The sequence below is a fragment of the Mycoplasma milvi genome (genome assembly GCF_048284715.1).
Lineage (GTDB): Bacteria > Bacillota_I > Bacilli_A > Mycoplasmatales > Metamycoplasmataceae > Mycoplasmopsis.
In genome coordinates, this window is the sequence record NZ_JBLWAH010000005.1 from 1 (window position 1) to 57,671 (window position 57,671).

Annotated in this window: 46 protein-coding genes, 1 tRNA gene and 1 rRNA gene (1 of these 48 running past the window's edge); 29 read left to right on the forward strand and 19 right to left on the reverse strand. The window is 30.4% G+C overall.

The features are described 5' to 3' along the window. Nucleotides 1-215: 215 nt before the first annotated feature. From recA to ACNQ13_RS02775, 5 genes are all read right to left on the reverse strand, one after another. Nucleotides 216-1,214 (reverse strand): recombinase RecA, encoded by a 999-nt coding sequence (gene recA / locus ACNQ13_RS02755; RefSeq protein WP_416741762.1) that lies wholly within the window; start codon nucleotides 1,212-1,214, stop codon nucleotides 216-218. A gap of 112 nt (nucleotides 1,215-1,326) precedes the next feature. Further along, complete coding sequence (tuf, locus tag ACNQ13_RS02760; protein ID WP_418035609.1) at nucleotides 1,327-2,514, reverse strand: elongation factor Tu; 1,188 nt, start codon at nucleotides 2,512-2,514, stop codon at nucleotides 1,327-1,329. Between the two features lie 209 nt (nucleotides 2,515-2,723). After that, the gene (locus tag ACNQ13_RS02765; RefSeq protein WP_418035611.1) at nucleotides 2,724-7,118 is read right to left on the reverse strand and encodes a PolC-type DNA polymerase III; all 4,395 of its coding nucleotides are present in this window, start codon (nucleotides 7,116-7,118) and stop codon (nucleotides 2,724-2,726) included. Between the two features lie 12 nt (nucleotides 7,119-7,130). Continuing rightward, nucleotides 7,131-8,219 carry a phosphatidate cytidylyltransferase gene (locus ACNQ13_RS02770; RefSeq protein ID WP_416741760.1) on the reverse strand — a complete coding sequence of 363 codons (1,089 nt, stop codon included), beginning with the start codon at nucleotides 8,217-8,219 and terminating at the stop codon, nucleotides 7,131-7,133. Between the two features lie 70 nt (nucleotides 8,220-8,289). Then, nucleotides 8,290-9,027, reverse strand: a complete 738-nt coding sequence (locus ACNQ13_RS02775; protein ID WP_416741759.1) for a type III pantothenate kinase — start codon at nucleotides 9,025-9,027, stop codon at nucleotides 8,290-8,292. 74 nt (nucleotides 9,028-9,101) lie between these two features. Between ACNQ13_RS02775 and ACNQ13_RS02780 the strand changes: the two genes are divergently transcribed. After that, nucleotides 9,102-9,854, forward strand: coding sequence for a phosphotransferase (locus ACNQ13_RS02780; RefSeq protein WP_416741758.1), 753 nt, complete (start codon nucleotides 9,102-9,104; stop codon nucleotides 9,852-9,854). Nucleotides 9,855-9,906: 52 nt separating this feature from the next. On the opposite strand, the gene tyrS is transcribed toward ACNQ13_RS02780, so the two are convergent. Further along, nucleotides 9,907-11,139 (reverse strand): tyrosine--tRNA ligase, encoded by a 1,233-nt coding sequence (gene tyrS / locus ACNQ13_RS02785; protein ID WP_418035612.1) that lies wholly within the window; start codon nucleotides 11,137-11,139, stop codon nucleotides 9,907-9,909. Beyond that, nucleotides 11,139-11,720 (reverse strand): TyrS-associated PheT N-terminal domain-related protein TapR, encoded by a 582-nt coding sequence (gene tapR / locus ACNQ13_RS02790; protein WP_418018868.1) that lies wholly within the window; start codon nucleotides 11,718-11,720, stop codon nucleotides 11,139-11,141. Before tapR ends, tyrS begins: the two co-directional genes overlap by 1 nt. A 46-nt stretch (nucleotides 11,721-11,766) precedes the next feature. Between tapR and ACNQ13_RS02795 the strand changes: the two genes are divergently transcribed. From ACNQ13_RS02795 to tsaD, 4 genes are read left to right on the forward strand one after another with little or no spacing between them, the layout of a single operon-like run. Then, nucleotides 11,767-12,624: a DegV family protein gene (locus ACNQ13_RS02795; protein ID WP_418027735.1), complete on the forward strand. Its 858-nt coding sequence runs from the start codon at nucleotides 11,767-11,769 to the stop codon at nucleotides 12,622-12,624. Further along, nucleotides 12,624-13,019 carry a tRNA (adenosine(37)-N6)-threonylcarbamoyltransferase complex ATPase subunit type 1 TsaE gene (gene tsaE, locus ACNQ13_RS02800; protein WP_418027736.1) on the forward strand — a complete coding sequence of 132 codons (396 nt, stop codon included), beginning with the start codon at nucleotides 12,624-12,626 and terminating at the stop codon, nucleotides 13,017-13,019. The genes ACNQ13_RS02795 and tsaE overlap by 1 nt, the downstream gene beginning before the upstream one ends. Next, complete coding sequence (gene tsaB / locus ACNQ13_RS02805; protein WP_418035613.1) at nucleotides 13,019-13,576, forward strand: tRNA (adenosine(37)-N6)-threonylcarbamoyltransferase complex dimerization subunit type 1 TsaB; 558 nt, start codon at nucleotides 13,019-13,021, stop codon at nucleotides 13,574-13,576. The genes tsaE and tsaB overlap by 1 nt, the downstream gene beginning before the upstream one ends. Continuing rightward, on the forward strand, nucleotides 13,576-14,514 hold the full coding sequence (gene tsaD / locus ACNQ13_RS02810; RefSeq protein WP_418035614.1) for a tRNA (adenosine(37)-N6)-threonylcarbamoyltransferase complex transferase subunit TsaD: 939 nt from the start codon (nucleotides 13,576-13,578) through the stop codon (nucleotides 14,512-14,514). The genes tsaB and tsaD overlap by 1 nt, the downstream gene beginning before the upstream one ends. A gap of 46 nt (nucleotides 14,515-14,560) precedes the next feature. On the opposite strand, the gene ACNQ13_RS02815 is transcribed toward tsaD, so the two are convergent. Both ACNQ13_RS02815 and ACNQ13_RS02820 read right to left on the reverse strand, forming a co-directional pair. Further along, on the reverse strand, nucleotides 14,561-15,091 hold the full coding sequence (locus ACNQ13_RS02815) for a hypothetical protein (protein WP_418034133.1): 531 nt from the start codon (nucleotides 15,089-15,091) through the stop codon (nucleotides 14,561-14,563). A 78-nt stretch (nucleotides 15,092-15,169) separates the two neighbouring features. Further along, complete coding sequence (locus tag ACNQ13_RS02820) at nucleotides 15,170-15,697, reverse strand: hypothetical protein (RefSeq protein WP_418018873.1); 528 nt, start codon at nucleotides 15,695-15,697, stop codon at nucleotides 15,170-15,172. Between the two features lie 40 nt (nucleotides 15,698-15,737). On the opposite strand from ACNQ13_RS02820, the gene ACNQ13_RS02825 reads away from it, so the two are divergent. From ACNQ13_RS02825 to ACNQ13_RS02840, 4 genes are all read left to right on the forward strand, one after another. Further along, a complete protein-coding gene (locus ACNQ13_RS02825; protein WP_418035615.1) occupies nucleotides 15,738-16,343 on the forward strand; it encodes a ribonuclease HII in 606 nt (201 codons plus the stop codon). Nucleotides 16,344-16,429: 86 nt separating this feature from the next. Continuing rightward, a complete protein-coding gene (locus ACNQ13_RS02830) occupies nucleotides 16,430-17,230 on the forward strand; it encodes an energy-coupling factor transporter ATPase (protein WP_418018875.1) in 801 nt (266 codons plus the stop codon). Continuing rightward, a complete protein-coding gene (locus ACNQ13_RS02835; protein WP_418035616.1) occupies nucleotides 17,221-18,450 on the forward strand; it encodes an ATP-binding cassette domain-containing protein in 1,230 nt (409 codons plus the stop codon). Before ACNQ13_RS02830 ends, ACNQ13_RS02835 begins: the two co-directional genes overlap by 10 nt. Further along, nucleotides 18,450-19,460 (forward strand): energy-coupling factor transporter transmembrane component T family protein, encoded by a 1,011-nt coding sequence (locus ACNQ13_RS02840; protein WP_418035617.1) that lies wholly within the window; start codon nucleotides 18,450-18,452, stop codon nucleotides 19,458-19,460. The genes ACNQ13_RS02835 and ACNQ13_RS02840 overlap by 1 nt, the downstream gene beginning before the upstream one ends. A 34-nt stretch (nucleotides 19,461-19,494) precedes the next feature. On the opposite strand, the gene ACNQ13_RS02845 is transcribed toward ACNQ13_RS02840, so the two are convergent. Next, entirely contained in the window at nucleotides 19,495-21,132 is a 1,638-nt protein-coding gene (locus ACNQ13_RS02845; RefSeq protein ID WP_418035618.1) for an endonuclease, read from the reverse strand. Between the two features lie 323 nt (nucleotides 21,133-21,455). Between ACNQ13_RS02845 and rpsP the strand changes: the two genes are divergently transcribed. The 3 genes from rpsP to rplS are packed head-to-tail and all read left to right on the forward strand — an operon-like array spanning nucleotide 21,456 to nucleotide 22,736. Further along, nucleotides 21,456-21,704, forward strand: coding sequence for a 30S ribosomal protein S16 (gene rpsP / locus ACNQ13_RS02850; protein ID WP_416741744.1), 249 nt, complete (start codon nucleotides 21,456-21,458; stop codon nucleotides 21,702-21,704). After that, complete coding sequence (gene trmD, locus ACNQ13_RS02855; RefSeq protein WP_416741743.1) at nucleotides 21,704-22,387, forward strand: tRNA (guanosine(37)-N1)-methyltransferase TrmD; 684 nt, start codon at nucleotides 21,704-21,706, stop codon at nucleotides 22,385-22,387. The genes rpsP and trmD overlap by 1 nt, the downstream gene beginning before the upstream one ends. Next, nucleotides 22,377-22,736 carry a 50S ribosomal protein L19 gene (gene rplS, locus ACNQ13_RS02860; RefSeq protein ID WP_416738575.1) on the forward strand — a complete coding sequence of 120 codons (360 nt, stop codon included), beginning with the start codon at nucleotides 22,377-22,379 and terminating at the stop codon, nucleotides 22,734-22,736. Before trmD ends, rplS begins: the two co-directional genes overlap by 11 nt. 40 nt (nucleotides 22,737-22,776) lie before the next feature. On the opposite strand, the gene ACNQ13_RS02865 is transcribed toward rplS, so the two are convergent. Then, nucleotides 22,777-24,846 (reverse strand): MIP family Ig-specific serine endopeptidase, encoded by a 2,070-nt coding sequence (locus ACNQ13_RS02865; RefSeq protein ID WP_418035619.1) that lies wholly within the window; start codon nucleotides 24,844-24,846, stop codon nucleotides 22,777-22,779. A gap of 52 nt (nucleotides 24,847-24,898) precedes the next feature. Beyond that, nucleotides 24,899-27,013, reverse strand: a complete 2,115-nt coding sequence (gene ligA, locus ACNQ13_RS02870; protein WP_418035620.1) for an NAD-dependent DNA ligase LigA — start codon at nucleotides 27,011-27,013, stop codon at nucleotides 24,899-24,901. 151 nt (nucleotides 27,014-27,164) lie between these two features. Between ligA and ACNQ13_RS02875 the strand changes: the two genes are divergently transcribed. The 12 genes from ACNQ13_RS02875 to mip all read left to right on the forward strand — a co-directional run bounded on the left by ACNQ13_RS02875 (nucleotide 27,165) and on the right by mip (nucleotide 43,369). After that, entirely contained in the window at nucleotides 27,165-28,313 is a 1,149-nt protein-coding gene (locus ACNQ13_RS02875) for a trigger factor-related chaperone (RefSeq protein WP_418018880.1), read from the forward strand. A gap of 16 nt (nucleotides 28,314-28,329) precedes the next feature. After that, a 5S ribosomal RNA gene (gene rrf, locus ACNQ13_RS02880) occupies nucleotides 28,330-28,435 on the forward strand. Nucleotides 28,436-28,556: 121 nt separating this feature from the next. Continuing rightward, nucleotides 28,557-28,862, forward strand: a complete 306-nt coding sequence (locus tag ACNQ13_RS02885; RefSeq protein ID WP_416741739.1) for a thioredoxin family protein — start codon at nucleotides 28,557-28,559, stop codon at nucleotides 28,860-28,862. A gap of 179 nt (nucleotides 28,863-29,041) precedes the next feature. Then, entirely contained in the window at nucleotides 29,042-32,827 is a 3,786-nt protein-coding gene (locus ACNQ13_RS02890) for a putative immunoglobulin-blocking virulence protein (protein ID WP_418018881.1), read from the forward strand. Nucleotides 32,828-32,835: 8 nt separating this feature from the next. Then, nucleotides 32,836-34,284 (forward strand): MSC_0624 family F1-like ATPase-associated membrane protein, encoded by a 1,449-nt coding sequence (locus ACNQ13_RS02895; RefSeq protein ID WP_418035621.1) that lies wholly within the window; start codon nucleotides 32,836-32,838, stop codon nucleotides 34,282-34,284. Continuing rightward, nucleotides 34,262-34,810: an MSC_0623 family F1-like ATPase-associated protein gene (locus ACNQ13_RS02900; RefSeq protein WP_418024596.1), complete on the forward strand. Its 549-nt coding sequence runs from the start codon at nucleotides 34,262-34,264 to the stop codon at nucleotides 34,808-34,810. The genes ACNQ13_RS02895 and ACNQ13_RS02900 overlap by 23 nt, the downstream gene beginning before the upstream one ends. Next, the gene (locus ACNQ13_RS02905; RefSeq protein WP_418035622.1) at nucleotides 34,791-35,705 is read left to right on the forward strand and encodes an MSC_0622 family F1-like ATPase gamma subunit; all 915 of its coding nucleotides are present in this window, start codon (nucleotides 34,791-34,793) and stop codon (nucleotides 35,703-35,705) included. The genes ACNQ13_RS02900 and ACNQ13_RS02905 overlap by 20 nt, the downstream gene beginning before the upstream one ends. Next, on the forward strand, nucleotides 35,698-36,171 hold the full coding sequence (locus tag ACNQ13_RS02910) for an MSC_0621 family F1-like ATPase epsilon subunit (RefSeq protein WP_418027757.1): 474 nt from the start codon (nucleotides 35,698-35,700) through the stop codon (nucleotides 36,169-36,171). Before ACNQ13_RS02905 ends, ACNQ13_RS02910 begins: the two co-directional genes overlap by 8 nt. Beyond that, the gene (locus tag ACNQ13_RS02915; RefSeq protein WP_418035623.1) at nucleotides 36,156-38,279 is read left to right on the forward strand and encodes an MSC_0620 family F1-like ATPase-associated subunit; all 2,124 of its coding nucleotides are present in this window, start codon (nucleotides 36,156-36,158) and stop codon (nucleotides 38,277-38,279) included. The genes ACNQ13_RS02910 and ACNQ13_RS02915 overlap by 16 nt, the downstream gene beginning before the upstream one ends. Next, on the forward strand, nucleotides 38,279-39,808 hold the full coding sequence (locus ACNQ13_RS02920; RefSeq protein ID WP_418035624.1) for an MSC_0619 family F1-like ATPase alpha subunit: 1,530 nt from the start codon (nucleotides 38,279-38,281) through the stop codon (nucleotides 39,806-39,808). The genes ACNQ13_RS02915 and ACNQ13_RS02920 overlap by 1 nt, the downstream gene beginning before the upstream one ends. Continuing rightward, nucleotides 39,808-41,175, forward strand: a complete 1,368-nt coding sequence (locus tag ACNQ13_RS02925; protein WP_418018886.1) for an MSC_0618 family F1-like ATPase beta subunit — start codon at nucleotides 39,808-39,810, stop codon at nucleotides 41,173-41,175. Before ACNQ13_RS02920 ends, ACNQ13_RS02925 begins: the two co-directional genes overlap by 1 nt. Next, nucleotides 41,165-43,369, forward strand: coding sequence for an Ig-specific serine endopeptidase MIP (gene mip, locus ACNQ13_RS02930; protein ID WP_418035625.1), 2,205 nt, complete (start codon nucleotides 41,165-41,167; stop codon nucleotides 43,367-43,369). The genes ACNQ13_RS02925 and mip overlap by 11 nt, the downstream gene beginning before the upstream one ends. Nucleotides 43,370-44,083: 714 nt before the next feature. Here mip and ACNQ13_RS02935 read toward each other — a convergent pair. The 3 genes from ACNQ13_RS02935 to ffh form a co-directional block, all read right to left on the reverse strand. Beyond that, nucleotides 44,084-44,159, reverse strand: a tRNA-Thr gene (locus ACNQ13_RS02935). Nucleotides 44,160-44,208: 49 nt separating this feature from the next. Continuing rightward, nucleotides 44,209-44,718: a 3'-5' exonuclease gene (locus ACNQ13_RS02940; RefSeq protein ID WP_418033252.1), complete on the reverse strand. Its 510-nt coding sequence runs from the start codon at nucleotides 44,716-44,718 to the stop codon at nucleotides 44,209-44,211. Between the two features lie 3 nt (nucleotides 44,719-44,721). After that, nucleotides 44,722-46,080: a signal recognition particle protein gene (ffh, locus tag ACNQ13_RS02945; RefSeq protein ID WP_418035626.1), complete on the reverse strand. Its 1,359-nt coding sequence runs from the start codon at nucleotides 46,078-46,080 to the stop codon at nucleotides 44,722-44,724. Nucleotides 46,081-46,145: 65 nt separating this feature from the next. Here ffh and ACNQ13_RS02950 point away from each other — a divergent pair, with 65 nt between their 5' ends. Genes ACNQ13_RS02950 through ACNQ13_RS02960 form a run of 3 tightly spaced genes read left to right on the forward strand, consistent with a single transcriptional unit; the run spans nucleotide 46,146 to nucleotide 48,890 of the window. Continuing rightward, nucleotides 46,146-47,084, forward strand: a complete 939-nt coding sequence (locus tag ACNQ13_RS02950) for an RluA family pseudouridine synthase (protein ID WP_418035627.1) — start codon at nucleotides 46,146-46,148, stop codon at nucleotides 47,082-47,084. Next, on the forward strand, nucleotides 47,077-48,102 hold the full coding sequence (locus tag ACNQ13_RS02955) for a hypothetical protein (RefSeq protein ID WP_418035628.1): 1,026 nt from the start codon (nucleotides 47,077-47,079) through the stop codon (nucleotides 48,100-48,102). Before ACNQ13_RS02950 ends, ACNQ13_RS02955 begins: the two co-directional genes overlap by 8 nt. Nucleotides 48,103-48,146: 44 nt before the next feature. After that, entirely contained in the window at nucleotides 48,147-48,890 is a 744-nt protein-coding gene (locus tag ACNQ13_RS02960; protein WP_418035629.1) for a M48 metallopeptidase family protein, read from the forward strand. A 1,046-nt stretch (nucleotides 48,891-49,936) separates the two neighbouring features. Here the strand turns inward: ACNQ13_RS02960 and ACNQ13_RS02965 are convergent. Together ACNQ13_RS02965 and ACNQ13_RS02970 are read right to left on the reverse strand one after the other, a co-directional pair. Next, on the reverse strand, nucleotides 49,937-50,671 hold the full coding sequence (locus ACNQ13_RS02965) for a hypothetical protein (RefSeq protein ID WP_416741724.1): 735 nt from the start codon (nucleotides 50,669-50,671) through the stop codon (nucleotides 49,937-49,939). A gap of 286 nt (nucleotides 50,672-50,957) precedes the next feature. Continuing rightward, nucleotides 50,958-53,339 (reverse strand): phosphoketolase family protein, encoded by a 2,382-nt coding sequence (locus ACNQ13_RS02970; protein ID WP_416741723.1) that lies wholly within the window; start codon nucleotides 53,337-53,339, stop codon nucleotides 50,958-50,960. Between the two features lie 353 nt (nucleotides 53,340-53,692). Between ACNQ13_RS02970 and ACNQ13_RS02975 the strand changes: the two genes are divergently transcribed. Together ACNQ13_RS02975 and ACNQ13_RS02980 are read left to right on the forward strand one after the other, a co-directional pair. Then, on the forward strand, nucleotides 53,693-54,520 hold the full coding sequence (locus ACNQ13_RS02975) for an HAD hydrolase family protein (protein ID WP_416741722.1): 828 nt from the start codon (nucleotides 53,693-53,695) through the stop codon (nucleotides 54,518-54,520). A gap of 133 nt (nucleotides 54,521-54,653) precedes the next feature. Further along, the gene (locus tag ACNQ13_RS02980) at nucleotides 54,654-55,073 is read left to right on the forward strand and encodes a Dps family protein (RefSeq protein ID WP_416741721.1); all 420 of its coding nucleotides are present in this window, start codon (nucleotides 54,654-54,656) and stop codon (nucleotides 55,071-55,073) included. Between the two features lie 317 nt (nucleotides 55,074-55,390). On the opposite strand, the gene ACNQ13_RS02985 is transcribed toward ACNQ13_RS02980, so the two are convergent. Both ACNQ13_RS02985 and ACNQ13_RS02990 read right to left on the reverse strand, forming a co-directional pair. Next, nucleotides 55,391-56,065, reverse strand: a complete 675-nt coding sequence (locus ACNQ13_RS02985; protein WP_416741719.1) for a DUF402 domain-containing protein — start codon at nucleotides 56,063-56,065, stop codon at nucleotides 55,391-55,393. Nucleotides 56,066-56,103: 38 nt separating this feature from the next. Further along, nucleotides 56,104-57,671, reverse strand: the 3' portion of a protein-coding gene (locus ACNQ13_RS02990) for an MYPU_1760 family metalloprotease (protein ID WP_418035630.1). It continues 643 nt past the right edge of the window; only the last 1,568 of its 2,211 coding nucleotides appear in the window; its start codon lies beyond the right edge, outside the window; the stop codon is at nucleotides 56,104-56,106.

Sequence of the window (57,671 nt, forward strand, 5' to 3'; positions counted from 1 at the left end):
TCGAAAAAATTGACTGTCATGTACATTGTATATATCTAGTTTTCAAAGAACTTTTGCTTCATTTAAGTTGCGATATTATTATATAACAGATTTTTATTTTATGAAATAAAAAGATAAATATTTTTTTATTTCATTCTGTAATACTTTAGCACTAACTAAATGAGTAAACATATAATAACAAAAAAATCGCGAAGTGCGATTAAAAAATTATTTTTTTATATAGCAGCTAATATTTCATTATATAGGGACTGATTATCAAGAATATAAGACTTCATGTTTTTCTTTCCTTGAGCTACATTTTCACCTTTATAGCTAAATCATGCACCCTTTTTCTCAATAATTCCATTTTCTAAGCCAATATCAACTAATTCACCTGACTTGTCAAGGCCAAGAGAGAAATATAATTCGGATTGCCCAGTTTTATAAGGTATAGAAAGTTTGTTCTTAACAACCTTAAATTTGATTTCACATCCTACTATATCTTTTCCTTCAACTATTGGTGATCCTTTTCTAACTTCAATTCTTACACTAGAGTAGAATTTTAAAGCTCTCCCACCAGGAGTAGTTTCAGGACTCCCGAAAATCACTCCCACTTTTTCTCTTATTTGGTTAATAAATATAATAGTGGTTTTGTTCTTATTGAGATTTCCAGTAATTTTTCTTAGCCCTTTTGACATTAGTCTAGCTTGTGCGCCAATTTGCAAATCAGTCATTTCGCCATTTAGTTCAGCTTCTGGCACTAAAGCAGCCACACTATCAACAACAATTAGATCAATTTTTCCTGTTTTAGCTAAAATATCAACTATTTCTAAAGCTTGTTCACCAGAATCTGGTTGAGATAAGATTAATTTGCTAGTATCAACCCCAATTTTTTGTGCGTATTCTGAATCAATAGCATGTTCTGCATCAATAAATGCAGCAATGCCCCCTTCTTTTTGTACTTCTGCGATTGCATTTAACGCTAAAGTTGTCTTGCCTGAACTCTCTGGTCCAAATATTTCAATTATTTTACCTTTTGGGAAGCCTTTAATTCCTAAGATCTTATCCAAGATATAACTTCCACTGTGAAATGTATCTATAGATATATAAGGTATATCTCCTAGTACCATAATAGATTCTTGACCTAGTTTTTTACTAATTTCTTTAATAGTTTCCTTAATACATTCTGAAATATTAGTTTCATTTTTAGTTTGTTCTAATTCTTTTTCTTCCATATAGTCCTTTCATTTATTTATCTAATAAATTAAAAAAAGGTTAAAAAGAACAGAAAGTGAACAAAATACAAAAAAGTATGCATTTACATGCACACTTTTGGTTGTAAATAAATTATTTAATGATTCTTGTTACTGAACCAGCACCAACTGTACGTCCACCTTCACGGATAGAGAATTTTGTTCCTTCTTCTACAGCGATAGGAGCGATTAATTTAACTTTTAAGTTAACGTTTTCACCTGGCATAACCATTTCACGACCTGGTTCGAATTCAACTCCACCTGTTACGTCTGTTGTACGGAAGTAGAATTGAGGTTTGTAGTTCTTGAAGAATGGTGTGTGACGTCCACCTTCTTCTTTCTTAAGTACATAAATTGCAGCTTCGAATTCTGTGTGAGGAACGATTGATCCTGGTTTAGCAAGAACTTGTCCACGTTCTACGTCTTCACGGTTTACACCACGTAGTAATAACCCAGCGTTGTCCCCTGCTTGTGCTTCTTTAAGGTTTTTACGGAACATTTCAATTCCAGTAACAACTGTTTTCTTAGTAGGTTTTAATCCAACGATTTCAACTTCGTCATTTAATTTAAGTGTTCCACGTTCTACACGTCCTGTAGCAACTGTTCCACGTCCTGTAATTGTAAATACGTCTTCAACAGCCATTAAGAATGGTTTATCGAATTCTTTAACTGGTGTTTCAATGTATGAATCAACAGCTTCCATTAATTCCATAACTTTGTCTTCGTATTTAGCATCACCTTCAAGTGCTTTTAAAGCTGATCCACGGATGATTGGAGCGTTATCTCCATCAAATCCGTATTCTGAAAGAAGTGAACGAATTTCCATTTCAACTAATTCGATCATATCTTCTTCACCTTCTAACATATCACATTTGTTTAAGAAAACAACGATACGTGGAACACCAACTTGTTTAGATAAAAGAATGTGTTCACGTGTTTGAGGCATAGGTCCATCTGTTGCAGCAACAACTAAGATAGCACCATCCATTTGAGCAGCCCCTGTAATCATGTTTTTAACGTAGTCAGCGTGACCTGGACAGTCTACGTGTGCATAGTGACGTTTTTCTGTTTGATATTCGATGTGTGAAGTATTAATTGTAATTCCACGTGCTCTTTCTTCTGGAGCATTATCGATTGAAGCGTAATCACGAGCTTCTGATAAACCTTTTTTAGCTAAAACTGTAGCAATAGCAGCAGTTAAAGTTGTTTTACCGTGGTCAACGTGTCCGATTGTACCAACGTTAACGTGTTCTTTTGAACGATCAAAATCTAATTTTGCCATATTTGTAATCCTTTCTATATAAATATAATTAGATATTATTTTTTTATTTAAGTTATTTTTGTTTTAGCGCTAAAACCAACCTTAAGTCTGGTCTTTCATCCAGATCCTGTCCGTTTATATTAGCAATGTAATTTTATCAAATTTTTTATATTTCAAGAAAAATGTAATTAATTTATTAATTGCTTAAAAATGAACTTAAAAAGCACATTTTAAAATAATTTCATTTGGTTTGTTTCATTTAAATAATCAAGAATTCCTAATTCTTCATTTAAATATTTATATAAGCTAGCATTGACACCACTACGTTTTTTGAAATCTTCCTTAGACATATAAGGGCTTTCTTCTCTTCCTTGTATTATTTTTGTTGCCACTGCTTCACCCAGTCCACCTATTGCAGAAAATGGTGGAATCAAGGTTTTATGCTCGCGATCAACTACTCATTCTGTAGCAAGTGACCTAGTTAAATCGATATTTGAGATATTAAATCCTCTAGCATATAGTTCACGGGCTATTTCTAAAGTTTGTAATAAGTTTTCTTCTTTAACTTTTTTATCGCGTAAGGATTCAATTTCCTTAATTTTTTTATTAATTTTTACTGCACCATAATCATTTTTTAAAGTTTGAATATCGAACTCTTCAACTCTAGTAGTAAAAAATGTTGCATAGTATTCAAGTGGGTAATATAGTTTAAATCAAGCAATTCTTCAAGCCATTAATACATATGCAGTAGCATGTGCTTTTGGAAACATATATTTAATTTTCTTCATTGAATCAATATACCAATCAGGTACATTACTACTTTGCAATGATGCTACTTCTTCATCAGTTAGTCCCTTACCTTTACGAACTTTTTCCATTATTTTGAAAGCATATAAAGGTTCTACTCCACGGTTAATTAAGTAAACCATGATATCATCACGACATGAGATAACATCTTTTAGTGTAAATCCTCTTTCATTAATTAAACTTTGAGCGTTTCCTGTTCAAACATCAGTCCCATGAGATAATCCTGAAAGTGAAATTAAGTCAGCAAATGATTCAGCTTTAGCTTCATATAGCATCCGTCTAACAAAGTTAGTTCCAAATTCAGGCAATCCAAGTGCACCTGTAATTTCACCACCAATATCCTTAGGTTCAATTTTTAAAGCTGCAGTACTGCTAAAAAGTGACATGACTGCTGGATCCTTTTTAGGAATGTCTTTTTTAACATCTAGTCCAGTTAATCTTTCTAGCATTCTAATTGCAGTTGGATCCACGTGTCCTAAAATATCTAATTTTAAAACGTTATCGTGAATAGCGTGGAAATCAAAGTGTGTTGTTTTTCAATCCAAGGTAGTATCATCAGCAGGATAATTAATTGGAGTAAAGTCTTCAACATCATACTCTTTTGGGATAATAATAATTCCTCCAGGGTGTTGTCCAGTTGTTCTTTTTACACCTTCCATTTTGCTTGAAAGAAAATCAATATATGGTCCACTAAATTCAAAGTCATATTCTTCGACAGCTTTTTTAACATACCCGTAAGCAGTTTTACTCTTAATAGTTGAGATAGTTCCAGCTCTAAATGTATGACTTTCTCCAAAAAGTCGTTTAATTTCATTATGAATTTCAGCTTGGTAATCACCTGAGAAGTTTAAATCGATATCAGGAACCTTGTCAGCATTAAACCCTAAAAAAGTTTCAAAAGGAATAGTTTGTCCATCTTTTTCCATTGTAATATTACAGTTAGGGCAATTTTTATCATCTAAATCGAATCCGGAAGTTATTCCTTCTATATTAACTAATTCAAAATTCTTACATCTAGGACAAATGTAATGTGGTGGAAGTGGGTTTACTTCAGTAATCCCTGACATAGTAGCTACCAATGAAGAGCCAACACTTCCACGACTACCTACAAGGTATCCATTGTCCAGAGATTTCTTAACTAACTTATGTGAAATTCAGTAAATTACATCAAACCCATATTTTAAAATAGGTGTGATTTCTTTTTCAAGTCTTTCCTCAATTAGTTTAGGTAATTTTTCTCCATATTTTTCATGTGCAGTTTTATAAACTAGTTCATATAACTTATCTTTTGAATTATCAAACTTGGGTGTATACAAGTCATTATGAATAACTTCGATATCATCAGCTACTAAACTTGCAATGTGATTTGGATTGTTAATAACCAAATCTTCCACCAATTCAGGCTTATTTATAAAACTAAATGCCTCCACCATTTGATCAGTAGTAAAGAATTCCAAATCAGGTAGTTTCATAGTTTTAGCTTGTGCTTTACGATAATCAAATAGGAAGTGAGTTGCATTACCAATTCCTTTCGAATAGACTAAACACTTAAATACATTTTTATCTAATTTATCCTGATATCTAACATCTCCAATAGCCACAGGAATCTTTTTGTGTGCTATAGCACTTCTTAACATTCTTAAAATGGTATCTTGTACTTCAAATTGAGAGAATTTATCAGGTGATTCAATATAGTGGTCTAAAGCATAAATATGAGGTATTTCTATGTAGTCAAACTTATCAATTAAAGTATCAATGGCTAGATTTGAAGAGTAAAACATGTAGTCTAGCAATCTAGATTTCAATCCTCCTGACCCAATTAATAAGTTTTCACTCTTAGGCAAGTCTTCAAAGAATAATTTTGGTGATCCAAAATAGCGTTGGGTTAATGATAGTGTTACTAAATTAAATAATTCTTTTAATCCAGCTTGATTTAAGGCTAAAACAGTAATTTGGCTTGATCTTGTCCGATTATAAATACTAATATCTTGTATGCTATCTAATTGATTAAATGTATTAATTCCTCTTTCAGATAATAATTGCATAGCCTTAATTCAAGCTTGGGCCAAAACATCAGCATCATAGTCAGCACGATGGGCTACATTCGCATCATAAATAACAGATAAATTGGCACAAAAAGCACCTAAATTATGCTCTCTTTTTTCACTAAATAAGTATCTTGAAACAATCAATGAGTCAATGAAGAAAGTGTGAGGTAATTGGCGCCCTTCTTGAATGAATTTTTGATAGATAAAATGTGAATCGAAATGTGCATTGTGAGCAACACAAATGCGATTATTAATAATCTCATAAATTTTATCTAACCCTTCTTGTAAACTATATCCTTCTTCTTCTAGCATTTTATCAGTAATGTTGGTTAAGTTAATTGTAGTTGAAGAAAGAGGTTTTCTTGATTTAATAAAAAATTGATGTGTTTCCTTAATTTCTCCATCAACCACTACTGAAGCACCAAACTCAATTAGGTCTCCATATTGGGCTGATAGGTGGGTGGTTTCAATATCTAGCACCACATATTGGCTATTTAAAATATTACGATCTACACCATCATAATTAAGTAAAAAGTTGTGGTTTTTGTCAATTACATCAAAGGAAACTCCATAAATTGGCTTAATACCAGCTTTTTTAGCAGAGGCAAAAAACTCAGGGAAACCTTGCACACCATTAGAGTCAACTAAGGCTACGGCACTGTGTCCAAAGTTTTTTGCAATGCTAATAATTTCTTTTGGCTCTAACAATCCATCCATAGTACTCATTTTTGAACGAGTTGATAATTCAACACGTTTAAAATCAGCTGTATCACTACGTGAATTTCTAGGGTTATCAATTTTGGCAAAATAATTTGCTTTAATGATTTTATTTAATGGTCCTTCTCCACGATATGAATAAGGGTTTGCAACTGTGCCATAGACCTCAACATAATCATTTACTTCAGGAATATATTCAGGTAAATTATCATTATTAACAAAGTAACTAATTTCTACAGCATCATAATAATCAGAAACATTTATTTTATAAATCTTAAATTCAGGTTTTTCTATTACATCAACTCTGTAAACTAATCCTGATATCATAACTGGAAGATCAATTACTTCAGGTGCTAGTGTGGAAATGTAGTTTATAGCTACAGCAGAGTAATTTCTGGATTTATTATTTCTTCTAAAGTTTCTATTTTGGTTATATTTATTATTAGCAACCTTACGTTCAAAATTATCTTCAGCTGCATAATTATCATTAGAGTAAATTGATGCACTTTTTTGGTATTGACTTCTAATTTGATTATCAATATCAGACCCTAAATTAGGAAGATATTTTGGCAGTAGAATAAAGTTTTTAAAACCAAAATTACGCATAGCACTAGAAAGTATTCCAGCTTGAAATTCTAACTCTTTCCCTTGCTCTTGGTCAGAATAAGAAAACTCTCAAGCATTATTATGAGAATTGTAACTTAATAAATCAAATGTTTTTAAATATTGATGTAATGCGTAATTATTTAATTCATCTTCAAGTTCTAATATCCCTAATATATAATTTTTGAACTCAGAATTGCTAAAATCAAGATTTTCAAATTCTCATTCAATTCAAAACTTTTCTTTTTTGCATGCATAAAACAATGTTTCAAAATCATTTCATGTTGGCAAAGAACTTACTAGGAACACTTTTTGATACTTAATCTCATTTTGAGTCCCTCTTTTGAACTCAATCTTTTCACTATTGAATTTAGCATCTTGTAGAGATGATAAAAAACTTAGGCCTAAATAGTCCATAAGTTTTTGAAATTTTTTATCTGAATATTGCATATTAATCCTTTCCTATAGTGTCGAACTGGCAGCAAGTACACCAAAAAACATGAACACAAATGAAATTGAATCTATCCGATCAAGTAAACCACCATGTTCTTTTAAAATATTTGAAAAATCCTTAATTTCATTTCTTCTCTTAATTAATGAGAAGTATAAATCTCCCAATAAAGCAATAATTGGTGAAATAAATAAAAAGGCTAATAAATATGGAAAGAATCTAGAGTGAGGGTCTAAAAGAACTCCAGCAACTGAATTTTTATCTAATCCCCTAATTCCATAAACTGCATAAATATAAATTAAAGTAATTAGGAAAGAAGCTAAATAACCTGCAATTGCTCCTTCTCAAGTTTTTTTAGGACTGATTGCTGGTGCTAGTTTGGCCTTAACAAATTTGTGACCTAAAAATCTACCTCCAAAGTATCCCCCAATATCATATGAGCTAGCTACTACAATCATTAAGATTACTAATTCAATACCAATCTTTTGTGTCATCAGTACAATAAATGACTTAACAAAAATAGTTAAAAATAGTGACATAAATCAAAGTGAAATAGTTTTGATAATTAAAGCTAGAATGTTCACATTATCAATGACAACTAATCTAATTAAGAAAAAAACTAAAGCAATAATAAAAGTAGTTAGAGGTGCTCAATAGTCAAAAACATATTGAGTAAATAATGTTCCAAAATAGTATCCTAACGCACTACTTTCGCCACTAACTGTTACATTATTAATAGGCAGATTAATTAATGCGTCTGAGGAAACTGCTCCACGACCAAAAAGTACTTCAAGGAACATATTTGGCCCTAGCATCATTGATAAAACATAAAATATAGTTAATATAATTGAGGGAATTAGCATATTACTATAAGCATGTGATAGCTCATAGAATATTCAACCGACCATAATCCCTAATAATGCTATAGCAAAGGCTCTAAGGGTTCAAAATCCCGCTGTAGAAAAGCCTTGGTATAAATCTGATCTAAATGAGTATGCTAAAACTATGACTAAAAGTACTAAAACAGCAACTATAATCAAAGCTGGTATAAAACGATTTAGTCAAAAGTTTTTTTGTCTTTCTTGTGTTTCTGTTTTCATATATCTATTATATTAAATTCCTTTCTTTTTGGTCTTGAATTAGACAGCAACCCTATAGGGTCTTAAGGTATTATTTTGCTTCTAAAAATAAGTAAATGTACCCTTGAGCAATTAAGTGGGGATTGTAATTATAATGTTCTTTCAAATAGATTCCATCTCCTCCTGTAAGCAAGATTTCATATCCATTTTTACCTTGGCAGTGAGATAAAATAAAACCATTTAGTAAGTTATATAGCCCTGAATTTAAGGCTTGTATAGTATTTTGACCTAGTTTTGTTTCAATGGTATAAGGGATACTTAATTGAGTAATTTTCTCTTGTAAATGTTGGTAAGAAAAGTAAGCTCCTGGAGCAATTGAAGCTCCTTGCAACGTCCCTTGTGTTATTTTTAATCCAACTAAGGCACTTCCAAACATAAAAACATAAGCATTTAAAATCTGGTTGCTAGCACAATATTGCATGCAAGCTAAAATATCAATTCCAAGTTGCTTTCTATCGATATTTTTGTCAATTGCCAAATGTGCTCCATAAGAATTATCTAAAATAGTAATCTTGCTAAATCCAATTGCTTTTAAATTAGTTCGTAATTTGTTTTGGTAAGTTGTATCAGCATTAGTGTTAGCGATGATAACTTGGTCACTATAACTAGGCATACATAAAGCTAAAATATTTTCAAGTTCAATACTTTCGTTACTTGAACATAGTCAATTTAGACTAAAAAGAATCTCATTAGTATTACTAATATAATAAAATTTGATCTTGGAATTTCCAATATCAAAAACTAAATAATTCGTCTGATTTTTTTGCATATAACCTTCACTTTTTTAAAATAAATATTGATATACTTTATTATAACTGAACAAAATTATAAATGGAGATATATATGAAAAAAGAATTAATTGAAATTGGTCATACTAATCTTTCTTATAAAACTGAACACAATACTATGCTACAAACCAAAGTTTTTAATAAATTTAATCATAAATTAGATTATAGCTGCTTAAGCAAGTTTGATTTTGTTCCAAAATTAATCAAAGATAATGCAACTGAAATAGAGTGAGAATGAATCGACACTCAACCACTAGTTTTCAACAAAGATACCTTAAAGCAAATAGCAAATGATTTTAAGACCTTGCATGATTCAGATTTAAAATTTCCTAAAACAAATGTGGCTGCTCGGGTAAAGGAATATCGCAAAATACTTAATGAACGTAACATTAAAATTGATGTGATTAATGACTACTATAAAAGAATTAATATGATTTTAAAAAATTCACAAGCAAATCGTCCCTTACATAATGATTTATATTTGAATAATATTTTGCTTTCTAAGCAAGGTAAAATTTATTTTGTTGATTGAGAATATTGCTCAATGGGAGATAAGCACTTTGATTTAGCTTACTTTATTTGTGGTTCATATTTAACTAGTGAACAAGAACAATATTTCTTAGATCAATACGATAGTTACTGAGAAGAATACTTAATTCAACAAAAGATTTTAGTTTATTATTTAACAATTTTATGAGATAACGCTCAAGATGTTAAACCTTTTGATGATTCTTATTGTATTAAGCGTCTGAAAGAAGTTGTGGCAGAATATGATTATAAGAAGAAAAACAACTTATTTAGAAAATAGATAGTTAATCTATCTTTTTTTCTGCACTTGCATAAAAAAATGGGCAAGCCCATTAATTAATTTTTATTAAATAAATTTGTTTTTTACCTACATGTAATAATGCATATTGATTATTTCAAATATTTGACTCAACAAGAGTATTTTCTTCAATTGCAACTAAGTTTAGCTTAATTGCACCATTTGCTAAAAATTCTCTAGCTTCGCGTTTTGATTTAATGATTCCTTGAGCTATTAATTCATCGACCAAAACACTTCCCTTAGGCATAGAAATAACATTTAACACATCATCAAGATCTTGAATGCTTTCTAAAAGTATAGTATTTAGGTCTAATTTTTTATTAAATAAAATTTCAGAAGCAAGAGCAGCTTTTTCGGCTTCCTCAATGTTATGAACTTGTTTTATAACATTAAAAGCAAGTGCTTTTTGTGCAATATGCTCAGCTGGGTTAGCTCTATGCTTGTCTAAAATCACCTTAATTTGGTCCACTTGTAAGAAAGTTAATCATTTTAATAATTTTTCAATTTCACTATCTGGTTGGTTTAAAAGGAATTGGTACATAACATATGGTTTAGTTCTTTCTGGATCGAGCCATAATGAACCACCACCAGTTGACTTACCAAATTTATTACCATTGGCATCAGTTAATAAGTTAGCTGTAATTGCAACAGCTTGGTGTTCATTTCCAAATACAGTTGAAATCATATCTAGTCCAGTTGTGATGTTTCCTCATTGATCTGAACCACCAAATTGAACTCTTACATTTTTATTCTTATATAAAGTTAAGAAGTCTCATCCTTGAATTAATTGGTATGAAAATTCTGTAAAACTTAGTCCTTTTTCGATTCTAGAAGCCACTGAATCTTTGGCTAACATATAAGAAACGTTTACTAATTTACCAACGTCTCTGAGAAAAACTAAAATATTCATGTCTTTGTAGAAGTCGTAATTATCAATTACTTCTAATCCATATTTTTCAAGTTGACTTCTAATTCTTGATTTATTTAGTTGTAATGTAGCATCATCAAGTAATTGTCTTTCAGCATCTTTAAAAGATGGATCACCAATCATTCCTGTTGCTCCACCTAATACTGCAAATACCTTAAAACCATGTTGCTTAAATCTTAATAAGTTTGCAATTTGAATGTAATTACCTAAGTGTAAGCTGGTTGCAGTTGGGTCAAATCCACAGTAAACAGCTGTATCTTGAGGTAAGTTTTTAAATTTTTCCTCGTTAGAAATGTGTTTTAATATTCCACGAGTACTTAAGTCTTCAATTATAGTCATTATGATAGTTTAAAATCCTTTCCAATCTGGCTAACTTGACCAAAAATCAATCCTTCACCTTCTAATCCTAATGTTTTATATCCAGTTAGCATTCCTTCACTAGCCACATTAAGCATTTCCCCGCTAAGTACATCAGTTCCTGCAAATGTAGTGCTGCCAGGCAGTGCTAAAACCACTACTTTGCCTTCTTGAGAATCTAAAGTATTAGTTACTAATTGAATAGTTGAATCAGGACTAATTTGTACCTTTAAAACAAATAAGCGTTCGCTTTTTGGGTGAGCTTTTCTTTCTTGAATTAAGCCATAAATGAATTTTTGGTCATGTGCAAGTTCAAGATTTAATTCCTTAGCCATTCCAAGAATTAAATCTTCTCCAGCTTGAGGCAGATAGCCAAATTTGACATCTTCAGGTATATAATATTTAGTATTATTAAGCACATTAATGCTTGCTACCTTGTTGTTATCATCCACAAAGAAAACTAAATCTTCATGTTTAATTTGGTGTACTTTTTTGATTCTTGAATCAACAAAAAGTACTGATGTATTCTTAAATACTTTATCTAAATTATTAAATAATATCATAGAGATATTATACCCTCTTTACAGTAATTTATAATATAATACAATTATGAAAAAAATAGCTATAGTAGTAGACTCTTCATGTGGTTTAACAAAGGAACAAGTTGAAAAGCTTGGATGACATTTTTTACCACTAAAAATAGAGTTAGATGACAAAATTTATAATGATGGGGACAACTTGAAAAGTAATGAACTATTCCGCCACTTTTCACTTGAAACTAAGACATATAAGACAGCTTGTACACCTATTGGCATTGTACAAGATATGGTGGAACAGCTTTCTGCAACACATGATTATGTGGTTGTCTTTCCTATTTCGAAACATTTATCGTCCCAATATCAGAACTTGAAAGGAATGGAAGCTTTATATCCTAAATTAAGGGTTTTTGATTCTGAATACATAGCAATCTTATTAACATTCCAAGTTTATGAGTTCTTAAACTTGGTTGAAAAAGAAAATATGGATGTTGATAAAGCTTTAAACTTAGCAGCACAGTGAAAAGAAGAAATGCTTGTTTCATTGGTGCCAAAATATAATGATTACCTAGTTAAAGGTGGGCGACTTTCACCTTCAGCTGCCACAGTGGCTAAACTTTTAAAAATTGTTCCAATTATTAGTTTTTACCACGGAAAGCTTGAAAAAGAAGGAAAAGGAAGAATTTTTGCTAAAACTATTTTAAATAAAATTGATGAAAAACTACAAGACTCTGATTCAGATTTATTAATCTTACAAAATGACTGTGCAGAGCATGCTCAGATAGTTAAATATGTTAAAGATAACTATAAAAGTAATCGTGTATTCTCTTCTTCACTACCAAATTGCATCTCAATTCACACAGGACCAGAAGCTATTGTTATAATTAAACTTGGACGTAAGCTTACTGATCAAGAAATTGATGCTTTATAATGCAACAAAAAATCATTTGTAGCACATTGCAAGACTTAGATAGATTTATTGATGCAAATTTAGACTTATTTAAAGAAAAGAGAATCATCTTATTAAATGGTGACTTAGGAGCTGGAAAAACAACATTTGTTAAGTTACTAGCTAAAAAACTAGGCATTAAGCAAAATATAACTTCACCTAGTTTTTCATACATGAAAGATTATTCAGGTCTTATTCACATGGATCTTTATAACTATAAGGGTGATATCGAAGAATTCGAAGACTACTTTGATGATAATATAGTAGCTATTGAATGATCTAACTTAAAAAAATATCAATTTAGTAACTTTGTAGAAATTAATGCATACATTGACCGTGACTTACGTCATGTCTTTGAAATTACGGAGGTTAGATAATGAATGTTTATTTGGATACCTCAAGTGAAGATTTTGTTTTAGTTTTATTCAATCAAGAATTCGAAGTTCTTGATTTTATTCTACTAGAAGGTTATAAAAAGAAAGTTCAACTCATTACTGACCAATTTGCCATCTTACTTGAGCGCAACAATTTATCAATTCAACAGCTTGAAGGTTTATATACTAATATAGGGCCTGGATTCTTTACTGGAATTAGAAGTTCGCTTGTTTTCTTCCGTACATTAGCTTTATTAAATAATATTAAAATGTATGTAACAACAAGTATGGATATCCTAAGAGTGCAACATCCACATAGCAATTATTTATGAAGCGACGCACAAGGGAACAAGTTATATCAATATAACTATGAGATAGACTCAAACAACTATCACGACAGGATAAATGTTGTCGAAAATAATGGACAGGAGTTAACTAAAATTAACTTTGTCAGAATGATTAATGATTTTGAAACTTATGCTAAAGTCTTTAAATTCCAAGAAACAATGAGTATAGAACCTTTATATATTAAGCAACCTCAAATAGGGGGACAAAAATAATGCGTATTTTAGGAATTGAAACCTCACATGATGACACTTCACTGGCTATTTTAGAAGATGGTAAAGTCTTAGACATGTGGACTATTTCGCAAATTGATATCTTTAAGCAATTTGGAGGAACAATCCCAGAAGTGTCCTCACGTGAGCACGTAAAAAACATTGCATTAATTCAATTAATGCTCCAAGAAAAATATGATCCTAACTCAATTGATTATGTTGCCTACACAAAGGAACCGGGCTTAATTGGAACTTTACAAGTTGGCTATTTATTCGCTAGTGCTTTTGCACAAAGCATCAAAAAACCTTTGGTTCCAATTAATCACTTAATTGGGCACTTCCTTTCTTCAACCCTAACTGAAAACATTACTTTTCCAGCTTTATGTTTACTAGTTTCAGGAGGGCATACTCAATTAATTTATGCCACCTCACCAACTGAAACTGAAATTGTAGGAGAAACACTTGATGATGCTGTTGGAGAAGCTTTTGATAAAGTATCTTCACGTTTAGGCCTAGGATTTCCCGGAGGTCCTTTAATTGATAAATTAAGTCAAACTTATGTAGGAGATTTTATTCCTTTTACTAAACCACATACAGACAGTCCATTTGACTTCTCATTTTCAGGACTAAAAACTCAAGTGCTAAATAAAGTTAATAAGGCAAAAATGAAAAATGAAGAAATTGATCCAGTTCAATATGCTGTCTCATTTCAACGCACTGCTGTGGATTACTTAATTGAAAAAACTAAGTTAGCTTTAGAAACTTATCCGGTAGCAACCTTAGTACTTGGAGGTGGTGTATCAGCTAATAAATTACTACGTTCAGAATTTATTACTCTTCACCCAAATACAATCATCCCTTCACTGAAATATGCAACTGATAATGGTGCAATGATTGCACAAGCTGCTTACTTACAATTATTACAAGAAGGCAAAAAATAAATGCAGGTATCTGCATTTTTTTAAAACAAAAAGCCTATAGTTAGGCTTAATTTGAAACTGCTTCTGTACTATTGGTTACTTTTTGTTCTGACTCATCATCTATTAAGTCTAGTACATTTTTAGAACTCATTAAAGCGTTTTTAGTAAAGAATAGATTGATGATTAGAAGAATTGGACCTGATAAAATACCAAGTAAATTGAAGATAAATAAACGTTCAATTGTTCTTGAGTAAGCTAATAATTTAACTAGGTTTGCTTGTTCTATTTGATGTTTTAAGCTTGTTTCATAAACCATTTTAGTAAATAATTTTCTTACATCATTGCTTAATATAGCTAGCTTAATTCCAAATACTATTCCTACAATTGAACTCGCAAGTGAGAATATTGATAAAATGCTTTGTGCAATTATCATCCCTGTTGATATAACAGTCCCATCAGTATTTGCAGCTTTCATAACCATTAGAGTGCTAATTGAATATGATGAAACTGCAAGAATAATAGATAGGAATCATGTAATAATAACAATTATTAAATATGTCTTTGTTTTTTCGAGTTGTCTTTTAAAATTCTTTTTCATTTTTACCTCTAAATTTATTCTATCATGTTTATATGGAAACAATCTTATATTCGCATTAAAAAAACTGCTTGGCAGTTTTTATCCTTCTCTTTCTGACTCAAATTCAGCACATAACTCTTGGTGTTTTGGACAAGTTAGCACTGAATGATCAGGAGCAAATTGTACATAATAAACATATTGATTGTATTTACGTTGATATAGTTCTTTATTCATGAATTGAAGCTTAACTAGTGGTACATTATAAAGCTCTCTATTTTTAGGTTCAACATCAATTCTAAAAACTGGGTAAGATTCAACTTCTCCACCTAAAACAATGTTACTTTTCATTAGTTGTTTTTCTTCTTCTGAGAAGAAATTATTAATATTTTTAAAATTTTCCTCTAGTATTTGTTCTTGTTCAGCTTTTTCTTTTAGCATAAACATGATGTCTGTTTCTAATTCTTCATACATCACAGCTTTAAAAGTTTCTTTATCAAATAAATCTTTTTGTCTTTTAGCAAAAAGATTGATAAACATTTGATATGGCATTAAGTCTTGCACAAGGCCAAAAACATAGGTATAAGTATAATTACATTCAGGACAGTGTGCTTTTACAATTGATCCCATTTAACCTCCGATAATTTAATTATAGACTATAATTTTATATATGTTAGATTTTGAAAAAGATTATTGAACTAAATATCCCCTAATAGCAGGCTTAGATGAAGTTGGACGTGGTTGTCTAGCCGGTGAATTAGTTATAGCCTGCGTGGTTTTTCCACCTAATTATAGCAATCCTCGAATCAAGGATTCAAAGTTGCTAAGCGAAAAAGTTAGGGAAGAATTATATAATGAAATAATAGCTTCAGCCCTTGCCTATAGTATTGAAATTCGCAGTCTAGATGATATTAATGCTTCAAATCCTAAAGCTCAATCACGCCTTGGCATGGAGCTAGCTTTAGCTAAGTTGCCATTTAAACCTAACTTAGTTATAACCGACTTTGAACACATTAATACTACACTGCCTCAAATAAATCTAGTTAAGGGAGATAATATTTCACTTTCAGTAGCAGCAGCTAGCATTCTAGCTAAAGTTACTCGTGATCGTATGATGCTACAGTATAGTGAAATTTATCCTCAATATGACTTTAAAAATAACAAGGGATATGGTACCAAAAATCACATGAGTGCCCTTGAAACTTATGGGATTACACCTATTCATCGCATCAAATATAAGCCAGTAGCCAACATTATTGCTAAAAAATCTCTTTAAGGGATTTTTTTAATATTTACCTGCAGACTTATAACCAAAATAAAAATATTATTAAAAATAATATTTTCTATTAAAATTTAAACATAATGATTAAAGCAGAAAATATTACATTCAGATATCGCGAAGACGATGTCAAACCAGCACTTAACAATGTCTCATTTACCATTGAAAAAGGGCAATATGTTGCTATTTTAGGTCACAATGGGTCAGGAAAAAGTACACTTTCTAAAGTTTTAGTTGCCTTATTGAAACCTCAATCAGGTTCTTTAAGCATTGATGGAATTGAATATAACAAGGAAAACTTATCTCAAATCCGGAAAAAGATTGGGATTATCTTTCAAAACCCTGATAACCAATTTGTTGGTTCTTCAGTTGAGGATGATATTGCTTTTGGCCTTGAAAATCGTTGCGTTCCTCATGATGAAATGAAACCTTTAATTACTAAGTACGCTTCTAAAGTTGATATGCTCGATTATCTTGAAAGGGAACCTGAAAACTTATCTGGAGGACAAAAGCAAAGAGTTGCTATCGCTTCAGTTTTAGCTCTTAATCCGGATGTTGTTATCTTTGATGAAGTTACTTCTATGCTAGATCCTAAAGGTAAAAGTAGCGTGCTTGAAATTATCAAAGAAATTCAAGATAGTAAAGCTAAAACATTAATTTCAATCACACACGATATGGATGAGGCAATTTTAGCTGATAAATGTTTAGTCTTTGCGGGTGGCGAACTAATTGCAGCTGGATCACCTAAAGATATCTTAAAAAATAAAGAAATCATTGATATTGCTAAAATTGAATCACCATTCATTTATCGAATCAGTGAAAAACTTAATGGCATTGAGCCAACTTACAATGAAAAGGAGTTAATAGAACAATTATGCAAATAAAAATTACAGATTTATCGCACACATTTAGTCCTAAGTCTCCTTGAGAATTTACTGCTTTAAAAAATATTTCTTGTCAAATCAATGATGGTGAATATATTGGAATTATTGGTTCAACTGGTTCTGGAAAAACAACTTTTATTGAACATTTGAATCAATTACTTAGCCCAAGCACTGGTCAGATTGAATGAGACTTTTATGATGATGTTACTATCACTAAAAAATACATGCTAGCAAAATTAGAAAAAGAATTACTTGCTAAATATCCTGCTAATTCATCCCAATATAAAGCTGAATACAAACAACGTGCTAAAGAAATTAAACGCACATTAAAAGCTAATAATGCTCGCATTAGGCAGCTTAAGAAGCAACTGAATAAAGAAGTTGCTCTTGCTGTAGATACATTTAGAACTGACTTTATTAAGCAAAAATCAAGTAGCTTTGAAAACAAAATTCAATTTACCCATGCTCTTGCTACTGAAACTAAGCTATTTAAACTTAATTACATATATGAAAGCGAACTTGGAAAAGAAATTCATCGTTTAAAGTATATTCAAGATAACATTATCTTTACTAAAAACGCCAAAGGCAAAGTTTTTGGTAAAGATCCTAAGCAATTACGTAAGCATGTTGGCATTGTCTTCCAATTTGCTGAATATCAACTTTTTAAAGCTACTATTCAAGAAGATATCGCCTTTGGACCAATGGCTTTTGGTGTTGCTAAAGAAAAAGCTTATCAATTAGCTGCTCAATGTCTAGAATTAGTCGGACTTGGGCCCGAATATCTTCAAAGAAGTCCTTTTGAACTTAGCGGTGGGCAAAAACGTCGGGTAGCCATTGCTGGAATTTTAGCTATGGAGCCTGATTTCTTAGTAGTTGATGAACCTACAGCTGGACTAGATCCAGTTGGAGTTAATGAAATACTTGAAATCTTACAAGGGCTTAATAATGCTGGCAAAACCATTATCAATGTAACTCATGATCTAGACAATATTTTGAAGTATGCTAAAAGAATCATCTTATTTAAACAAGGTCAAATTGCCCGTGATGGTGATCCTTACGAAATCCTTAATGATGTAGAATTTCTTAAAGAAAACAATTTACAGCCACCACATTTATTAGCTTTTGCTAACAAACTTAGAGCTAAAGGTATTCCTGTACCTAAGATACTATCTGAAGCTGATTTAATTGCTTATTTAAATTCATATCTAGGAGGGAAATAATGAAAAGTGTTTTTGGTCGTTATATCCCTGGGAAAGGTTTCTTATATAACCTAGATCCTAGAATTAAGCTTTTAACAGTTATCTTGTATATTGTAATGGTATTCATGGTGCAATACTTTATTGATATGATTATCTTACTAATTCCGTTATTAGTAGTTTATATCACCACCAATAAGCGTGTACGTCCATTATTTAAATTAATGTGATTACCATTCTTTATTTCATTTATCATCTTCTTTGTCAACATGTATACTATTACCAATCAAACAGTTTATAAAGACTTACAAACTATTTATACTTCAGCTGCAAATGAAGATAGTAGATGCTGATTATTTAATATGTATAATCCTGACAATACTTTTTGAGCCTTTAACACTGGTGGTAGAGAAGAAGAAATGCTTGTACCACAATTTGATGCTCTTACAAATACTTATAAATTTGTGGCTACTAAATTACCTATTCAATATGGTGTTTCATTAGATTCAATTAACCGTACAGTGTCTTTATTCCTTAGAATTTACATTATGATTCTAATCACTGCACTGCTCACAAATACCACTCGCCCAATCTTATTAACTAAGTCAATTGAAGATATTTTATGACCTCTAAAATTGATTTTTATTCCAACTCACGTCATTGCCATGATTATTTCAATTGCTCTACGTTTCATTCCTACTTTAATTGATGAAGCTAACAGAATTATGAAGGCTCAATCATCACGTGGTGTTGACTTTAAACACGGAAACTTAAAAGAAAAAATTAATGCCTTTTCTACATTAATTATTCCGTTATTTGTTTCTAGTTTTGCACGCGCTGAAGACTTATCTAACTCTATGGAAACTCGTGGTTATGATCCATATGCTAAACGTACTAAATACAGAAAAATTAAACCAACTTGAATCGATCTATTAGTATCTTTATTTTTACTTGCAATACTAGCATTCTTAATTACTAATATGGTTTATCCACAATACTTACCTGCATGATATACAGTAACTAGAATAATATAAAAAATTAGCCTTTAATTTGGCTAATTTTTTATATTTAATTGTTGCTATTTAAGATAGCTTCAACTAGAACACCTTTATTTACAAATGGCTTAGGATTTTTACCAAATAAGCTATCTGCTAGGTCTGGATAATCAATAAATGGGTTACGCATTTGTTCCATTCTAGCTATTTCGTTATTTCTTGTAACATCCCATGGATCAACTACATCTTTCATATTTCAGTTTAGATATGTATTTAAGTAGTGAGGTAGTAATTTAACAACAGTATTGTCTGTGTAAACAGAAGCTGAACTTCCAATATTTTTATCTCTATAAGTTACCATGAAATATAAGTAAGCACGAGCAATATCACCTTTAAAGGCATCAAGAGGTTCCATAGCAAGTTTTCCTAAACTATTTGTTCCTAATTTGCTTCCTTGTTTAAATGTTTCAGAAATTTGTGTTACATCATCATGTGCATAGTTTGATCTTTCTCCATTAACCTTGATATCAGTTGGAAAAACAAATTGAGCATCATTACGCATATTTAAATCCTTATTAAATCATGCTTGAGGGATAACATGTTCACGATTCATTCCTTCACCTTCTGCTATTGCACTGCTTTTTGCAGTACTTTTATATGTTGCATAAGTATAAGGGTCTTGTCCATCAGGGTTTTCAGAGTAAATATCTAAAATACTATTGTCCTTTTCATAATACTTATCTTTAAATGCATCTGAATTATCATATATAGTTTTTAAATAATCATAACCAGCTGCAGCAGGTTTAATACCATTTAAATGTTTCTTTTGAATTCCAAGAAGTGCATTCAATAATTCAAGCCCACTTTTTCCATTTGCTGCTGCATAGTAATTGTTTGTATTATCATATCTGTATGTATATTTGCTTTGAGCTGCTGGAACAGCTATTGCAGCTAAATTATTAACTTCAGCACCTGTAGCAACTGTATTATTATCACCTGAATTATTATTTGCAGCACCTTCAGAAACTGTAAGTTTAATTGCACTTGTATAGGCCTTATCACTGTATTTAAAGCTCTTATCGGCTTGTACAACAGCAATCTTATATGTTATTGTAAGGGTGTTTGTTGCCTTATCAAATGTGCAAGCTACATCTCCATTTGGATATTCTTTTCCTTTACTTGTAAAAGTTGGTTTGTCGACGTTAGCAAGTTGGAATTTAGCACTATTAAAAGCATCTTTAGTTTTTATGAATCCTGATTCTTTTCTTCTTAGTGCTATAGTTTTCTTTTTATAGTCAAATGACACTGTTTTAGCACTTTCTAATTTATTAATCACATCTTGTGTCACCTCATTAGGAATCATTTCAAATAGGTTATTACCATCTTTTAATCCAGCATCAGTTAAGGCAGCATCCACAGCAGTTGTACTTGTTACTGGAGTTACTGGTGTTGATCCACCTGGTTGAGTTCCTTCATTTGAAGTATTTCCTCCTGGTTGAGTTCCTGTTCCTGGTGTTGTGGTTGATCCACCCGCTTGAGTTCCTGTTCCTGACGTATTTCCACCATTTTGAGTACCTGGTGTTGTTGTACCTCCGGTTTTATCGCCATCTGGTTTTTTATTTGTTTCTCCATTACATTGTGATGCTACTACTGGCATAGCAATAATAGACAATCCAGCTAATGAAAGTAAGAATGTTTTAATTTTCTTCATATTTCACTCCTAAAAATTATTTTCTTAATTTAATTCTAATATATTTTTTCATTTTAGCTGAATTTGAAAGCCATTTTTGTGAAAACATTTCTTTCATACAAATATATATCATATAACACTATAGTATAGTCCTATTCTCATTATTTAAAATATGCACTTTTTGATTTAATAATCAAAAAGTAACTTTAGGCCCTACTTTTTTGAAAAAATATAATTATTAAATAAAAAACCTAAAAAAGATTTTTAATTCCTCTGGTTTCTATTATAATATATTCATATTTATTAACTGTCAAGCAATAGTGCTTGACACCTAAGGAGGACAAATGGTTAAAATTAGATTAAAAAGAATGGGTGATAAATTCAGACCAGTTTACAAAGTTGTTGCAGCTGACGCAAGAGCTCCACGTGATGGTAAATTTATCGAAGCTTTAGGATACTACAACCCTAAAACAAAGGAATTTGTTTTAGATAAAGAATTAACTTCAAAATGAATTAAACAAGGTGCTAAACCTACTGTTACAGTAGCTAACTTATTTAGAGCTCACAATTTAACTTTAGAACTTAAAAAATAATGAAAATTAATTTTCTTACATTATTCCCAAATTACTTTGAACCTTTTATAAACGAAAGTATAGTTAAAAGAGCTAAAGAAAAAAAATTAGTAGATTTTTCTGTAGTTGATTTTAGAGATTTTAGTCAAGATAAACACCGGAAAGTAGATGATGAAATCTATGGAGGTGGACATGGGTTGCTTTTACAAGTTGAACCTATTGACTTAGCATTAGATTCATTACCAAATCGTGGTGGATACAAAATTCTTGTATCTCCACAAGGAAAGACATTTACTCAAGAGATGGCCCAAGAGCTTACTCAATATGATCAAATTACTTTTATCTCAGGTAGATATGAGGGATTTGATGAACGTGTAGTAGATTTAGTTGATTTAGAATTATCAATTGGAGATTATGTCTTAACTGGTGGTGAATTGCCTTCAATGGTAATGGCTGATAGTATTATTAGACTACTACCTGGAGTTATAAAAGAAGAATCACATATTTATGATTCATTTCAAGGTATAGGATTATTAGATTATCCACAATATACTCGCCCTCGTGAGTATAAAGGAATGAAAGTTCCAGAAGTATTATTCAGTGGAGATCATAAGAAAATTGAAGAATGAAAAGTTCAGGCTCAATGAGCAAAAACGCTTAAAAATAGACCTGACATTATTGAAAGGATAAAACATGAGAAATAAATTATTAGAGTTAGTTGAAAAGTCACAATTACGTTCAGACTTACCAGAATTCAAAACAGGTGATAACGTTAGAGTTCACGTTCGTATTCGTGAAGGTGAAAAAGAACGTATCCAAGTATTTGAAGGTTTAGTAATCAGCAAAAAAGAATCAGGTACAAGAGAAGCTTTCACAGTTAGAAAAGACTCTTACGGAGTTGGTGTTGAAAGAACATTCCCACTACACTCACCTTTAATTGCACACATTGAAGTAGTTCGTTCAAACAAGGTTCGTAGACAAAGATTATACTACATGAGAGATCGTAAAGGTAAATCTGCACGTCTTAAAGAAATCAAGAAAAACAACAATTAATCAATTTGCCCATAAAAAAATAGCCACTCTTGGCTATTTTTTAAAATCCTTCAGGGAATAAAGCTGTCTTTTTATTACCATTATTATCAAATCCATTTGGATAGAATAATTTTAAATTACTGCGATATGAGCGGGTTTGGTGTTCGTATCCAGTATTATCAATTAAGTTATATCCATAAATAAATTTATTATCAGCAACCGGTATATTTGCAGTTTGTAATAAAGGAGCAAATGTTGCATAAGACATATTATTTCCAAATTCAACACTAGCATCAACCCCATTATAGATACCTACTATTTCCCCAAAGTCGTTATAAACTATTGAACCACTAGCTCCATAATATAGGGAAGAAAACTTAATGTTATAGTTAAATCCATAAAAACTTGCATATGGTCTATTTCATAATTCTGAATAAATTTGAATGTTTCCAGTTTCAATAGGTGATTCAGCATCATTAGTTGCATAATCAAATAACTTATTATTAGCTATTCCATTAGCAACTCCTGTTCTACGGTTATATTGAGGTAATATCTGATCACTATATCTTTCTAATGGATTATTTTGCATTCAGTAAGTAAGTTTCATTTCATTTCTTGGATATCCGGCAATATAAAGGTCTTTTGCATTGCTTAAGCCTGTGCCATAAGCTGGATTGTTTTGTGATAAGTCTCTTCCCTTAGATAAGTAATCTAAAGTAGGTAAATATGTAGCGCTATTAGCATCATAATTTGGATAAGCTTGTTTTAGTTTCATTCTTGCAACATAAGCATCTACAGCACTAAGAGCTTGTTTAATTCATGTTGTTAATGTTGCATCTGCCTTAGTAAGGTCAACATCTAATTCTAAAATTCCAAAGTCAGTATAGAATGGTATTTTACTTGGATTTTGATTTACAAAGTTTTGATATTTCTTTCGTGTATCTTCGTCCATTAAACTATTAGCTAATTCATTTTCTTTTTGCTTTTTAAATTCAGCTCACTTAGCATTAATTGCTTGAGCAAATTGATCATATGTGCTTTGATCCATGTAATCCACAGCAGCAAATAGTACTTTAGGATTGCCAAAAGCCTCAGAGTAAGTTGTATTATTAAGTAAGCTATAATCTGAAGTAGTTAGCAATTGATTGTTTGCATAATATTTAACATATCCACCTATCTGGCTGAGGTTTTGGTTTCATGTTTCATTTGCAATTGAGCCAAATGAAGAAGGCATATTGCTTTTACCAAGAGCAAATCCTCCAGGGATATTTCCGCTTGGGTCATTATAATTAAGTTCCTTATCAATAGCTGGAGTATTGGTATTGGCATAATTTCCTAGCACATGCATGTTTGTTGCTATAAATAGCTTATAGTGATTGTCATCTACCTTATGGTAGTCAAGTACCCATCCAGTTCCTTGATCATCAATTAATCTTCTTTCTCCATTTGGATCCGTTAATGTAGCTGGGCGAATTGAAAATGTTCTATCTCAAATTTCTTTATACATTTCATCAGCATTAACAGCTTTATATTTAGAAACATAATCAGGATAGCTGTTAGCTTGCAAGATTGCAGCTGATGGATCAAATGGTGGAATAATTATAGGTCGTTGTATTGGATTTGGCTTTGGTGTAGGATTAATTGGTTCAGGATTTGGAATAGGTTGAGGTTGTGGACTAGGCTCTGGTGTAGGCTTAGGTGGCTCAATAACATCTCCTATTTTTCTAAATCCACCTATTTCTCTAGTAATTAGTTTTCCTAATTTTGTATTGCTTTTACTAATTAAGGCTAGATTTATTGTAAGAATTCCCTTCTGGTCATCACTTGTCAACCCTAAGGCTTTTCCTTTATAATCACCTGAAAGTTGTAATGTGTATTCTTTAGTATTAACTCCATTGATTTCTAAGTTAGTTAAAATAATTTGTGATGGATAAGTTTCTTTTATCTTAACATCAGTTTTGACACTAACTGAAAGCATATTAGCTTGTAGGTTTAGATCAGTTACAGCTTGCTGATATTTTTCTTGTTTTTCTTTTTCTAATGCAGATGGTTGGTCGCATGCACTAGCTATAGGAACTAGTCCAATGATTGCACTACTTCCTAATATCATCTTTCATATATATTTTTTCATATAAGAATTATATTAAAAAATACTTCTATTTCTTTAGAAGTACTTTTGATTATTACTCTAAGGCTTTTTGGTCTATCAAGGCAAAGAATTCTGCTTCAGAAATAATTTTGGTGCCTAGTTTTTTCGCTTTTTCTATTTTGACTTCACCAACATTTTCTCCGCAAACTAAGTAATTGGTTTTTCCAGAAATCGACTTATGAACAATCCCTGAATTATGTTCAATAATTTCTCACATTTCTTCACGACTAACTGCCATTTTACCAGTTACTACAAAGCTGTTACCTTCTAGTAATCCTGTTGTTTCTTTTTTAACTACAGTATAGTGTAATTCTTGATCTAAAGCTTGCATTTGTTTGACGTGTTCTTCATCAGATAGATAAGTTTTCAACGAATCAACTATTTCAGGTCCAATAGTATTTATTTGCATTAATAGGTCTAGATTATAGTTACATAAGTCTGTTAAGGAATCAACTTCATTAGCAATTAATTTAGCCACTTCTAGTCCAATATTCTTGATTCCTAGTCCAAAAATAACTTTATATAACTCAACATTTTTAGAAACCTTAATTGATTCTAGAATGTTGTCTATCTTTTTATCTTTAATATTAAAGTCACCTTGAATAATTGTTTCTCTTAAATCAGCTAGGTGAAAAATAGAAACAAAATCAGTTATAAATTTATTGTCATAAAATAGCTCAACAATTTTATCCCCAAGAGTCATAATATTAAGAGCTTTTCTTGAAACAAAGTGAATAAGTTTTTTGATTTTCTTAGATTCACAATCATCATTTTCACAGAATTGATCAACAATTCCAGGCATTTCTACTAGTTCACTTCCACATGCTGGACAATATAATGTTTTAGGGAAGATATCTGTAGTATTCTTTTGTTTCATATCAATTATTTTAGGAATAATTTCGCCAGATTTAATTACCACAACTTGATCCCCAATATTTAATTGTAAGTTGCGAATAAAGTCATAGTTATGTAAGGTTGCTTTTTTAACCATTGTTTGGTTAAGCTCCACAGCATTCTCAAACTCAGCAACATAAGTAATTTTTCCAGTGCGTCCTACAGTTGTTTCAATTTTTGCAACTATAGGATAGGCTTCTTCAGTTTTGTATTTGTAAGCAATTGCATAACGAGGGAATTTAGCAGTTTTTCCTAAAGCATCTCAATATTGCAATTGATTAAGTTTGATAACAAATCCATCACAGTCATACTTAAACTTATCTTTATAGGCTTCGAATTCATTAATTCGATTAATAATTCCTTGTGCATTTGTTTCTACATAACCATATTCATGAGTTGGAAGTCCAAGTTCCTTGATAAATTGCAACAATTTATCTTGGTGGAAAATATTATGTTCAAGTGGGTTAACTATATCATACATAAGAACTTGCAAGTCTCTTTGTAGTAACAATTGTGAATTCTTTTGTCTTAAGGTTCCAGCTGCCATATTTCTAGTATTAGCAAATTGTTGCACACTAGGTTCAATAGGTCTAGTAGCTTTTTTGCCTGCAGCTAAGTCTCTTTCATATTTAGGAAGCTTGGTATTGTGATATTCATCAACTTTTTCTTCATATTCTTGTTCTAACATTGCATTAGTTTCAATTAGTTTATCTTTAGTTACATAAACTTCACCTCTAATTTCAATGTCATTTAAATAAGGGATGCTTTTAGGAATTGATCTAATTAAAATAGCATTCTTAGTAACATCTTCACCTACTTTTCCATCTCCCCGAGTTACAGCCCTAATTAGTTGTCCATTTTGGTACATTAGTGAGATAGAAAGGCCATCAATTTTAGGTTCCAAATTAAAGCCAATTTCTCTATTAGGTAATTCATTTTTAATATCATCTACAAATTTAGTAATTTCTTCAAAGGTATATGCTTTAGCTAGCGAAAGCATAGGCTTTTGGTGAGTATACTTACTAAAATCTAAACTAGGTACTCCTCCAATTTTCTTAGTTGGTGACTCAGGTAAGATGAAATCAGGGTACTTGATTTCTAATTCTTCTAATTCCCTGAGCAATTGGTCATAAACATAGTCTTCTACCATTGGATTATCTAGATTATAATAAGCGTTATTTAATTTATTTAAATAGCTAGTTAATTCTACAATACGAGCTTGTGCAATTTCTTTTTTTGATTTGTTAGCATTCATAATTTATATTATAACTTTTAATTTTTAGAATGAATCGTAATTCTAGCGTTATCTTGCTTTTATTTAATTAAGCAAATAAGATACCTATTTGCTAAATTTTCTAAATATTTAGTGAGTTTACTATATAATTATTACAACGAAAAGAGGACAAATGCAATTTGAAACAAAACACATAGATATAAACAAAGAAGAATGAATTAATGCACAACACCAAGCATTAAGTCAACTTGAAAGAAATAAAAAAGAAGGCCAAAAAATTGAACAAGCTTTAATTTTAGAAACAGCTGCTCACAATATTTTAACTTACTACAGAAATACAGAATTACAAACTAACAATGACTTATACAAAGATAGAATTTACTTCTTGCCTATTGCTTCTGATGTTAAATTTACCATTGAAGCTATGAGCTTTGATTTAAAAACATACTATCAAGATCAACTTGACCAATTCAATTTAGAAATCGATCCAAATATTGAATTCAAAATGCCATCTGATTTTGAACAAAGAGTTGAGTTATTTACCCAAAACTTTATTCAAAAATATAGATTTAAGATTGAAAGCAGTAAGCAAACTGTTGAAGCTGGAGACAATGTTGAATTCAAGATTTGACCAGTTCAAAATCCAGATCAAGCCGAAAAATACAATGCTGTAGCAAATGCAGAATCAAAAAACCCGATTGAACAAGCTTTAGTTGGATTAAAAGTGAGCCAAGTTCAAGAAGTTGAAGCTTTTGGAACTAAATTCCAATTAGAAGTATTAATGATTTTCTCATACCAAGAAATGCCAATTACCGAGTTAAATGTTCACTTACTTAACATTCCTAACATTAAATCATTAGCCGATGTTAAAGCTCACATTTTTGATGTTACACAAGCTCAAACAGTAAATGATGAAATTTTCTCTTATGGAGAAAAAATTATGAGCTTAATTTTACAATCAAATAAAGGTAAACTTGTAATTCCAGAAGATTTAATTGAAAATGATATTAAAGCTTTTGAATTTTCATCTGAATTTAAAGGGGATAAAAAAGAAGTTGTAGTTTCTACAATTGAAAACTACTTCTGAACTATTCTAGCAATGAAGAAATTTGACTTCATTATTACTCAAGAAGATGTTGATTCAGAATATAAAAAGCTTTCAGCCATTATTCCAGCTGACCAACTTCAACAAATTGGTGGTCAAAGATTATCAAACATTATCTTATTTAAAAAATTGGGTACAATTTACTTGCAAAAGTACCAAACAGCAGAATTCGCTAAATACGAAAAAATATTAAAAAATTATTTTGCTAAAAAATAATTGGTGTTATAATATTTCCAGTGGTTATAGCAGAGGGGATCACCTGATACCATTCCGAACTCAGTAGTTAAGCCCTCTAGCGCCGACGATAGCAGAGATGTGAAAATAGGGCACCGCTGTTTTTTTTACCTTTTTTTATTGACACCAGAACTAAAAAGTTATTTTTTGCCTTAAAAAAATACAAAAAAATAACTTTTTGCTTTTTTTATTAGTTGTATAATTAATATATAAAAAGGAGTAAATATGTTACACGAATCAAATAAAACTCAAGTAAATGAAGTTCTAACAACTAAGCCATCATTATTATTAGAAGTATTTTATGCTTCATGATGTGGTCCATGTAAAATGTTTAAAGCTGTCTTAGAAGAACTAGCACAAAAAGATAACATTGAAGTTTACAGAATTAACATTGATGAAAATAGAGACTATGCTTATGAAGCAAATGTAGCTTCAATTCCTTATACACGTGTTTACAGAGATGGTGTTTTAGTTTCAACATTTTTAGGTTACAAGCCTTATGGTGAATTAAAACAAATTTTAGGACTTTAATAATTAGTAGCTTAGGCTACTTTTTTTATATATTTTCTTTCCAATAAATTGTTATATTTTCCATTACTTTTTTTTTTTTTTTTTACAGCTTTACTTGTAATAAAAAGTTATAATTTATATTATTAAATTTGAAATTAATAATATTAATATTATTAATAAATCAAGATAGGCGACATATCATGATCAAAGCAAAGAAAAGAAAAATATTAAAAACAAGTTTAATTCTCGGAAGTGGAGCACTAGTAACTGGCGCTGTTTTTGGTGTAACCTTTGGAGTTATAAATCAACATGGTAAAGGATACATTTATTCTTCAAGTGATAGCAACAAACCTAATTTAACTAACGTCACAATTAAAATTATTCCTGCACAAGTCTCAGGAACTGATTCAAATACTGAATCAGCTAAAAAGGATGATACTGACAAATCTCAAGTTAAAACCACCTTATCATTTACTGATTCTAAAAATAATAAGGTTGTTAAGAAAATAGTTTTATTAACTAACTCAGATGAAGAATTGCAAATGCAAATTCAAAACCTAATTCCAAATGGTTATAACTTTGATCCAGCTAAATATGCTGACTCAACTACTATAACAGCTGAAATTGGGAAAGATAATGTAATTTATGTGGTACCTGAAATTAAATCTCAAACTAAGACCACATTTGTTTTCTACACCCAAGGTGAAAATGGAAGCCAAGAAACTGTTGCAACAGTTGAAAAAGATAACACAGATATTAGTTCACAAAGCAATTTTGACCTTTCAACCTTAATTCCAGAAGGTTATGGCTTTGTAAATAGTCAAATTCCAACTTTTATAATTGGTTATACTAATAGATTTAATGTTAAGAAACTTGAAATTGATGTGACTTTTAACCTTAAATTCATGAACAATGATAAACAAGTGGCCCAATTAGTTCCAATAAAGGCTCATAAAGGTGATGTAGTTAATATCTTACGTTATCTACCTGAAGGATATAAACTTGCTGAAAATGTGCCCGAAACTGTCACAGCAGATAATAATACTTTTGAAATTAAAGTTGTTGAAATCCCAAGACAAATTGTAACTACTTTAAACTTTATTGAAATGCAAAATGGTAAAGAAGTAGTTATACAATCTCAAAAGGTTACAACTGATCAATTTGCTACAATTGATTACACTAAATACTTACCTAAAAATTATCAACTAGCGCCAGGTCAAGATAAATTAACTATCACTTTAGGTCAAGTCAATACCATTAAAGTAACTAAAATTAAGAAAATTATTACTACAACTATTCGCTTTATCGACTCTAAAGATGGAACCCCTATTGGTGAACCATTAAGTTTGCAAACTTATGATGATGAAAATATAAACTTTGATAATACTTGAATTCCAAAAGGATATAAGCTAGTTCAACCTGAAGTCAAAATTATTCCTGGGCAAGTTAATAATATTTCAGTTGAAAAAATTGTTAATAAGGTAACTGCCACTGTTGAATATAAATGAAATAATCGGATTGTTTCAACTACTAAAATTGAAGGTGAAGAAGGAACCGATGTTGATCTTTCTTCTTCAAGTTATATGCCTCAAGGCTTTGAATTACCTAAAGATGATAAACAAACTGTAGTAGTTAAGTTAGCAAACCAAACTTTTGTAATTAATGTAGTTAAGAAAACTATTTTAACAACCTTTAAATTTATGTTAAATAATGTTCAAATTGGACAGCCTGCAACTATTTCAACAGCTCCAGATGCTACAATTTCTATTGATCAAGTTAAAGAATATGTACCTAGTGGATTTCAAATTGTACCAAAGGCCTCTTATGGATTTAAACTTGGACAAGAAAACATTATTGAAGTAAGCAAGATAGTAAAAGAAATTACCACAACTATTATCTTCATGGATAATGGAATTAGAGTAGGAGAACCTCAGCCCTTTAAAACTCTAGAAGGTGAAGCTAAACCAATTGATTGAAAACCTTTTGTTCCTAAAGGTTACCATGTAACAGCTACTCCTATTATTACTAAAGGTAAAACTAATGAAATTCAAGTTGCTAAAGACAAGATTGAATATAGCTATACTTTAATCTTTAAAGATGGTGATAAGATTGTTGGTCAAGTTGCAGGTAAATACTTTGATGACGCTATTCCTACAGTAACTCAATTTGTTCCTCAAGGATACAAATTAGTAAGTTCAATAGAAGCTAACCAAATGCCTCAAAATGGAACAAAAATCTATCAAGTTACTCCTATTATTCCACCTAAACCTCCAGTAGTAACTAAACCTAATTTAACACCTGAAGAAAAGAAACAAGTACAAGAAATCGTCAACACTCGTCAAGGAAAAACTGTTGATGTCAATAACTTACAAATTCCTGATAAAGACCAAGCTCTTCCTGATGTTCCAAAAGGTACTGTACCTAAAGAAGTAGCTGCAGAATCTTCTAGAAGACTTAAAGAATATCGTGACTTATTAAGCTCTAACAGAGATATTACAGCTAATGATTTAAAAGATATTTACAAAGAAGTTTGAGAAAAGAATCCTGACTTACTTGAAGTCTTTGCTCAATATCTAAATGGTAACATTTCAATGCCTGGTCGTGATCCGATTCCCAAAGATCAAATTAGACAAATAGCACGCGCTCAACTAGAAGCTGCTCAAAGAATTATGCAATCAGAAATTGCAGCAGGTAGAGTACCTGTCTTTGAAGTTTCTGGAAATACCTTTGGGTATGATGTAACCATCAAATTTGACTATATGGATGATAAATACAATCCATCTGTGCAAAGAATGATTAACGATAACAAACAACGTGTTCTTTCAAACAGTAGTAAATACAATCGTCAACCTAGTGGTATTTTAAATGGTGACTACTTTGGATGACACAAATCTGATATTTCATCACAAATCAGTGGGCTAACTCCACAACAAGATCGTGATAAAACCATAATTGATCCTAAGACAGGTCAAAGAGTTAAGATGGATGATGGGCTTAGAGTTTACCAATATGATCCAACTGGTCAAGATGAATTTAGTAAAAATAAACCAAGTCAAAAAATGCTTACAGTAGATGCATCTAACCGTGCTGGATATGATAAATTCTTAAAAATCTTAAAAGAAAATCCTGATATTACTATGGTACGGGTAGATAAGATTGGATATGGTGATAAAAATGAATCATTAAGAAGTCTCTTATCACAATTACCAAGTTCAGTTAAAGTTGTTAACTTATTTTTCTACACCAAAGACACTTCAGCGATTGCGGGTCTAGAAAATATTCATTTAGATGAAGTTGGAATTTACACTACATTACCTAACTTAGATAAGCGTTCAGATAAAGATGATTGAGGAATTGATCCGGTTGGACTTAAGAATACTAAATTTGCTTCATTCGAAGGTGGAACTATTGAATCTTGAGAAGCTACAGCCCCTGGACAAAGAGCTGCATCAATCTTCTTTAACACAATTAGACCTTCAAAACATGATAACTTTAACGATATTAAAGAAGGGTTTAAAATTGCTTTAAAAACAAAAGAAAATTGAAAAATCTTCAATGGTACTTTTGGAGTTGGTGGATACCCAACCGGAATTGACCTTTCTTTAAACCACAACATTAAATCAATGAAAGATCTCCCTCTAAATCAAAGAGTATTTAGAAAATTAACCCTACATGCTGATAGTGAAACCTTCACCTTACCAATTGGTGAAATTGTCTCAGGACAATTTGGTTCTCTAGTTGTGCAAGGTCCAGATCGTGCCAAAATGTATTTTGATAACCCAACTACTCACATCTTACATTTAACTGGTACAGCTAGTGATATTGGTACAAATTATGGAATCCATTTATATGGATTACTTGAAGCAGGAAAACAATCTTTAGATACTATTGTGGTCGATAATTTAGAAGCTAAAGAACTAATTGAGAGTTCACAAGCTTGAGGACAATTTGGTTCAAGCTATAAACTTATCGTTAAAACTAATTAGAGGTATATATGAAAATAAAACTTAAACAAAACACCTTATTTTATTGACAGAATATATTTGGCTATTTGCTGCTTGGAATCCTACTTCTTTTTAGCCTATTTTCTCTCTCAAGCTTACTTGGCTGAAATCCATCTAAAACTGGTTTAAATGTTTATAAGCCTTTTTTACCAATAGAAAACTTTTTAGACATTTCACAGCCTAATTTCCAAGGACGCAATTTTGTTATTATTTATAACTTTATTATCCTAATGGTCCCTTTAATTCTGGCTCCATTTTGACTTGCCCGCAATGCAAGTAAGCAGCCAATCAGCTTTAGTAAATATCTACCATGAGCTTTTGGCTACTTAATCATTATGCTAGCTTCATTCGGATTACTTATTGCCCTTCCAATTACTGAAGATAGCTCAATGATACTATTACTAATTAAAACTATTCCATTTACAGTCTTAATGCTACTTAATTTAGGTTTTGAAATTTATCACCTAACATATTGCACTAAAGTGTATACCGGAACTAAGAAGTACACTCGTAACTTCTTAATCTCTAATATAGCAAAACTTACTATCCTAATTGCAGGTTGAATTCTTCTTGCTTTCTTTCTAATTGGAAATAGTCCTGAAACATTATTTACAGATAAAAATAATCTCAAAGAAGGTTTTAGAATCCTATTTTATAACTATACAGCAGCTGGTATTATAGCAATTATTGTAATCGTTTTTACCTTCATGCTTTATTGAGGATTTAAGATTGCTAACTTATTTGAACTAGAGTCAAATAATGCACAAGCTAAAGCATTATCTAAACAAGCTTTAAACTTTAACTTCTATGTCCTAGCCTTATTTACTCTATGAATGTTTATTAACATCTTCATTATTAATATTAATGATGGTCCATTAATGAACCGTAAGCCAGCTCACATCTTATGAGCCCTTACATTAGTGATCTCACTAGTTTTACTAGTCCCTATATACTTCTTATTAAAATGAAAACCACTTAATAACTTAAGCAAAACAGCTAAAGGCTTTATCTTAGTTATTCTTTCAATTATTTACTTATCAGTTTTATTAATTATTCGTATGCTTAATGCTGATAAATTCAATAACTACATGGTAGTTTGAATCCTAGTTATTTCTTACTTTGCTTTATTATTAGTCTACAGGTTAGCTGGAAATAACTTATCTTACATTACTCGCTATACTTTAGTTCTAATTTTTGCATCATTAAGCATTGCTATTTTCTTCTCAGTACTAGCAGCTTTACTAAATCAAGGAGACAATAATTTAACTGCCTCAATACCATTTAAATTTACTTTAGTTGATATCTTTATTATTATTCCAATTATTGCTTGCTTACTACAAGTAGTTATTCAAATTGGCATTTGAGCCAAAGCAACCTATGTTGTTTATAAATACAATAAAACTCAAGGAGCATCTCATGAAACTAAACTTTCTAAGTAATTTGAAAAACAATAAAGCTGCACAAGCACTACTTGATCAACAGCAAACTTATTTAAAACAAATTTATTCAACTTATAATCAAGTAAAAACAGAAAGCAGTTTTATCTCATATCAAGTCTTTACTAACCAATTCCTTATTTTAAATAACATCCAAAAACATGGTGGGCTTTGAGAAGAATTAGTTACTGAGCGCGATGAATTTATGGCTCATAAAAATCAAATTGCTTATCGAGACTTCTTTATTTCTTGAAGTATTAATCCAAGATTTAGTCAAAACATACTAGTGCCTGTTATTAGTCACCAATTTGATTCAAATACTAAAGTATTATCATGAGCTCAAGCTGAAAATGATGATATTGCTTCTATCTTAGCTAAATATAATGATTATCTAACTCAATATTTAGTTTCTAATGATTGTGCAGTTGAAATCATTCCTGGCATTATTGTTAAATACAATTTCGATTTAAAGGATTACAACTTATACTTCTCACCTGAGTTAATTTCTAATGCACATAAAGAAAATTAAACAAAAAGCTGAATCACTAGACAAAATATTAACCATTGTTGAATCACAAAAGAATATTAATTTAATTAACATCTTACGTCTTTCTCAACAAATTGGTATGTATTTCCAAAGAGCTAATCAAGCCAAATCTTACATTGATTATCTTGCTAGTAATTATGCAATTACCAATCCTTTAATCGAACCAATTAATAACCATTACCTTTCTTTCTTAAATAAACTCACAACTAAAAGTGCTATTAGTTATAAAACTATTTGAGTTTACATTACTGAAGAAGAAAAATATGAGACTAACTCATACCGTAAGTATGAAAACTACTTATTACAAAATGCCAATAAAAACGATTCTTTTGTTGTTATTGGCCAACGTGCTAACACTTTTGCTCAAGAAAATAAGCTAAATATCATTTTTGAAAACAGTTTTAATGATGTTACTTATTTAACTGATGTACTACCTGACTTTTTAGAAGCTTATCTAGAAACTAATGGTTTTTGCAAAATTAAGTTTGTTCTTAACTCTTCTAAAACTAAACAACTAAGCTTAAATGTTATTCCACTTAGTGAACTAAACTTTGATTTAGACTTATACCGTAAGGAAAATAACTTTCTATCTATCCAAGGTCTAAATATTTATCCTGATATTAGCAGCTTTGTTAAGTCACAACTTAAGTCATATTTAACTTACATGACTCTAGCACTATTAAGTGAATCAAACTTAATTTATCAAAAATATGCTTTAGTTGCAATTAATCAAAAGATTAATGATCTAGAAAAGAAACAAAAGCGTCTAGCACTAGAAGTATTGCGGGCTAAACGTGAATTAGAAGTTGAGCAAATTTCAATCTTATCTAAGAAAAAAGACTTACTCCATGATGAAAAAGGAGATAGTAATGAATAGTATTAAATGCACTTTTATCTCTGAAAATTCACTAGAAACAAGAGAATACATTTCGAGTCTTGAACTTAATTTAAATCTTGAAGATCAATGAAGTTTACTAAAACCTAATTCTGTTGGTTCCTATACCAAAGCCTTCTTTAGAATCAAAACTAAAGAAAACACTACTAAATACTATATTTTAGATAACGTTTTTATCACTTATATAAATAATGAAATTAACATTACTTATAGGGGATGCTTTAGAAGCTATTTACAAATTAAAAACAGCAATAGCTTCATTATGCAAAATGAAGCTAAATTAAAAACATTACTTACTGATTTAAAGTATTACAAAAGTTGTAAACAACTTTCAGTTGATAATTTAAACAAAATTGCCATCTATAAGCTTGAAAATGAAATCTTTATCCTAAAAGCTATTACCTTATTTAATCTCAATCCAGAGGAGTCTAAATGCGCAGAAAACTAAAATGACTAATTCTTGGCCCAGTTACTAGTGCTCTTCCACTAACTGTACTTTCAGCAGCTAGCACTAATGATCCTACTTCATATAATAATGGTACAGATAACAACAGTAATCAAGGTAAAAACTTATCCCCAGATTTCGACCAGTTTGCTAAACTAGAAAAAGATTTTCAAGCTGAAAAACTTGGCAAAATTCTAGAACAAGGAATTAAAGATTTACATAATGAAGCTAACACCTTATTAAGTAACACTACTACCACAGATGCTCAAGATATTTTAAAAGGTATGTACCTTAAAAAAGTAGCTATTTATTTAGATACTCACAAAGTAGCTATTATTAAGAATCCAAGAGATAACGGATTCTTTATCTTCTATCCTGAAATATTAGCTAACTCTAAAGCCTTTAAAAGCATGAGTCTTAGCTTTGATGATAAAACTTATCAACAAGTTTTAATTGATGCTAAAGAAGGTTCAATTAATCCATACCAAAACCTTCCTTTAGTTTCATCACAAATTTCAGATCTAAAAGAATTTAGTAGCGAAACACTAACTAATACTTTAACTAAAGAACAATTCAATTCTAAAGTTGATGATTACTTCAAAAAGTTAGCGAGTGAATTTGACGATATCTTCCAAAATAGTGATGATATTCCTACTTTTGAAACTACGTCAATTGATTTTAATTCTTCAGGTGACTTTAATTTACACGCACCTAAAGAATACAACTCTTGAGATGACTATATTAAATCTAAATATAGTTCACGTTTCTTAAAGTTTGACCTTGATCAAAACTCTAAAGAAGACCAAGATCAAGACAAACCACCCTCACCTATTATTCCCCCTCTTCCTCAAATTGAGGATCCAGCAGTAAAATCAAATGAAATTCAAAACATTCCTTCACTGCACCCAATTGTTTCAGCTGCTATGTATGATACCTTTAAAGCTTTAACTAGCTTAGACGCTAAAAACGCTTTTATTGCTAAATATAACAAAAATGTAGAGAAGAACTCTCCTATCTATTTCTTCTTTGATAATAACATTAACACTAGATATCAATATCAAGTTACTGAATTAAAACTTGATTCTAATAATCAATTATTAGCTGATGTTAAAATTCAAGATAAAGTTGATAAAAATAACTTACGTACCTATAGTTATAGCGTAGATACACTAGCAAATAAACAAATTACTTTAGCCACACAAGCTGCTAATGGACTAATTGAAAATATCTTTATTCAACTATATACATCTTTAGGTGTTAATGCTCAAATTGATTATCAACAATTAGTTGATCAAGAATTAGCCAATGTGTTATTTAATATGATTTCACGTGCTATGAAAAATACTTATAAGCCTGAATACAAGGCTGATTTATCTAAAATCATTCAAGATAATGCCTCTAGTGTTTCTACTTTAGAACTAAAAGCTAACTTAGAAAGTAAATTTGGTGCAGACATTAATTACTTTATACTTTCAAGTCTTAAAAATACAGTAATTAATGACACTTACTATTTTGCTTTATTACCTAATGCTTACTTAAATACTTATAAGTTAATATCTGAAGGTATTAAAAATAAAATAGATTTAATTAAAGTAAACTTAAAAGTACTTAATGAGTACTACAAGATTGATTATTTAGACATTAGTTGAATTAATCAGGGATTAGATGTCTTAAATGATGATATTTCTTTCTTAAAGGGACTAGCTATTAATAATAGTTTTAACCTTTATTCACAATATCTTAATTATACAGAGCTAACCTCTCGTATTAATAAAACTTTTAGAGATTTATACATTATTTTACACACTGAGCCATTAACTAATACAATTGAAAACAAAAAGGCAATTAATCAAATGTTTAATTCAATTTGAGCTATGCCTCAAATTCCATATACTCAGCCAGCAGCTAATAAAACTTTACTTTATACACTTGGAGCAATCTTCTTATCATTCTCTTTAATCTTAATTCTGATTGCTTCAACTCTTGGAATTACACACAAGAGATTTGATATTAAAAATACAAGAAATAAAACAATATTAATGAGTTCGCTAGCTTCAATTTTCTTAATAATAGCAATTATTTTACTTGCTATCGGACTTGGAGGTCTATAATGACAAATAATAACTATCCTAAAATAACAGGTATATTTGACTATGTTGTAGAGATCACTGGTAAGTATCCTTACTTTCAGAACCAAATTTTTACTTTAGCAAGTAACCCTGAAGTCAATTTAATTTTAATCTCAGCTACTCAAAATAAAGCTTACTGTCTTTCGGAAGGTAAAATAGGAGAATTTCTTATTGGAGAAAGTGTTATTCCAACCGATCAACAACACTTTATTGAAACTTCTCTTAGCTACTTCGGAAAAATCATTAGCATTGAAGGAAATATTTTATATCCAGCTGCTAACGATAGCAAAACAATGCTTTCACACAAGTCTCTAGCTTTCAATAAGCCTAATTCATTACTATCATATCAACCACTAGAAGAACAACTACATACAGGCTATATGGCAATTGATTTACTTATCCCAATTGGCAAAGGTCAAAGAGAACTAATTATCGGTGACAGAAAAACAGGTAAAACACACTTAGCACTGAATACCATTATTAATCAAAAGAATCAAAATGTTAAATGTATCTATGTAGGTATCGGAAAGCAGCAATCAGATATTGCTTCAGTTTATAAAACTTTAAATGATAATGGAGCAATGGATTATACCATTATTATTAATGCATCTGCTGATCAACCTTATGCACAATACTTAGCTCCGTATGTAGCTATGGCTCATGCTGAAAACCTGGCTCACCAATATGATGTTTTAATTGTTTTTGACGATTTAACAGCACATGCTAATATTTACCGTGAAATTGCTTTATTAACCAATAAACCTGTTGGAAAAGAAGCTTTTCCAGGAGACATGTTCTTTGCTCACGCTAGATTACTTGAACGTAGTGGAAAATTTGTAGGCAAAAAATCAATTACTGCACTTCCAATCTTACAAAGTGTTGAAAATGATATTACTTCTTTAGTAGCTTCAAATGATATCTCAATTACCGATGGACAAATCGTTATGAATACAGATCTCTTTGCCCAAGGCAAATTACCTGCTATTGATATAGATTTATCCGTTTCACGTATTGGTGGATCAGTTCAAAAACCTTACATTGCAAAAGTAGCTGGTAAAATAGCTAAAATTTATAAAGCTTACAAGAGACAAATTAAACTTGCTTCACTTAAATATGATTTAAATGATGAAACTAGTGCATTATTAACTAATGGTTCTTTAGTTGAACAAATGTTTACTCAAAAAGGTATTTCTGTTTACAAAGGCAGCACAATGTTCCTTACAGCCAAATTAATTTCATGAGGTATTTTAAAGAAAGTAACCAACATTCCACTTGCATTAAAATTCATTGAAGAATTATGTATCTTTAATTCAATTGCTAAAGATATCTTAGATCGTATGATTAGTAATCAAGCTTATGATGATAATATGGCTAAAGATTTCTTTGCATTTGCTTTAGCACAATATGCAAAATATAAACAACTCAATTGGCAAATTGAAGTCTACCAAAAATTCATGGATATAGATGAAAACGTATTAAAACACATCGATGATAAATTAGGAGATAAATAATGACAAAAGGTATAGTAACTAAAATTTGAACAGATGTAGTTGAAGTTTCTTTTCCTAAAGATCAACTACCTAAAATTAACAATATTCTAGCTTCACCTAGTGACCAAACACACTTATTAGTTAAGAAAATTGTTAATGAAAACATTGTTTATGCAGTTATCATTGATGCAAATGAAACTATAGCAATTGATCAAGAATACTTTGATACCAATAATACCTTTATGGTACCAGTTGGTCCTAGTGCAAAAAATAACATCTTTGATGTTATGGGTAGATCACTAAATGACCCAAAAGCAAGCTTTAAACGTGTACCGATGGATTCAACCATTGTAACTAATAATGACTTTAATTTTGAACCCCAAATACTTGAAACCGGAATTAAGGCTATCGACTTCTTTATTCCTATTTTAAAGGGTTCTAAAATTGGAATCTTTGGTGGAGCTGGAGTTGGTAAAACAGTCCTAATGAAAGAAATTATCTTCAACCTTTCTAAGAAAGAAAAAAATACCTCTTCAATTTTTATTGGAGCTGGTGAACGTTCTAGAGAAGGGGTTGAATTATATGATGATTTAACTAAGTCAGACTTAATGAAAAGCTCTATGATGTTTATTTCGAAAATGAACGAAAGTGCTGGAGCTAGAATGAGTATTGTACCAGTTGGAATTACTGCTGCTGAATATTTAAGAGACAATGAAAAAGAAAATGTCTTACTATTTATCGATAACATTTTTCGTTTCCTACAAGCTGGAAATGAAATTTCAGCCTCACTTGATAAAAAACCTTCTTTAGGTGGATATCAAGCTACATTAAATACTGAAATTTCTTCAGTTGAAAACAGACTATTTTCAAATCAAAATGGATCAATTACTTCATTTCAAACTGTTTTCTTACCAATGGATGATTTATCTGACCCATCAGCTTTAGCTGTATTTAATCACTTGGGTGGTTCCCTAGTATTATCACGTGATGTAGTGGCTAAAAACATTTATCCTGCTTTTGACCCACTTGAATCATCATCAGCAACAGTTGATGTTAAAATCATTGGGCAAAAACATTATGATGCAATTATGGAAGTTAAAAAAATCTTACAAAGATATAAAGAACTTGAAGATGTTATTTTAATTTTAGGTATTGAAGAACTTGATGATGATTCAAAAATCATTGTTAAGAAGGCCTTACAATTGCAAAACTTCTTCTCTCAATACTTCCACACTACACAACACTTCACTCAAATGCCTGGTGTGTATGTTCCATTATCTAAAACAATTGAATCAGTGGAAAGAATTATTAATGGTGAATTTATTGATGTTAACCCTGAAAAATTCTCATTTATTGCTACTGTGGATGATATAAGAAATGAAAACTAAAATACTAAAAAATTCACTTTTAATCCTTGGAGCTAGTGCTTTTAGTTTACTACCTGTATCATGTTTTCATGATTATCCAGTTAGACCTATAACTAAACCACTAGATCCCAATGATCCAATCAACAAACCAAAAGAACCTGAAAAGGATAAGCAACCTACTAATCCTAAAGAAGGGGATCCAGTAGAACAACCACCTACAGGTGGGGGATTTAATCCTTTTGATCCTAAACCAGTAAAGGATCCAACTACTCCTCCAAGCGCTAATAGCCTGGAATATAAAAAGGCTAACTTCTTGAATAAATATTATGCTGATGAAGCTGCTTATATTAACTCACTTGTAAAATCGCTTTGACCCGATGGGAATAATGAAGCATATCAAGAAATTTATGAAACCTATAGCAAAACTCATGTAGAAGAATTTGATACTAAAGCTTCAGATTTACACTTGCCAGCTTTTCTAGATTCATATGCTAAAAACTTTACGGTTACTGATAATAACAACAATTTAGTGCTTAATCCACTTGGCCAAATTAGGAGAAGAAAATATTGAGCTGATACTATGGGAGATAGAGGAACTGCTAGATATATTCCTAATAATCTTTATAAAGAAGTATTGGGTGAAACTTATTCAATTATTCTTTCTAACAACAATGAATATCTTGAAAAGCTAAATAATCCTCAAATTGCACCAGGACGCTTCGCTCAAGGTACTGCATGGATTTTAGATTATGCAGCTAATGAGGAAGGAGTTATTTCTAAATTATATTTAGCAACTAACTTACACGTAGCTAGTGACCTAATTACCTCAACTGACAATGGCAGCATTTATACCAATATTCTTCCAGATTCAGTGATGAAACAAAATGCTGACAACTTAGTACAAGCTAACAATAAACTTCAAGAACTAACTCCTGAAACTGCTAAATTAGAAAAAGAATATAATGATATTAAAATCAAATATGGTGAAAACTCGCCTGAATTTAAAGAAATTAATGAAAAATTTAATAAAGCTTTAATACCATACAATGAAGCTCAACAAGCTGTAAAAGCAGCTGAAGAAAGGATAATTGGTGTAACTAAAAATGTACGTCTAGCACATTTCAATCCAAGCACACCAACCGGAACTGAGCTTAAACGTACCATTCTTGATCCTAGGGTTGATTTCTTTGATTTTGACCCTAAAAATGTCAAGATCGTCTATGCTGGAGCTAACTTCTTATCAACATCACCTAGTGCTTATCTAGATACATCTTCTCCATATGCTGAATTAGAAGAAATGGCTGATTTTGCTGTCCTTGAAATCACATTAGATCAAAATCAACCTAAATATACATATGAAAGTCCGACTGAAAATGCTGGCTTTAGCGAAAATACTATTGATTCATATTCAGATTATGTTTTATATCTTACTTCAGCATATCAAAACAAGGATAATCAATCAAAACCTGCTAACTTTGATTTATTAACTAATTATGATGCTTTAGTCAGTGATAAGTTAACAGTTAATAATAAAGATGTTTCTAAAATTGATTATGACTTCTTAGCTTTAGGATTCCCTAACGCTAAAAGTGATGATGATTTAGTAACTTCAATTAGTAACAAGGATGAAATTCCTTCGCTTAAATCTACATCATCAGTTTGGGTCAATAAATCTAAGAACAATAAAGATAATCAATATGGTGGAGGCTTATCACAAAATGTTGCTTTACGTACCTTTATTGATAAACCAGGTTTAACTGATATTTTCCTTTCAAACCCATTAATTAATGCACAAGAGAAAAAGGGATTTGAAGTTAGATACCTTAAAGAAAAAGACTCAACTTACAGTGGAAATTCATATATTAACTATGGACTTGGATATATCTTACATAACTGAGAACCTGGTCAAGGTGGTTCAGGTTCTTCAGTAAGAGATATTAATGGAAATATATTAGGATTAACTTTTGCTGCAGCTGATGCACAATTCAATTCTCTTATTTCCTTAACTCAAGCTTTAAGATCACCTGGATATGATTACCATGGACAATATGGTAAATATAACCTTGAACAATATGACCTAATTTATGGTGGTGGGCCTAACCAAAGAACTTCATATCGTCAAGCTCTTCAAAAAATGTATGGGGATAACTATAAAACTAAACTCTTCCCACAAGGAGTTGCAATTATTCCTGAAGAATATAAGTTTAATAAATAACTTTTTACACCTAGGAGATAGACTTCTAGGTATTTTTATTTAACTAAATATTAATGTTTTAAGAGTTTAAAATAACATTGTTTTATATTTAAAAATATATAAAACTTTAGAAATAATTAATTAGTATTTAATTTAGATTTATTATTCTTAGTATAAAAAACTCATTAGAAATTAATTCTAATGAAAAATATTAAGAAAACATCTTTTATAGTGAAGCTCATTTGATATTGTTTATCTTTTTAAGTTTTTATTCTCAAGAATAAACATAAAAAGTCAATTAATTTATTCCTTGAATACTGTTGCTAATTTTTATTAAAAAATTTTTAAAATTGTATAAATGACCATGAAAGGAAAATCAATATATTTATAATTTAGTGTATAAATCATCAAGAGAATACAGGTAACTTTTGCATAATAAGTTTTTGCTTTCAATAAATACAACATAATATGATTTATTCACAGTTAATACAGGTATTTGTTAAATCTCCAAAAATAGTAATTTTTCAATGTACTTATCAGTTCTCTATAATATATAAAGCCATTTAATACTGATCTTTTAAATTTTTTATTAAATTTTTAAAGCTTATTTCTGGAGCTATTTTTTCAACATGTTTCTTTTTTCATGTATTACTTAAATTTATCATATCTAGAAGTAATGTTTTTGTCTTGGTTTGTTTAAAAATGGCAATAAAAAAATCCATTGCTGGATCAGTTTGGTGCCGGCAACTGGACTCGAACCAGCGACCCCTTCCTTACCATGGAAGTGCTCTACCTGCTGAGCTATGTCGGCAAATGGCTTTTAAGTATATAAATTATACCTAAAATAGCCTATTTTAGTATTATTTGGTTAAAAATTTATAGCATTCTAAAGTTACTTCACAATCTGCTAATGCTCTATGATTTTCACTAGCATCATATGGGATGAAATAATAATCACATATAGTCCCTAGTTTGTAATTAGGGAGGCGAAGTCTATTTCTAGATAACATTAAGGTATCAATTATTTCATTAGTAAAGACATGTCCTTGAGTCTTAATTGCATAATGTTGCAGGAACTTAATGTCAAATCTAACAATATTATGTCCAATTAATGGTAGATCTTGAATAAACTCAATAAAATCTTGCATCACCTTTTCAATTGGCGCTTGATTTTGTAACATATCTCAAGTAATATGAGTTAGTTTCGAAATAAAGTCAGGTAATGGACCATTAATTTTAACTAACTTACTAAAACGTTCCGCTACTTGATTATTGATAACTTTAATTGCTGCAATTTCGGTTATTTCATGTAAATTTGGACTCAGTCCTGTAGTTTCAATATCTAAAACTATATAACTATTTGGATACATAAATTAGAATAGCCCGCCCATTCCGCCAAATCCTCCAAAACCACCTGTTTTCTTGAAGTTTTGTGCAATTTGAGTCATCTTTTTACTCATTGCATCAAAGTCATTTAGTAGTTTGTTATATTCTTGGGCACTACGACCACTTCCTTTAAGGATTCTTTCTTTTCTTGAAGCTTGTTTAAGTAATTTTGGATTCTTTCTTTCAGCTTTGGTCATTGATGACATTAGAATTTGATATAGTTGCATTTTTTCTTCAGCTTTATCAATTTCGGCTTCATCAATTTTACCAGCTATGTTTCCAGGAAGCATTTTAAGGATTTTTGAGAATTTTCCCATTTGTTTCATTTGCTTAATTTGTTCCATTAAGTCATCCAAAGTAAATTGTCCTGAGAAAATTCTTTCAACCATGTTTTTAGCTTTATCTTCATCAATTGCTTCACTAGCTTGTTCAATTAGCCCCATTACATCACCCATACCTAGAATTCTTTCAGCCATTCTATCTGGGTGGAAAAGTTCTAAGTTAGAAGTTTTTTCTCCAGTACCAATGAATCTAATTGGTATATTAAGCACTTGTCTTAAGCTTAATGCTGCTCCACCACGAGCATCAGAATCAAGCTTTGTAATAATTACACCAGTTAATTTTAATTTATCGTGGAAAGCACTAGCAACATTGATAATATCTTGTCCAGATAAAGCATCCGCAACAAAAAAGATTTCATCTGGATGAGCAATCTTTTTAATATTAGCTAATTCATCCATGAGTTTTTCATCAATTGCAAGTCTCCCAGCAGTATCAATAATAATTAAATCATTTTTATTTTCATGTGCTTGTTGTAAGGCATTTTGCACAATAGTTTCGGCTGGTACATTAACTCCTTGTTCATAGAAATCAACTTGAATCCCTTTTGCTAAAGTTACTAATTGATCTACAGCAGCTGGACGATAAATATCAGCAGCTACTACTAAAGGTTTAGTAACAAATTTCTTCTTTCTTAAGTAGTAAGCTAACTTAGCACTTGCAGTAGTTTTCCCACTCCCTTGTAATCCACACATCATTACGACATAAGGCTTTTTGTTAATTTTAATTTCTTTAGTTTCTTTTCCAAGTACATCAACAAGTTCATCTCTAAAGATCTTAATCATAGTTTGAGAAGGGTTTAATCTTCCAATAATTCTTCCTTCTTCTAAAGCCTTTTCTTTAACGTTGTTAACGAATTCTTTAACTACCCGTAAGTTAACGTCAGCTTCAAGTAAAGCTATCTTAACTTCACGAGTTACTTCTAAAATATCAGCTTCATTTAAGGTTGTTTTCTTAGCCATTTTTGCTAAGCTTTTTTGTATTCTTTTTTCTAAAAAATCTAACATAAAATTATTATACAACACATAAGTAAATAGCTAATAAATTTCAAAAAACTTATATAATATCTTTTATGAAAGAAATAGAAGTAAAATATCCAGAAAGATTAGACAAATACGTTTCAAATAATAGTGATATCTCACGTAATGATATTAAACAATTAGTTGAACAACATTGTGTCTATGTTGATAACATTTTGGTCAATAAACCAAAATTTACTGTTCGTGAAGGACAGATTATTAAAATTACAAAAGTAATTGACAAAGAAATTAAGATTGAGCCTAAAGAAATGCCTTTAGAAATCTTATATGATGACGATTACTTATGTGTTTTAAACAAACCAAGTGGACTAACAGTTCACCCTGCCCCAGGTCATTATGATGACACGTTAGTAAATGGTTTATTACACCATTTTAAAAACAACTTATCAAATGAAAATGGATTACTTAGACCAGGAATTGTACATAGAATCGATAAAGATACTAGTGGACTGCTAATTGTTGCTAAAACAAATGAAGCTCATAATTTATTAGCTGATATGTTTGCAACTCACAGCATCAAGCGTTCATACTTAGCAATTTGTGATGGGATTATTGAAAATACTAAACTTAAGTTAGTACTTCCAATTGGACGTTCTACCAAAGATAGATTAAAGATGGAAGTAACTAACCACAATTCAAAACCTGCTGTTACTTATGTAACATTACTTAAAGGTTTTTATTTAGATGGACTGCCAAAATCTTTAGTTAAATGTGAACTTGAAACGGGAAGAACTCACCAAATCAGAGTTCACATGGCTCACATTAAAAATCCTGTATATGGAGATCCAGTATACAATAAAGCTATTGATGATAAAGGACAAAGATTACATGCTTATAAATTAACCTTTATTCACCCTGTAACTAAGGAAGAAATGGTTTTCTTTGCTAGACCACCTAAAGAATTTGAAATTGCAGATTTTGACTTTGATCAATTCCTAAAAGAAGAAGCTCAAGGAGGTAAAAATGAATAATAATCAAGCTCTTGAATTAGAAAAATACGAAACACCTGAAGCCTTTTACCAAGATTATAAAAGCAAATTTAATCAATGAATGTGAATTTGATTAGCTGCATTAATTGCTTGCTTTGCATTACTTGTTGCAGACTTTGTTATTACACTTGTTTTTCAAGAAAGTTTCTTAAAGACTTTTTACTTTAAGTTGGGAACAAATGCAGCAGCTGAAGTTGGAAAATTAACTTCTAATATGATACTTAATACCTACATCTATAGAGTAGCAAGTATTGTGGCTTATATGTTAATCTTTGCATACTTAATTTATGCAATTATCAGTTATAAAATTTCAGCTAACAAAAATCAAACTTTTATTAGACAAAATATGTGATTAGGAATTCTTACATTTGTTGTTGCTATTTATGCAGTGTTTAACTTAATTCAATATATGTATAACAATGCATTAAATGAATATGCACCATTTGCAATTGCAATCTTTGCTGTTGAATTAGTCTCATCGATTTTATATGTGCTAATATACTTTATTCCAGCTGGTCAAATTAGAAAACTTGTGAAATACAATGTATTTGTAGTTCAAAACATTCAATTCAAATTAATCCAAAAGAAATTTAGAGAAAGCCAAGCAAATGGAGGAAATAATCCATTTGATATCTTCAACATATTTAACAATATGGCTGCAGAATTTAATGCTAATGCACAAGATGCAAGCGAAAGCAATTCTGAAGAAGAAGATGAAATAGCTCGTCAATACCATGAAGCAAAAGAAAAGGCTGCTAAAAAAGAACCTTATAATCCTGCTACATCAATGGATGAAGAAAAAGATCAAGCAATGGCAAAATTATTATCAATGCCAAATCAACAATTATTCCAAATGGCAGCTATCTTAAACATTTCTGGATATGAAGACATGTCTAAAGATGAACTAGCTTCTTTAATTTACAACTACACCAAGCAAGCTCAAGAAAGATATGCTCAAACGCAAAAAGAAATTCATCAAGATAATAACGATAAGAAGTAATCTAGCATTGCTTCTTTTTTTATTCAACATTGTATAATTAACTTATGAATTACAACACACTAGCAGACTTTAAATTAGCCACTATTACTATTAATAATCATCCTTATTCATATTACTACTATGAAGTTAAAGATCGTTTAATATATAAATCTTTCATTAACGATAATGAGATCTATATCATCTACAATCCTAGTGTTCCTAAGTTGCATGATAAACTTATCAAAACTCTTAAATTCTATATTCCTAAATTAAAATATGAATTAAGCCCTAATTATGATACTTTCTACTTTATAGGCAAGCAATATCAATATAAGTACAAAAGTATTGGTTTAATTTTGCTAGTGGAAGTAAATAACCCTAGTAATGTGCTTTCTAGCATACCTTGCTTGCAAGGAAAAGAGCAAGATACTAAATACATTGTCAAGTGCATTACCATGCATTTAAATAAGCTATTTTATGCTTATATGCAAACAATAACTAATCAAGTTACTCAAGCATTTAAACGTGAGCCCATTAATATACAAATAGTTAATAACATTACTTCATATCATGGGCAATATAGATATAATAAAACTCAAAATAATGAATTAATCAAATACAGTTTAAAGTCATCAATTGCTAACCCTGATTTCTTACATTATATCGTTATACATGAAGTTGCTCATTCACTTAGTCATGGCTATGATAAGCATAGTCAAAAGTTTTGATCTACAGTATCTTTATTATTGCCAAACTACAAAGATTACAAAAATAAATTTATTTTTGATTTTGTATCAATAAAGGAATAATCTTAATAGAAGTCATATTAGTGACTTTTTATTTTTATTTCGGCTTAAATTCCTTTATTATAATCACTATTATAAAACCTGCAAAAACATGTATTTTAATATTTGTTACGCGGGTAAAAAAGCACTCTTTCCCAGCAGTAGCATAATGTTTAATAATTACTATAAAATTTTAAATTGAAACAATTTTTGCATGTTTTTTTGACACTTTTGTTGTAAAGTGCCTTAAAAATGCTTGTTTTTACCTAAAAATTGATAAAAATTAACCTAAACAAGGAAATACATATAAAAAAACCTGGAAAAAAATAAAGTTTTAATTTATGTTATGTAATAACAAATATACTAAAAGCAAACGCAACAGAATGTTTACTATAGCTAATGATTTTTTCTTTGAATGATTTAATAGGTATTTTATAGGCTTCAAACTATTAAATATCCAAGTTGGTATTTATAATTTTGTACAAGTAATTTTATAATCAAAAATACTAATAGTTCTATATTATAGAGCTTTTTGTTTTTACAATCATAAAACTCCGAAAGCTAATTATTTTCAAAAGAGAAGAATAGAATAATGATAAGGTATGCCTTTCCCAGCAGTAGCATAATGTTTAATAGTTACTGTCAAATCCTGAATCCAAACAATTTTTGCATGTTTTTTTGACGCTTTTGTTGTAAAGTGCCTTAAAAATGCTTGTTTTTACCTAAAAATTGATAAAAATTAGCCTAAACCAGTAAATACTTAGAAAAAACCTGCAAAAAAATAAAGTTTTAATTTATGTTATATAGGTAAAAAGCGCCCCTTTCCCAGTAGTAGCATAATGTTAAATCATAATTACCTTTCCAAGTTAAAGATAGCTAAAATACTTTTAGTCCTATAAATTAGGGATTTCCATTTCATGCGCACATAAAATTACATAGAAAAATTCTATGTAGGCCTTTCCCAGTAGTAGCATAGTAGTCTTTACATTTATTTAACAGCCATTCATTGTTTTGTTATAAATAATTAAAAATAGCCCATGGTAAATGGACTATAAAAATATATTTTTCTATTATTGATAATAGTTTTCTTGAGGATCTGACTTAGATGGTATAAGTGATTCTATTTGTCATTTTAACATATTAAATGGATATTTGCTTCCGCATAAGTTAAATAGCATTTTAAGGTAAAAGTTCTTAAAGTCTTCACAATTCATTCCATTTCATTTTATTGGGAAGTAAATACTTATTTTGGTTGAATAGATTGTTCACAATAGACCTAAGACAAATGTTGATAAATAAAGGTAAAATATTGTTATATTGACACTAGCAACATAGCTCATTAGTCCAAGTATTACAATTGGTATTATAACTGTAAAAATAGGCATTATAGCAATTATAAACTTCACTAAATCACACTTTGCTTTAGATGATTTTACTCATCTTACATTATTAGCTTCATCAGCATTTAAGATATAAAAGTATCTATAAATAAATGAAATCATTTTACTTTTCTCTTCAGGAAATCTATTTTTTAGATTTCTAGTACTCTTCTTAAATCGAATCACGAAGTTAAATGAACTATATGTAAAATAGTAAATTACCGTAATTGATAGTGGGATAAATCAAATAGCTAGTAAACTAACTAATGCAATGTTGAATGCATTTTGATCTGTGCCAGTTTTAAATACAACTCATGAAGTATATCCAAAGCATACACCTCAAATAGCAGCAACTAAGATAATGATTAGTAAAAAGAATGTTCACCAAAGCGTTAATATAGTTTTCTTTTGTTCTTTTGAATTCATTAGTATCAATCCATTTCTGTTCCTTTACATATAAAAGAATTTTATAAGTTCTAGAACATATAATTATACTTGATTCTATGACGTAATTTCAGATTACAAAGCTTACGGGCTATTTTTTTTATTTAAAACACATAATTTTGAATTTATCTCCCTATTTATGCAAGCATTTTAAAATAATCTTTTTGCTAGCCTGACAAGATTATTCTTGCCAACAAATAATTTATACAAAAAAATACCAGAGTATAAACTCTGATATTTAATGATTAGTTTAGTTGTCTAAAGACAATTATTTGTTAAGACCTTCTCATTTTCAGTATCTAACTTCATCAATGTCAATTCCAACTTCTTTGATGTATCTGTTGTGGTATGCAATTTTTTCGTCCATTAAAGCAACGAATTCTTTTGCTTTATCACCGTAAACTGCATTAGCAGCTGTAATAGACATGTGGAATCTGTCCATTTCTGACATTAAACGAATGTCGAATGATGTTGTAATATCACCATTTTCTCTGTATCCGTGTACGAATAAGTTGTGGTTCTTACGTGAGAAGAAGATGTCACGAATTAATCCTTCAAATCCGTGGAATGCAAATAGAACTGGTTTGTCTTCTGTGAAGATTGCGTTGAATTCTGCATCGCTTAATCCACGTGGGTCAATACTTGGGTGACGTAATCTTAATAAGTCAACAACGTTAACGAATCTGATTTTTAGTTCAGGGAAGTATTTGTTTAAGATTGAGATTGTAGCTAAAGCTTCTAAGTTTGGTTCTGTACCTGATGCAACTACTACTAAGTCTGGTTCTTCACCTTCTTTAGTTGTTGAAGCTCAGTCGATAACTTTAAGTCCTTTATCTACTAATTCTTGTGCTTCATCCATGTTGAAGAATTGATCTCTTGGTTGTTTTGAAGCAACAATAAGGTTAATAACGTCTCTTTCAGCAAATGCTTTATCTAAAACAGCAAGTAATGAGTTTGTGTCAGCTGGTAAGTATTCACGAATTAATTCTGGTTTCTTGTCAGCTAAGTGTCCTAAAATACCTGGATCTTGGTGTGTGTATCCATTGTGGTCTTGTTGGAATGCTGTAGATGTAGCAATAACGTTAAGAGATGGGTAGTCTTTTCTTCATGAAATTTTACGTGCTTTAGCGATTCATTTCATGTGTTGTGTTAACATTGAGTCAACAACTCTTAAGAATGATTCGTATGATGCAAAGAATCCGTGACGTCCTGTAAGAACGTATCCTTCTAAGAATCCTTCTGCTTGGTGTTCTGAAAGTTGTGAGTCAATAACTCTTCCAACTGGTCCAACAGCTTCATCTAATTCAGCATCAACTCTTTCAAGTCATTGTCTGTTTGTTAATTTAAGTACTGCATATAATCTATTTGATTTTGTTTCATCTGGTCCAAATACTCTAAAGTTATCTGGGTTTCTCTTGATTACTTCAGCAAATCAGTTACCTGCATTAACCATATCTTGGTCTTTTATTTCACCTGGTTTGTTAATTTCTAATCCGAATTCTCTTCAGTTAGGTAAGTTAAGAGCTCTAGGGTTTACACCACCATTTGTAATTGGTTGCATAGCCATTCTCTTGTTACCTTTAGGAGCGATTTCAGCGTATTCAGCTTTGAATTTTCCATTTTCGTCAAATAGTTCTTCTGGACGATATGAAGCTAATCAAGCTTGTAATTCATCTAATAATTTAGGATTTTCTGATGTTACAGGAAGTGGAACTTGGTGAGATCTAAAGCTTCCTTCGAATGTTTCACCATTAATTTGGTGTGGACATGTTCATCCTTTTGGTGTACGAACAACAAGTGCTGGTCAAATTGGTCTTGTAGCAACTTCTGCTGGTAATTTTCTAGCTTCTGTTTGGATTTCTAAAATTCTTTCCACAGCTTTATCGAAAGCATCAGCCATAAGTTGGTGAATACCTTCTTGGTCAAATACGTTAGCTTCTACAAAGATAGCTTCTCATCCGTATCCTCTTAACATTGAAGCAAGTTCTTCATCTGTTTTACGAGACATAATTGTTGGGTTTGAAATTTTTCCACCGTTAATGTGAATGATAGGTAATACAGCACCATCATTTACTGGGTTAATGAATGATGTTGAGAATCATCCAGCAGCAAGTGGCCCTGTTTCAGCTTCACCATCACCAATAACAGCAGCAGCAATAATGTTAGGGTTATCTAAAATAGCTCCTGTTGCGTGTGAAAGTGAGTAACCTAATTCTCCCCCTTCGTGAATTGATCCAGGTGTTTCAGGAGCAGCATGTGATGCTGTTCCACCAGGGAATGAGAATCTTTTACACATTTTCTTAATTCCAGCTTCATCTTGTGTGATTTCTGGGAATAATTCTGTGTAACTTCCATCTAAGTATGAGTTTGAAATCATAACTTGTCCACCGTGTCCTGGTCCTTCGATGTAGAACATATCTACACCATATTTGTTAATTACCCGGTTTAAGTGTGCGTAAATTAAGTTTTGTCCTGGGATTGTTCCTCAGTGTCCGATTGGGTACATTTTAACGTCTTCAGCTTTTAAACCATCTTTCATAAGAGGGTTGTTTCTTAAGTAGATTTGAGCTACTGAAAGAAAGTTAGCTGCACGCCATCAAGCATGTACTTTATCTAAATATTGTTTTTCATCAAATAAAGTCTTTTTCATAAATATTCCTTTTAAATTTTTGATATTTAACACATTAAGTTTAATGTCCAAAAAATTCCAACTCAATATGTATCCATATTTTACATTTTTTCCTATTTTATCCACATAAAAATATTTTGCTTTTTATTAGCCTTGTTTTTGCCTAAAAAATAGCTTTTTTAAGTTCCTTTTTAAAGTTACTTAATTTCTATATATTACTCAAAAGCACTATCCTAAAGCAATAAGGGTTTAAATTAACTAAATAAAAAAATATTTTATTTCAATGCAAAAGTCTAAAAATCTGTTATTTTATTTATATTGAAGTTTAAAAATATTCAAACTATAATAAATAAAATTTCAAATAAGGAGACAAAATGAAAAAGCCAGAAATTATTTTTATTGACTTAGACGGAACTACACTTGATACTCAAGAAATTAAATTTTGACAAAGAAGCGCTACTCCATATACCAGACAAGTTTTAACTGAATTAAATAAAACAATCCCAGTTGTTGTTTCAACTGGAAGAGGAGTATCACCTAAAACAAGTAATCTTGTTAAAGAAATTACAGGAGTAGATACTTATATTGCTTGAAATGGTGCTAAAACAGTTGAAAATGGTGTTATTGTAAATGAAGAAATTATGTCAAAAGAAGTTGCTCAACAACTTTTTGATGAACTTTCTAAAAACTTCTGCTTTGTGGTTTATAACTCAAATGCAAGAGAACAAGCTTATGTAAAAAATAGAGTATTTAGATGATTTATGGGAGGCTTTGGTAAAAAGACTGCTCACTCATATAAAGAATACAACAATGATTTCCCAGTTTATAAAGCACTTGTATGATCTCTGTCAGGTAGAAAAATTAGAAAACTCGCTTTAAAATGACAAAAACAATTTGCCGGTAAATTAGAAGTTTCACTTTCAGGTTCTAAAAATAATATTTTAGAAATTACTAAAGCAAACTGTTCAAAAGGTGATGAAGAAGTTCGTTACTGTTTATCAAAAGGAATTAATCCAGCTAATGCAATGCACATTGGGGATTCTATGAATGATGCTTCAACTAAAAACCGGATTGGTACATTAGTTGCTATGCAAAACTCAGTTGATGAATTAAAAGAAATCGCAGATGTGGTTACAGAATTTAGATGTGATCAAAGTGGATTAGCTAAATTCTTAGAACAATTTTTACCAGAAGAAAAATAGAGTTAGGTTTCCTAACTTTTTTTGTAAAAAATTTATTTTTGAAATAAAAAAGTAACAAAAATAAACTTTTTAATTTTTATAATGCTTGACTATCTTTTCGAAAGTGTTACAATATATTCGAAAAGAGGTTAACATGAATAATAAACAAGAATTAATTACATTACAAGCTTCATTATTTATTCTGCAAGCTAAAATTAAAAATTTTCACTGAAATATTAAAGGAGCTGATTTCTTTGAAATTCATGAGCAATTAGATAAATTATATGATGATACTACTGAACAACTTGATGCAGTAGCTGAAAAACTTTTAATGTTAGGTTACAACGCACTTGGTAGCTACCAAGAAGCAGCTAAATACTCATTAATTAAAGAAATTGAAGCTAAAGATTTTATTTCAAGTGAAATTTTTGCTTATGTAGTTGCTGATTTAAACACACTTCTTGAATATATTGGAAAAATGGATAACATTTCATATAGAGTTCAACCATTACTTGATGAAATCGTTATTTACTTAGATACATGACACTGAAAATTTTTAAAATCAACTAAATAATAACTTAGCAGTCTACTGATAGACTGTTTTTTTATTCTTTTATAAGAAAATGCACCTATTGCTAGGTGCATCAGGAATACGTCTAAATATTTTTGGAGAAACGTATTTGTCCGAATAAAAAACTAACTTTTACATCCCTTAGGATCGTATACCCATAATGTCTACATCATCATGGATATACATTAATATAGTACAACAAAAATATAAAAATGGTACTAAAAAATATATAAAAATTAGCTTTTTTATATTTTAGTATTAATAAGCCATATCAAATGTCATTATTTTTCGAAGTATGAAATTAACAAAAAAGTCACTTTTTAGTGACGATTTTGGAAGTGTGCCTTATGATGTTTATACGTACGATTAACTTGTCTAAACATATCCCCTTCTTCAGAATATTGTTTTTTACCAAGTCTTGTATATCTTTCTGCTGCTTTATCAGTAATTAATTTATCAGCGCGTAAAATTTCAAGATAATAATTTATTATTTCGTAGTTAAAGAAGTATTTATATTCACTATAAAGTTGCATTATTACTTTTAATTCTTCAAATAACAGATTTTTAAGTAATTCAGGATACTGCATTTGTCTTGAGTGTAAATTAAACTCATCTCTATCTACAACTTGCAATTCTTTATCAGGATAACATTTTACATCTAGGTCATAATCTATAAATTTAATGGTATTATCTTCAAATATAGGCTTAGAAGCCATATTAATATAATAATAAGGACCAGAATCCTTTAATAATACAATCGCATTATACATAGCATCTTTTGGAATAAATCAGATGGCATTTTCATTATATCTTCATCCATTTACATCTTTTTCATATTCAGCTACTTTTGTATTTTTCAGGAATAATACTATATGTCTCTTATTATGAAATACTACTTTAGCTGAATTTCATTGACGATATAAATAACCATTATGTTTATAACCCTGTACATTAATCATTGAGCCAACTTTAAGCTTACTAAAATCTCATTCCATTGTTATCCTCCTTTCTTAATAATAATTTAATTATAACATTAGCGAGGTCTTTCTCACCTGATTGTAGTTTGATTATTTTTATTTTCTACTACATAATAATAATTAGCATTTTCAGCACGATAGGTAGTTACTCAACGATTAGAAGGAAGAGTAATTTGATGATCCTTTACTAATTCATTATCTTCTACCATTCCATTTTTATTTAAATCATCTCAAAAGTATATAGTTCCTAATTCTCCAGGAACAATATAATCTTTTGTAATGTAACTAATATATCCTTCTGGATAAATTCGGTTGGCTAGTTGTTGTTGTCTTCAAGCTTCACTAGCTTGTGTTTCATTTTCAATTCTAGCTCCCATATCAAAATTATTATGTCCAAAGAAATTAAAGGTATCTAGATAAATAATATCACTATGAGCCACCACTTGTCCAGCTGGATTAACTATTGCAATACCAGTATGGCTTTTATCTTTCAAGTATCCACTAAATTTTACCCTAGTAATATTGTTTTCATCTTTTTGCACTTGGGCGTAGTTCTTTCCAACTCATTTTCACCCTGAGTTATCATAGTAAATTTGAGCTATTTCACTACCATATCCCATGGTGCGTAAAAACATTTTATAAAAATCATGTGATTTATTTTCTTTAATTTTATTTGCCTGATTTAAGCTTATTCTATCAAGGGTTTTGTATGAGTCAAGAGCAAAAGGTGAAGTTGGAATCATAATAGAACTTGACCCTTTGACTATTTTTGTAACTCAGGTCTTATTATATGGGTCATAATAGGTTACTGGATTATTTGGATCAATATAACCTGAATTATCATTTATGTATCAACCACTTCTTGTTAAAGTGTCAAAATTATTCATAAACACTTTACCATAATCTTCTGCTATTGAACTTGGTCTGATTTCATATGAATTTGCATGATTATTATAATGAAATTTCATGTTCCCAAAGAATCCTGAAGAAAACTCTTCCTGATTTTTTTCAGCTGTTATAGCAGGATTTGGTTCAGCAATATTATAGTAAGATTCAAAAGCAAATTTTAGATATTCTCTTGGAACTAATTCAGTCAATGAGTAATAGTATCGTAAATCACCATTGTTCAGAGCAAATTTTTCATCTGGAGAATATCAAAAGCTTGGTTTAATTTCTAGTTTTCTTTGTAATGCTAATGGGTCTTTTGGAGATCCTTGCCCATTATATAATCCATTAGAAACATCCCAAAGATCTTTTGGTGAAAAGTTTGTATATAAGGCATCTGAAACATCTTGTGCTGCAGGTTCTCTAAATCATCTGTCTCTTAATAGTGCTAAAATTTCAGGCTTAATATATGATTTTGCACTTACATCATAGTTTAATAAGTATCTAAAGTTATCAGCGAAATAGGCATTTCAATATTGTTCATTCCCTGATGAAAATATCTTATCTAGTAATCCTGTCTTTTTGCTTTGACCAGGTTCATAATATTTGACAGTAACCATTTCTTTGTCTTGAGTATTTGCTACTGGTCCAGCTACATTTCCAGTTGGAATTACTTTATCTCCTGGTAAGGCTATTTCAGCATAGTTATTTGCTCAATGGTGCATATATTCATGGAATA